This is a genomic window from Larkinella punicea, from assembly GCF_003334855.1.
Lineage (GTDB): Bacteria > Bacteroidota > Bacteroidia > Cytophagales > Spirosomataceae > Larkinella > Larkinella punicea.
Genome location: NZ_QOWE01000012.1, coordinates 1 through 57,671, shown reverse-complemented (window position 1 = coordinate 57,671; position 57,671 = coordinate 1). Strand labels below are relative to the sequence as shown.

General features: G+C 50.2%; 45 protein-coding genes (1 of these 45 running past the window's edge). 21 read left to right on the top strand and 24 right to left on the bottom strand.

What is annotated here, in order from left to right; genetic code table 11:
* The 5 genes from DUE52_RS15645 to DUE52_RS15625 form a co-directional block, all read left to right on the top strand.
* Nucleotides 1-686, top strand: the 3' portion of a protein-coding gene (locus DUE52_RS15645) for a SusC/RagA family TonB-linked outer membrane protein (protein ID WP_114406970.1). The gene continues 2,359 nt to the left of window position 1, outside the view; the window shows 686 of its 3,045 coding nt (coding positions 2,360-3,045); its start codon lies beyond the left edge, outside the window; the stop codon is at nucleotides 684-686.
* Nucleotides 683-2,062, top strand: coding sequence for a RagB/SusD family nutrient uptake outer membrane protein (locus tag DUE52_RS15640; RefSeq protein WP_114406969.1), 1,380 nt, complete (start codon nucleotides 683-685; stop codon nucleotides 2,060-2,062). The genes DUE52_RS15645 and DUE52_RS15640 overlap by 4 nt, the downstream gene beginning before the upstream one ends.
* Before the next feature lie 184 nt (nucleotides 2,063-2,246).
* Nucleotides 2,247-3,116, top strand: coding sequence for a DUF4843 domain-containing protein (locus tag DUE52_RS15635; RefSeq protein WP_114406968.1), 870 nt, complete (start codon nucleotides 2,247-2,249; stop codon nucleotides 3,114-3,116).
* Between the two features lie 8 nt (nucleotides 3,117-3,124).
* Complete coding sequence (locus tag DUE52_RS15630; RefSeq protein ID WP_114407093.1) at nucleotides 3,125-3,631, top strand: hypothetical protein; 507 nt, start codon at nucleotides 3,125-3,127, stop codon at nucleotides 3,629-3,631.
* A 70-nt stretch (nucleotides 3,632-3,701) separates the two neighbouring features.
* Nucleotides 3,702-6,113: a M43 family zinc metalloprotease gene (locus DUE52_RS15625; RefSeq protein ID WP_114407092.1), complete on the top strand. Its 2,412-nt coding sequence runs from the start codon at nucleotides 3,702-3,704 to the stop codon at nucleotides 6,111-6,113.
* 55 nt (nucleotides 6,114-6,168) lie between these two features.
* Here DUE52_RS15625 and DUE52_RS15620 read toward each other — a convergent pair whose 3' ends face one another.
* From DUE52_RS15620 to DUE52_RS15600, 5 genes are all read right to left on the bottom strand, one after another.
* Nucleotides 6,169-6,807 carry a hypothetical protein gene (locus DUE52_RS15620; protein ID WP_133299852.1) on the bottom strand — a complete coding sequence of 213 codons (639 nt, stop codon included), beginning with the start codon at nucleotides 6,805-6,807 and terminating at the stop codon, nucleotides 6,169-6,171.
* A gap of 273 nt (nucleotides 6,808-7,080) precedes the next feature.
* Complete coding sequence (locus DUE52_RS15615) at nucleotides 7,081-7,575, bottom strand: hypothetical protein (RefSeq protein WP_133299851.1); 495 nt, start codon at nucleotides 7,573-7,575, stop codon at nucleotides 7,081-7,083.
* A gap of 11 nt (nucleotides 7,576-7,586) precedes the next feature.
* Nucleotides 7,587-10,070 carry a hypothetical protein gene (locus DUE52_RS15610; protein WP_114406965.1) on the bottom strand — a complete coding sequence of 828 codons (2,484 nt, stop codon included), beginning with the start codon at nucleotides 10,068-10,070 and terminating at the stop codon, nucleotides 7,587-7,589.
* Between the two features lie 891 nt (nucleotides 10,071-10,961).
* Complete coding sequence (locus tag DUE52_RS15605; RefSeq protein ID WP_114406964.1) at nucleotides 10,962-11,798, bottom strand: TIM barrel protein; 837 nt, start codon at nucleotides 11,796-11,798, stop codon at nucleotides 10,962-10,964.
* An 83-nt stretch (nucleotides 11,799-11,881) separates the two neighbouring features.
* Nucleotides 11,882-12,211, bottom strand: coding sequence for a DMT family protein (locus tag DUE52_RS15600; RefSeq protein ID WP_114406963.1), 330 nt, complete (start codon nucleotides 12,209-12,211; stop codon nucleotides 11,882-11,884).
* Nucleotides 12,212-12,341: 130 nt separating this feature from the next.
* On the opposite strand from DUE52_RS15600, the gene DUE52_RS15595 reads away from it, so the two are divergent.
* The 5 genes from DUE52_RS15595 (at nucleotide 12,342) to DUE52_RS15575 (ending at nucleotide 20,138) form a co-directional block, all read left to right on the top strand.
* Nucleotides 12,342-12,995: an endonuclease III domain-containing protein gene (locus tag DUE52_RS15595; protein ID WP_114406962.1), complete on the top strand. Its 654-nt coding sequence runs from the start codon at nucleotides 12,342-12,344 to the stop codon at nucleotides 12,993-12,995.
* Nucleotides 12,996-13,075: 80 nt separating this feature from the next.
* Nucleotides 13,076-13,702, top strand: coding sequence for a phosphoribosylanthranilate isomerase (gene trpF, locus DUE52_RS15590; protein ID WP_114406961.1), 627 nt, complete (start codon nucleotides 13,076-13,078; stop codon nucleotides 13,700-13,702).
* A gap of 144 nt (nucleotides 13,703-13,846) precedes the next feature.
* Nucleotides 13,847-14,362, top strand: a complete 516-nt coding sequence (locus DUE52_RS15585; protein ID WP_114406960.1) for a PspC domain-containing protein — start codon at nucleotides 13,847-13,849, stop codon at nucleotides 14,360-14,362.
* 6 nt (nucleotides 14,363-14,368) lie between these two features.
* On the top strand, nucleotides 14,369-15,358 hold the full coding sequence (locus DUE52_RS15580) for a toast rack family protein (protein WP_114406959.1): 990 nt from the start codon (nucleotides 14,369-14,371) through the stop codon (nucleotides 15,356-15,358).
* Nucleotides 15,359-16,013: 655 nt separating this feature from the next.
* The gene (locus DUE52_RS15575) at nucleotides 16,014-20,138 is read left to right on the top strand and encodes a CotH kinase family protein (RefSeq protein ID WP_114406958.1); all 4,125 of its coding nucleotides are present in this window, start codon (nucleotides 16,014-16,016) and stop codon (nucleotides 20,136-20,138) included.
* Nucleotides 20,139-20,231: 93 nt separating this feature from the next.
* On the opposite strand, the gene DUE52_RS15570 is transcribed toward DUE52_RS15575, so the two are convergent.
* Nucleotides 20,232-21,470, bottom strand: a complete 1,239-nt coding sequence (locus tag DUE52_RS15570; RefSeq protein ID WP_114406957.1) for an ABC transporter permease — start codon at nucleotides 21,468-21,470, stop codon at nucleotides 20,232-20,234.
* A gap of 146 nt (nucleotides 21,471-21,616) precedes the next feature.
* On the opposite strand from DUE52_RS15570, the gene DUE52_RS15565 reads away from it, so the two are divergent.
* Nucleotides 21,617-21,796 (top strand): hypothetical protein, encoded by a 180-nt coding sequence (locus DUE52_RS15565; protein WP_114406956.1) that lies wholly within the window; start codon nucleotides 21,617-21,619, stop codon nucleotides 21,794-21,796.
* 499 nt (nucleotides 21,797-22,295) lie between these two features.
* Here DUE52_RS15565 and DUE52_RS15560 read toward each other — a convergent pair whose 3' ends face one another.
* The 4 genes from DUE52_RS15560 to DUE52_RS33085 form a co-directional block, all read right to left on the bottom strand.
* Entirely contained in the window at nucleotides 22,296-22,952 is a 657-nt protein-coding gene (locus DUE52_RS15560; RefSeq protein ID WP_133299850.1) for a hypothetical protein, read from the bottom strand.
* 176 nt (nucleotides 22,953-23,128) lie between these two features.
* Nucleotides 23,129-24,835 (bottom strand): AAA family ATPase, encoded by a 1,707-nt coding sequence (locus DUE52_RS15555; RefSeq protein WP_114406954.1) that lies wholly within the window; start codon nucleotides 24,833-24,835, stop codon nucleotides 23,129-23,131.
* 47 nt (nucleotides 24,836-24,882) lie between these two features.
* Entirely contained in the window at nucleotides 24,883-25,980 is a 1,098-nt protein-coding gene (locus tag DUE52_RS15550) for a dsDNA nuclease domain-containing protein (protein ID WP_165840949.1), read from the bottom strand.
* A gap of 149 nt (nucleotides 25,981-26,129) precedes the next feature.
* On the bottom strand, nucleotides 26,130-26,306 hold the full coding sequence (locus tag DUE52_RS33085) for a hypothetical protein (protein WP_374755904.1): 177 nt from the start codon (nucleotides 26,304-26,306) through the stop codon (nucleotides 26,130-26,132).
* A 566-nt stretch (nucleotides 26,307-26,872) separates the two neighbouring features.
* Between DUE52_RS33085 and DUE52_RS15545 the strand changes: the two genes are divergently transcribed.
* From DUE52_RS15545 to guaA, 3 genes are all read left to right on the top strand, one after another.
* A complete protein-coding gene (locus DUE52_RS15545) occupies nucleotides 26,873-28,099 on the top strand; it encodes an exo-beta-N-acetylmuramidase NamZ family protein (protein ID WP_114406952.1) in 1,227 nt (408 codons plus the stop codon).
* Nucleotides 28,100-28,229: 130 nt separating this feature from the next.
* Nucleotides 28,230-30,770: a sialate O-acetylesterase gene (locus tag DUE52_RS15540; protein WP_114406951.1), complete on the top strand. Its 2,541-nt coding sequence runs from the start codon at nucleotides 28,230-28,232 to the stop codon at nucleotides 30,768-30,770.
* 127 nt (nucleotides 30,771-30,897) lie between these two features.
* Nucleotides 30,898-32,430, top strand: a complete 1,533-nt coding sequence (gene guaA / locus DUE52_RS15535; RefSeq protein ID WP_114406950.1) for a glutamine-hydrolyzing GMP synthase — start codon at nucleotides 30,898-30,900, stop codon at nucleotides 32,428-32,430.
* A gap of 98 nt (nucleotides 32,431-32,528) precedes the next feature.
* Here the strand turns inward: guaA and DUE52_RS15530 are convergent, their stop codons facing one another.
* Nucleotides 32,529-32,717 (bottom strand): hypothetical protein, encoded by a 189-nt coding sequence (locus tag DUE52_RS15530; RefSeq protein ID WP_114406949.1) that lies wholly within the window; start codon nucleotides 32,715-32,717, stop codon nucleotides 32,529-32,531.
* Nucleotides 32,718-32,831: 114 nt separating this feature from the next.
* Between DUE52_RS15530 and DUE52_RS15525 the strand changes: the two genes are divergently transcribed.
* Together DUE52_RS15525 and DUE52_RS15520 are read left to right on the top strand one after the other, a co-directional pair.
* The gene (locus DUE52_RS15525; RefSeq protein WP_229312177.1) at nucleotides 32,832-33,632 is read left to right on the top strand and encodes an alpha/beta fold hydrolase; all 801 of its coding nucleotides are present in this window, start codon (nucleotides 32,832-32,834) and stop codon (nucleotides 33,630-33,632) included.
* Between the two features lie 72 nt (nucleotides 33,633-33,704).
* Nucleotides 33,705-36,125, top strand: coding sequence for a penicillin acylase family protein (locus DUE52_RS15520; protein WP_114406947.1), 2,421 nt, complete (start codon nucleotides 33,705-33,707; stop codon nucleotides 36,123-36,125).
* A gap of 1 nt (nucleotide 36,126) precedes the next feature.
* On the opposite strand, the gene DUE52_RS15515 is transcribed toward DUE52_RS15520, so the two are convergent.
* The 4 genes from DUE52_RS15515 to DUE52_RS15500 form a co-directional block, all read right to left on the bottom strand.
* A complete protein-coding gene (locus DUE52_RS15515; protein WP_114406946.1) occupies nucleotides 36,127-36,804 on the bottom strand; it encodes a hypothetical protein in 678 nt (225 codons plus the stop codon).
* A gap of 7 nt (nucleotides 36,805-36,811) precedes the next feature.
* Nucleotides 36,812-37,198, bottom strand: a complete 387-nt coding sequence (locus DUE52_RS15510) for a GntR family transcriptional regulator (protein WP_114406945.1) — start codon at nucleotides 37,196-37,198, stop codon at nucleotides 36,812-36,814.
* Between the two features lies 1 nt (nucleotide 37,199).
* On the bottom strand, nucleotides 37,200-37,994 hold the full coding sequence (locus DUE52_RS15505) for a hypothetical protein (protein ID WP_114406944.1): 795 nt from the start codon (nucleotides 37,992-37,994) through the stop codon (nucleotides 37,200-37,202).
* Nucleotides 37,995-38,104: 110 nt separating this feature from the next.
* Entirely contained in the window at nucleotides 38,105-38,938 is an 834-nt protein-coding gene (locus DUE52_RS15500; protein ID WP_114406943.1) for an ABC transporter ATP-binding protein, read from the bottom strand.
* A 556-nt stretch (nucleotides 38,939-39,494) separates the two neighbouring features.
* Here DUE52_RS15500 and DUE52_RS15495 point away from each other — a divergent pair.
* Genes DUE52_RS15495 through DUE52_RS15485 form a run of 3 tightly spaced genes read left to right on the top strand, consistent with a single transcriptional unit; the run spans nucleotide 39,495 to nucleotide 41,776 of the window.
* Nucleotides 39,495-39,860: a T9SS type A sorting domain-containing protein gene (locus tag DUE52_RS15495; RefSeq protein WP_114406942.1), complete on the top strand. Its 366-nt coding sequence runs from the start codon at nucleotides 39,495-39,497 to the stop codon at nucleotides 39,858-39,860.
* Nucleotides 39,861-39,872: 12 nt separating this feature from the next.
* Nucleotides 39,873-41,000 (top strand): sensor histidine kinase, encoded by a 1,128-nt coding sequence (locus DUE52_RS15490; protein ID WP_114406941.1) that lies wholly within the window; start codon nucleotides 39,873-39,875, stop codon nucleotides 40,998-41,000.
* Complete coding sequence (locus DUE52_RS15485) at nucleotides 40,997-41,776, top strand: LytR/AlgR family response regulator transcription factor (protein ID WP_114406940.1); 780 nt, start codon at nucleotides 40,997-40,999, stop codon at nucleotides 41,774-41,776. Before DUE52_RS15490 ends, DUE52_RS15485 begins: the two co-directional genes overlap by 4 nt.
* Here DUE52_RS15485 and DUE52_RS15480 read toward each other — a convergent pair.
* The 6 genes from DUE52_RS15480 to DUE52_RS15455 all read right to left on the bottom strand — a co-directional run bounded on the left by DUE52_RS15480 (nucleotide 41,754) and on the right by DUE52_RS15455 (nucleotide 51,667).
* Nucleotides 41,754-42,479, bottom strand: a complete 726-nt coding sequence (locus tag DUE52_RS15480; protein ID WP_114406939.1) for a hypothetical protein — start codon at nucleotides 42,477-42,479, stop codon at nucleotides 41,754-41,756. The genes DUE52_RS15485 and DUE52_RS15480 overlap by 23 nt on opposite strands.
* A 70-nt stretch (nucleotides 42,480-42,549) precedes the next feature.
* On the bottom strand, nucleotides 42,550-45,666 hold the full coding sequence (locus DUE52_RS15475; RefSeq protein ID WP_114406938.1) for an efflux RND transporter permease subunit: 3,117 nt from the start codon (nucleotides 45,664-45,666) through the stop codon (nucleotides 42,550-42,552).
* A 113-nt stretch (nucleotides 45,667-45,779) separates the two neighbouring features.
* Nucleotides 45,780-46,994: an efflux RND transporter periplasmic adaptor subunit gene (locus DUE52_RS15470; RefSeq protein ID WP_114406937.1), complete on the bottom strand. Its 1,215-nt coding sequence runs from the start codon at nucleotides 46,992-46,994 to the stop codon at nucleotides 45,780-45,782.
* Nucleotides 46,995-47,018: 24 nt separating this feature from the next.
* Nucleotides 47,019-48,293: a TolC family protein gene (locus tag DUE52_RS15465; RefSeq protein WP_114406936.1), complete on the bottom strand. Its 1,275-nt coding sequence runs from the start codon at nucleotides 48,291-48,293 to the stop codon at nucleotides 47,019-47,021.
* A gap of 87 nt (nucleotides 48,294-48,380) precedes the next feature.
* Complete coding sequence (locus tag DUE52_RS15460; protein ID WP_114406935.1) at nucleotides 48,381-48,746, bottom strand: hypothetical protein; 366 nt, start codon at nucleotides 48,744-48,746, stop codon at nucleotides 48,381-48,383.
* Nucleotides 48,747-48,964: 218 nt separating this feature from the next.
* The gene (locus DUE52_RS15455) at nucleotides 48,965-51,667 is read right to left on the bottom strand and encodes a DUF5686 and carboxypeptidase regulatory-like domain-containing protein (protein ID WP_114407091.1); all 2,703 of its coding nucleotides are present in this window, start codon (nucleotides 51,665-51,667) and stop codon (nucleotides 48,965-48,967) included.
* Nucleotides 51,668-51,862: 195 nt separating this feature from the next.
* On the opposite strand from DUE52_RS15455, the gene DUE52_RS15450 reads away from it, so the two are divergent.
* Nucleotides 51,863-53,224, top strand: coding sequence for a M24 family metallopeptidase (locus tag DUE52_RS15450; protein ID WP_114406934.1), 1,362 nt, complete (start codon nucleotides 51,863-51,865; stop codon nucleotides 53,222-53,224).
* A gap of 206 nt (nucleotides 53,225-53,430) precedes the next feature.
* Here the strand turns inward: DUE52_RS15450 and DUE52_RS32110 are convergent, their stop codons facing one another.
* The 3 genes from DUE52_RS32110 to fbaA all read right to left on the bottom strand — a co-directional run bounded on the left by DUE52_RS32110 (nucleotide 53,431) and on the right by fbaA (nucleotide 55,626).
* Nucleotides 53,431-53,649, bottom strand: coding sequence for a hypothetical protein (locus DUE52_RS32110; RefSeq protein WP_133299849.1), 219 nt, complete (start codon nucleotides 53,647-53,649; stop codon nucleotides 53,431-53,433).
* A 482-nt stretch (nucleotides 53,650-54,131) separates the two neighbouring features.
* Nucleotides 54,132-54,284 carry a class I lanthipeptide gene (locus tag DUE52_RS32435; protein WP_165840948.1) on the bottom strand — a complete coding sequence of 51 codons (153 nt, stop codon included), beginning with the start codon at nucleotides 54,282-54,284 and terminating at the stop codon, nucleotides 54,132-54,134.
* A 262-nt stretch (nucleotides 54,285-54,546) separates the two neighbouring features.
* Nucleotides 54,547-55,626 (bottom strand): class II fructose-bisphosphate aldolase, encoded by a 1,080-nt coding sequence (fbaA, locus tag DUE52_RS15445; RefSeq protein ID WP_114406933.1) that lies wholly within the window; start codon nucleotides 55,624-55,626, stop codon nucleotides 54,547-54,549.
* A 242-nt stretch (nucleotides 55,627-55,868) separates the two neighbouring features.
* Here fbaA and DUE52_RS15440 point away from each other — a divergent pair, with 242 nt between their 5' ends.
* The gene (locus DUE52_RS15440) at nucleotides 55,869-57,497 is read left to right on the top strand and encodes a tannase/feruloyl esterase family alpha/beta hydrolase (protein ID WP_114406932.1); all 1,629 of its coding nucleotides are present in this window, start codon (nucleotides 55,869-55,871) and stop codon (nucleotides 57,495-57,497) included.
* The last annotated feature ends 174 nt before the right edge of the window (nucleotides 57,498-57,671 follow it).

The window sequence follows — 57,671 nt, the reverse complement described above, 5'->3', positions numbered from 1 at the left end:
GGTATAGTGCCAACGGGGTCGGCAGCACGAACGCGGTTGTGCAGGGGGAACCACTGGGTACGTTCTGGGGCTTGAAGTTCCTGGGGGTAGATCCGGCGACGGGCGATGCGATTTACGACGACATCAACGGCGATGGCCGGATCAACACCGAAGACGGTCAGGTGATTGGCAATGCCCAACCCAAACTGTTTGGCGGTTTGACCAACCGGTTTTCGTTCAAGGGCTTCGATCTAAACGTCTTTTTTCAGGGATCGTATGGCAACAAGATGCTGAATTTTACCAGCACATCCACCATCAACACCGGGGCGGATTTGCAGAGTAATCAATCGCGGAAAGCCCTGGAACGCTGGCAGAAACCGGGTGACATTACCAGCGTACCGCGGTATGTGTACCAGAATACGTACAACAACTACCACAGCAGCCGGTTTCTGGAAGATGGCTCGTATCTGCGGCTGAAAAACGTTTCGCTGGGCTATAACCTGCCCAAAAAGTACGTCGAGCGCTTCCGGATTGTATCGAACGCCCGGATTTTTGCCTCGGCCACCAACCTCTGGACGCTCACCCGGTATTCGGGTCCCGATCCGGAAGTCAGCACGCTGGACGGTTCGACCACCGCGCAGGGCATCGACTTTTTCACCATTCCTCAATACAAAACCATGATGGTGGGAATCACCTTAAACCTATGATCCGATTCATTCGCTATACGGCCATTCTGGCCACGGTTTGGCTGGCTTCCTGTACGACCGTGCTGGAGCCTAAACCGGTCGATTTGCTGGTCGATAACCTGGTTCTGAACGAACCCAACGATGTGGAACCGGCCCGGATTGGTGCCTACAGTGCGCTTCGGGGCATGGCGGCCACGAACATGATGGCAGGGGATTTTACGGCCGATTACATCCGGCACAACGGAACCTTCAATGATTACCGCGAACTGGGCACCAAGCAGATTACCTCCTCGAACGGCGCACCGGCTTCCCTGTGGAGCAACCTGTACCGGACGATTTACGTCGCCAACTTTGTGCTCGAAAAGCTGCCGCCTATCAGTGGTGTTTCTGCCGCTACCAAAAAGCAGGTGCTGGCCGAAATGCGGTTTTTACGCGGCTATGCCAACTTCATCGGGGCCAACACGTTTGGTGATATTCCCAAAGTGACGACCACCGATCAGGGAACCAACCGGAACATTCCGAAGACGCCCAAAGCCGATATTCTGGCGTCGGTGCTGGAGGATTTCAGAGCGGCCGAAACCGATCTGGCCACCATCGAAGCCGGTTCGACGGCTCAGGTTGTAAACGGCACCTACGCCAACAAAATCACTGCTCAGGCCATGCTCGCCCGGTATTACCTCTACCAGAAAAACTGGGCTCAGGCAGAGGTGTATGCCACCCGGGTGATCGATGCCAAAGTGTATTCGCTGGAAACCAATTTTGAAGACATTGTTAGCAAAGATTTTACGAGAGAGTCTATTCTGGAGGTCGGCTACGGGCTGTCCGACGACCCCGGAACCAGTAACTTTGGGTTGACCAACCTTTTTGTGGGACGTCGGGAAGTCATCCCGTCGGATCAGGTGGTGGTTTCCCTGCTGTCGACCGAATCGGGGACGCGCCGGGCCACGGTGGCGTTTAATTCTCAAAATTTGCAGGGCGACGACAACGGCTGGACGATGCAGAAATATGGCACTGCCGACAACGATAACAACAACATCGTGCTGATCCGGCTGGCCGAAATGTACCTCATACGAGCCGAAGCCCGGGCGCAGCAAAACAAACTGACCGGAACCGCCGGTGCCATTGCCGATCTGAATGTGTTGCGGGCGCGGGCGAAGGCACCGAATGTCTCGGCCGCCAATCAGGCCGAAGCGATTTCGGCGATTGAGCGGGAGCGGGTGTATGAACTGGCTTTTGAAGGCCACCGCTGGTTCGACCTCATCCGGACGGGTCGCCTGCAGGCTGTCATGACGGCTTTTTCGCCCAACTGGAAAGCGACTTACGACCGCTGGCCGATTCCGAATGGTGAAATTCAGCGCAATCCGGCGTTGAAGGACGCGCAGAATCCGGGGTACTGAGTTCAAGGGAGGAGTAGGTTTTTCGCATATTGCCCCTAAATCCCCTAAAGGGGACTTTATGCATCCGGATTAAGCCGTGTCCAAGTCCCCTTTAGGGGATTTAGGGGCAACAGGTGAAAGTCCTAAGAATTATCAATATTAAAAGTTAATCGAGCTGCCAGTGCGGTTTGAATCCTGACGAAAAATGAGACACTATAAATACCTATTGACTTGTATTATCGCTCTGGCAACGGGCTGGCTGGTGGTGGCCTGTGAAGAACAGGACATCGACCGAACGTTTGAAGGGCCGTATTTTGTGCGGTTTACCGACTCGTCACTGACCTACAAGGAAAGTTACAACAAGACGATTGGAATTAAAGTACACAATGCCGGACCGCAGTTGGACGAGGCCATTAAAATCAATTACGTCATCAGCGGAACCGCCCGCGAGGGCAAGGATTACGCCATTGAAGGCACCAGAGGCACAGTGACGATTCCGGCCAAGCAGAGTTCGGGTACCATCAATCTGAAGCTGATCAACAACGCCAACAACATTCTGGAATCCCAGACGGTGGTGTTTACGCTGACCGACGTGCAGCCCTCGTCGCTGCGGGTGGGTTTTGGCAAAGAAGGGCTGTTGGGAAAAAGCATTACGTTCACCATCGAGGATGATTGTCTGTTCAGCGGGACCTATTCGGGTGCCCGGCAAAATGGTGCGTATGTGAACATTCTGCAACTGTCGACCAATACCGCTACCTTACCCGATATTGCCATTTCCAGTCTCGATTGCAAAACCTACACCATCGGAAACTGGAACATCGGGATGGCTGATTTTTTTGGATTCAACGCCATCAAACCCACTTTCACCTTTGTGGATAACGGGGATAATTCCCTGACGATTCCCGTTCAGTCCAATGCGGATCTGGGCGGAGATACGCTGTCGGGTACGGGTTCGTGGAATCCGCAAAACCGTCAGATCACCCTGAGTCTGCGCTGGAGAGCCACTTTCAATACCCCCTCCGGCCAGGATTCGGTAGGGACCATCACGTTTCCGCTCACGTATACGCCACAATAATGAAAAGCATGAAAACCTATATCCGATTTCTGGTTTTATCAGCAGGCTTGGTGGGGCTGTTCGCCGGGTGTTCCGAAAAACTGGAACCGAAACCCATTACCTACAGCCAGTTGCTGACCGGAACTGAAAAGAAAATCTGGCGGCTGGTGTCCTTCGAGGTAGTGGATCAGGGCGAAAAATCCGGGGTGATACCGATTCAAAACGCGCTTGATCCCTGCCGGAGTGACGACCGGTACGTATTTTATGCCGACGAGTCCCACAAACTCGAATACCTCAACGGAACTACCAAATGCAGCACGACCGAAGCCGATACGCTTTTTGAAGATAGCTGGACGATGATTAATTCCAACGCTACTCTGGAATTTGTGATTCCGGTTTTCAGTGGCAGCATTTTGCCCTTTACCATCAAGAATCTAACGGAAACGTCCATGACGGTGGAAATCTATTACGACAAAATCTACGTCGAACCGATAGACGCCAGTTACCGGTTTACGTTCAATTCGACCACAAAATAAAGGAATAAATGCGGTAGTGAATTTCGGCCTAAGCCGCTGGATCGACCACCGACCTAACTGGATTGCTTTTATGCTTAAACGTATACTTTTTTCGGTTGCCCTACTTGTTTGCGGGTTCTACTCCGGATCGGCCCAGCAAATCCCGGCCTGGCAGCAACTGGCCAGCCAACCGGCGCGGGAGCAATGTGCTACCATGCAGATGGACAGCGCTTTACGGGCTAAATACCCCGAAATGGGTAGCCGGGCGGCTTTTGAAAAGACGCTCCAGGAACGCATTGAACAGATCAAGAAACTGGAACGGACGGGTCGGCTGGCCGATGTGGTGCTCACCATTCCGGTGGTTGTTCACGTTGTTCACGCAGGTGAAGCCGTCGGAACGGGCCGCAACATCAGCGAAGCGCAGGTAAAAGCCCAGTTAGAGACGCTCAACGAAGACTTTCGCCGGAAACCGGGTACCCGGGGGTTTAACGACAACGCCAATGGGGCCGATATTGAGATCGAATTTTGCCTGGCCGCCATCAACCCCACGGGGGGAACGATTACGGAACGGGGGATCGACCGGGTAAACGGGGCGTCTAATTTTGGTAAATCGACCTGGAGCAAGGCGGATATCGACGGCGTTTTGAAACCGAACACGTTCTGGGACCCCGAAAAATACTTTAACATCTGGGTCGTTGATTTTGCGGCCTCCGACGACCGTCTGCTGGGATATGCGCAGTTTCCGAGCCAGTCGACCCTGCCGGGTTTGTCGCCCAATTCGGGGGCTGGCAGCACCGACGGCGTGGTGATCCGGTATCAGTCGTTTGGCAATGCCGAGAAAGGCAACTTCCCGGTGATGCAGGCTCCCTACAACCTGGGCCGGACGCTGACGCACGAAGTGGGCCACTGGCTGGGCTTGATTCACATCTGGGGGGATGCCAATTGTGGCAATGACTTTGTGGACGACACGCCGACGCAGGCATCCGAAAGCCGGGGTTGCCAGAAAGGGCGTGTGAGTTGCGGAGGCACCAACATGGTCGAAAATTACATGGACTATTCCGACGACGCCTGTTTCAACATCTTCACACGCGGCCAGAAAACCCGCATGAGGGCAGTGATGCAGGTGGCGGTTCGTCGGGCCAATCTCGTGAATGCCAACGTCTGCGGTACCTCCGTCGTGGCGCGTCCATCGGCGAATTTCCGGGCCGAAAACCTCCGGGTTTTGCTGGGTGGCCAGGTGCGTTTTACCGATCTGTCGACCAACTTCCCGACAAGCTGGGCATGGACGTTTGAAGGCGGTACACCCTCGACTTCGACGGAACAAAATCCGGTGGTGACCTATAATGAACCGGGCAAATTCCGGGTGACCCTGGTGGCTTCCAATGCCGCCGGTTCGTCGGCTCCGTTTGTCAGGGAACTGTACATCGAAGTATTGAACGTCGGGCTGTGTGCCGATCAGACCAATTTCAGTGGCACCCGAACCGTATTGCGTCAGCCGGGCGGAACCGGGTATGTCGCCGGTCAGAACAGCCGAAGAACCAGAGCCGTATCTGAGTTTTTTGATAATTCGCTGAGCTACAATAATATGCACGGGGCCTCGCTCCGGTTTGGGGTTGCGAAAGCCGCCAGAGGTGCCACGACCGAATCCATCGTGACTGTAACCGTCTGGAATGCCCGTGGTTTTCAGAACGGGCCCGGTGCGGTACTGGAAACAAAAGAGGTGCCGCTCCGAACCATCCTGGAGGATGTTGCTAACAACCGCGCCACCAGCATAGTCTTCGACCGGAACGTTCCGCTGAGCGGTTTGCCGTTCCACATTGGCATCGAGCTTACCTACGTGGCGGGTGATACGGTGGCGCTGACGACGACCCGCGATGGCGAATCGCTGTTGGGAACTTCCTGGGAGCAGAATGCCAACGGCGAGTGGGAGCGGTACCGGGTTCGTCAGGGGCTTAACGTTGCCCACGAAATCACGGCCCGGGTCGGCATGAAACCGTCCGTTCAGCTAACGGCATCCAAACAGTTTGTTCTACCGGGCGAACCGGTCACGCTCAATGCCCGTGGAGCCAGTATTTTCAGTTGGGCGGGTCAGAATCTGAGCAGTACGTTGGGCGGTCAGGTCATTGCCCGGCCCACGCAAACGACCTCGTATACCGTCACGGGTTCCGGTCTGGATCTGTGTAATGCGACGGCAACGGCCCGGATTTACGTGCAGCCCGGCACGATCACCGGCGTACCAACTGCCCTGCCGGATGAGGCCCTGACGGTTTCTCCCAACCCCAGCGACGGTTTGACGGAGGTTTCTTTCCGGAACACGTCCCGGGGCATTCTGACGCTTTCGGTCCGGAACGTAGCCGGGGTGGAGGTGCTGAAACAGCAGTACCAGAAAACCGACGACGGTTTTGAACAGACGCTCGACCTCCGAACGATGCCGGGCGGACTGTATCTGGTCGAGGTCCGGATCGGGTCGCAGGTGGTGCGGAAGAAAGTGGTGAAATACTAGAGAATTACCCTGTCAGCGGTCGAAGACCCTGACAGGGTAGTTGATCGAAATTACATTAGCTGATCGAGAGGTAATAATCACCATCTGCTCTCCACTTTCCATTAACTTTCCGGGCAAACACAACGCCGTAGCGATGCACGGAATACCCCCACATGTCGTAGAGGAAGCAGGCCAATTGTTTATCCTGTGAAAAAGCTACATGAGAGATGCTTAGTGTGCCTAACTTCCGGTAGGGGAAACCCAGGATTTTTTCATCTGCTAGCGCATGTAACTCTAGCCAGGAAGGGGTTACAAAGGCATAGATACTGTAAGTGTCTGACGCCGGGAAGCCTTTCCAATGCTGCCACATGACATCATCAGGTCCCCCTTGCGGTAATTGATCGACGGGTATGGAATCCAGATGGGGCGGGAAATCAGGATTCCAGAAATCCAGCAAGTTGCGGAAAACCGCCCGATAGGCCGTATCAACCCCTTTGAACCGCTTGTCCCAGTCCGCTTCCATTCGTTCAACCCGTTCATTAAAATGAGCGGGTAGCGGCATGAAAACCCCCGACATAAAACCTACCCAAACCGGCTCACCTTCCAGGCCCTGACTCATGACTCCCCGGTAGGGAGAGTCCCAGGTAGGTTTGGGCTCGTCGGGGTTCAGATAGCGCAGACTCTGGTTGATCACGGCGATTTCTTCTTTGATCAATGTAGTGTCCCGAAGAGGTGTTTGAGTGGGATTCTGCTTTTCCTGAGTTCCACAACTTGCTAACAGAAGTACAAAAACAAGTATGTAAAATGGTATTTGTATTTTCATAAGCAGGTGATGGATAAGGTATATTTCTTCCGATATAGATACATAAAATTGGTATTAAATTATTCCATTCGGTATCAGATTGAACGCATTTAATTGTCTGGTTGAACGCACAATAGATTTTCTTTAGCTGGTTAGCTAAAGAAAATCTATTGTGCGTTCAACCAGTTATTTATAGCTATTCTCTACTTTTTCAATCTTTCCATTTTTTAAAAAAATGGTTTTGTAAATGGGCTCAAATCCTACTAAGGGTGCTGCATTAGGATTTGGATCACCATTCGGTAACAGGTCGTCTACAATCTTGTGTTTTACAAGTGGTCTAACTATATTGAAAAAGAAGCTGTTGGTTTGGATAATGGGTTCGATACCACTCGAAATTAAGATGACATTTCCCTCAATTATACTATACATGGATACCGGTGATTTCTTTAATTCGCTTAAGTATCCTACATTGCTGAGTATGTAAATCAAATTTCCATTTTCGTTTCGAATGTTACATCGAATGACTCCTTTTCCAGTGGCTTTGAAGAACTCTTTGATTTCTTCGATCATATAGGGCTGGTTAAATACTACTTTTCTCGAATTCTGATTAGTAAATTTCACCGACTGACCAGCTGCTTTGAAATGCAGAAGAACTAGTATTAATATTAATAAGTATTTCATAGGCATAACGATTATAATTTACCGGACCAGTCGTAAATATTATAACCACAATTTTTGAAATTATTATTAATCAGAAGTTGTGCTTTTTTACCATCGTTATCAAAGATTCCCATCCAAAGCTCACCTTGAGGATTTAAAACGAAGTTAGGTACATTCCAGGCTTTTACTAAAACATAATCATCTTGTCCATTTGGATCTTTTGAAATACTGGGACCTCTTGAATAACCATTTGGGTGAGTGTGAATGACACCTAACACATTTATCCACTCATTATAAAATTTTACCGATACAGTGTTATTTGGTTCTCTCCGATATTGATAGTAGTCTAACCGAGATTGTGTTTGTGAATTATTAAAATTGGGTAACCAAAGAATCCCTTTATTCGTTATCAAGGCAGCATTTTCATGGTGAGCTACGCCATCCTTAAATGAATCTTCCCACATTTTTTTGAAAACCTCACATTGATTTGCTTTTTTATGTAGTTTCCCAGGCTTCACTATCTTCTCCAACTCCTTCTTCTTGTCCTCGTACGCTTGACTAACGTATGGATTACTTTGCAGAGATGGACCTCCTCGCCCTGGCCCCTCAGTACCTGGAAGAACGCTTGGACGTACACCGTATATAACTACTTCAGGTAAGTTTGAATGTCCCGGGATAATTATAGGGTCTTCACCTAATGTTTCGAAGTCCCAGACGTAAATCCCACCGGTTTTATCCGTACCTCCTACCCCATCTACCAGACCTTCAAGAACAACAGCATCGATATGTGCTGTTTCTTGTGGATCATTCCCACTTCCCGCACATTGAATCGTTTTAGGGCCATTATTCAACGTATAGCTACTGCCCTGTACGCGCAAACTGATCGACTGATTCTGTCCGTTTTTAATCGAAGCCGGAGGAGCAAAGTTAAAACCATGTTGCCCATTCCCTTTGCCAGCATTCAACAAATCCTGACGAAAATTTGCAGCCGAAAAAGTAGACACAACCTGTCCATTTGCCACCACTTCGACGGTTATTGGGGCATTCGGGTTGTTGCGGTCGTAGACCCAACCCCCCAGGTTACCGCAGTCGGCCCCCTCAAAATTGCCTTCGTAATTGCCCCCCGACGGATTGGTGGACGGTGGGGGCGTTGTGGGACCCGGATTAGTCGGTGGGGTGGTTGTTCCTCCGGGACTGCCACTCCCTGCACATTGAATCGTTCGGGGTCCCTGCTCCAGCGTAAAGGAACTACCTTGTACGCGCAAACTGATCGACTGATTCTGTCCGTTTTTGATCGAAGCCGGTGGTGCAAAGTTGAAGCCATGTTGTCCATTCCCTTTTCCCGCATTTACCAAATCCTGCCGGAAATTGGCGGCTGAAAAACTGCCCACAACCTGACCGTTGGCCACCACTTCGACCGTAATTGGCGTATTTGGATTGTTGCGGTCATAGACCCAACCCCAAAGATTGTCGCAGTTAGCACCGTCAAAATGGCCTTCATAATTCCCGTTTGAAGGATTGTTGGCTGGTGGAGGTGTACTCGGAGAAGGATTGGTGGGCGTTGTACCGGTTCCACCCGTATTTCCACTCCCCGCACATTGAATGGTTCGGGGACCCTGCTCGAGTGTAAAGGAACTTCCCTGCACCCGTAGGCTGATCGACTGATTCTGATTGTTTTTGATCGAAGCCGGAGGAGCAAAGTTGAAGCTGTGCTGTCCGTTGCCCTTGCCTGCATTCTGTAAATCCTGCCGGTACTCTGAAGCGGTAAAACTGCCCACAACCTGACCGTTGGCCACCACTTCGACGGTTATTGGCGTGTTTGGATTGTTCCGATCATAGACCCAACCCCAGAAATTGTCGCAGTTGGCACCGTCAAAGTGGCCTTCGTAATTCCCGTTGGCCGGATTGCCGGCACTTGCCCGTGCCTGTCGGTTGCGCACGGGTTCGGCCGAGTTGATGAGCGTTAGGGAAACGCGGGCTTTTTCAACGAAAAGACTGGTCTGGTCGGCATTCGAGTGGCTGCGTAAGAGTCGGAACGTGTTTTCGGCTCCGACCTGGGTGAAGTAGCCGGTTACGGTATACCGGACGAATGCGTTCGAGGGGGAAAGCTCGGTGCTCACTAAATCCGCATAGTCGCCACCGGTGCGGATGAAGCCTTCGGGCAGGAGTAGTTTCAGCCGGAAACCGCCGGAACCCGCAAGGGTGTAGAGCAGTGCTGGCGAGAGATTGAGATACTGAGCCGTAATGGTCAGCTCAATGGGTTGCCCCAGTGCGATTTCGGTTCGACTGGACTTCATGCTAAAACGGATAGGGTCATTATCGAACATCCGGTTTTGTAACCGGGGTGTTTGGTGGGGTCGTAACGGAGGTAGGATCTTCTCGGAACGAGGAGTCTTGTCTCGTTCTTTGTCAATGGGTTCTCCTTTCTTTAAGGCTGTAACCCCGAATAGAGTCATCAAGGCAACAATAAAAACCGCGAATCGGGCCAGCAGCTTGCTTCGTAAAAAGTTGATCATCGTAGATGGTTTGTGGTATGTGCAAGCAATTATAAGACATCAAGCCACATCTATCCAAGCATTTACTGAGAAATATTTTTATGTTTTGTTATATAAAATATTGGTAAAATTATAATTTGTTTACGATGATATAGCTTTGGGAACAACAGATTTTCGTTGGGAGCGAAAGAGGGTACTTAAGGTGTAATGAATGCGGGATCTGGTTAAAAATCGAAAAGAGGATGATCGACTATCTCTGAATAGCCGGTCAGCCTCTTTTCAAATAAAAAAAAGTTTGTAAAACGCTTTCCGCCCCTAAATCCCCTAAAGGGGACTTTTAGCATCCGGAGGGGCCGCGTCCAAGTCCCCTTCAGGGCAGGGCTGTTAAGTGCTTCCGCTTTTCGCCCCTAAATCCCCTAAAGGGGACTTTTAGCATCCGGAGGGGCCGCGTCCAAGTCCCCTTCAGGGCAGGGCTGTTAAGTGCTTCCGCTTTCCGCCCCTAAATCCCCTAAAGGGGACTTTTAGCATCCGGAGGGGCCGCGTCCAAGTCCCCTTTAGGGCAGGGCTGTTAAGTACTTCCGCTTTTCTCCCCTAAATCCCCTAAAGGGGACTTTTAGCATCCGGAGGGGCCGCGTCCAAGTCCCCTTTAGGGCAGGGCTGTTAAGTACTTCCGCTTTTCGCCCCTAAATCCCCTAAAGGGGACTTTTAGCATCCGGAGGGGCCGCGTCCAAGTCCCCTTTAGGGCAGGGCTGTTAAGTGCTTCCGCTTTTCGCCCCTAAATCCCCTAAAGGGGACTTTTAGCATCCGGAGGGGCCGCGTCCAAGTCCCCTTCAGGGGATTTAGGGGCGAAAAGTGCAAAAGCAAAATATATGATGTACTTTTTCTGCACGCTCTATTCCCCCGCCCGCCAAATCAATACGTCAGCTTCGCCAGATAATCAAAGTCATATTTGGCGCTTTCCATGGCGGTTTTGGGGTATTCTTCCTGTTCGACAAAGAAGTACTTCATCCCGGATTTGTCGCTGTTTTTCAACATCTTCACAATGTCGATCTGCCCCTTGCCAAACTCGGTGCTTTCCTTTTTTACCTTGTCCATGTCTTTGAGGTGCCAGAGCGGAAAACGGCCCGGATACTTGGCAAAATACTTCAGCGGGTCGTTGCCGGTCAGGATGGCCCAACCCAGGTCCATTTCCATTTTGACCAGATTGGGGTCGCTTTTCTCAACGAGAATGTCGTAGAGCGGTTTGCCGCCTTTCTTTTCAAATTCGTAATCGTGGTTGTGGTAGGCGAACACCAGACCGGCTTTCTGGCAATCCTCGGCGGATTTGGAAAACGTGTCGGCGCAACGCTGGTAATTGGCGACGGTTTGTCCTTCCGATGGCAGCGACGAACACACCAGGTAGCTTTGTCCGGCTTCGGCGGCCATGTCGACCGATTTTTTCCAGTCCTTGTCGATGTGAACGTGTCCACTGCGGACGTTCATGCCGAGGTCGTGGGCAATTTTTTTGATTTCTTTCGGTTTCAACCCGTAGTAATTCCCTTTGTCGCTGCGGGCCGATTCCAGTTCTTTGTAGCCAATTTTTGCCAGTTGTTTCAGCGTGCCTACGGCGTCGGCCAGCATTTCTTTCCGGACGGTATACAATTGAATGCCTACATTTTTAACTTTAGCGGCTTCCGCAAAAGGGGAATACAGCAAGGCCCCTGCGGCCAGGCTACCGGTTGTTTTTAGAAAATCGCGTCGTGTTGTCATCGGTTTTATAGAATACAGCTTGATCAACTGGACAAAGGAGTGGAGCCGTAAAGTCTACTAGCTGTGCCCCATTCTCCTGCAACCTACCACTTCTTAAACACAAAAAAGACCGCCAGCACAATCAGCGCGAAGCCGACGATGTAATTCCACTTGATTTCTTCCTTGAGATACAAAACCGCAAAGGCGACGAACACCAGCAAACTGACGACTTCCTGAATCGTTTTGAGTTCGAATGCCGTGAATTGATACGAGCCGATGCGGTTGGCCGGCACCGCAAAACAATATTCCACCAGCGCAATGAGCCAGCTAATGAGAATCACTTTCCACAAAGCCTCGCCTTTGTAACGCAGGTGCCAGTACCAGGCGGTGGTCATGAACAGATTGGAAACAACCAATAAAACAACAGTGCGCATCGTCGTATTTCTAGAGCGTTGAAGGCGGTTCTGAACGTTCAGGATCGTTTATCCGCAAAACCGCTGCAAATCTCCGGGAACTTTGGGTGGAAACCATAAACCACCCGGCTTTTTTTGAGTTAAAGACAACGTGAAGCCCAACTTTGATTTGTCACTGGTTCTCAATCGCATTGAGGACGCCATCCGGCCGTATCCGAAAGCCGCCCTATTCGATCTGTTCGAGCGGGGGTTTAACTCGGTGTTTGAACAACTGATCGCGTGTATCATCTCCATCCGCACGCTGGACGAAACCACCATTCCGGTTTCTTTGCGGCTGTTTGCCGTCGCCCGAACGCCCGACCAACTTCTGAAACTCGCCCCGGCTGAACTCGCCACGCTCTTATACGGAACGCAGTACCCCGAACAGAAAGCGTACACCATGCTGGGCATTGCCCGCCGGGCAGTGGATGAGTTTAACGGACAGATTCCCGCCGATTTTGAAACCCTGATTTCGTTCAAAGGCGTTGGGCCGAAATGCGCCAATCTGACGCTGGGCGTGGCCACCGGACAGGCCGCCATCAGTGTCGATATTCACGTCCACCGGGTCACCAACCGCTGGGGTTTGGTCCGAACCCGGCAGCCGGAGGAGACCCTGAAAGCCCTCGAAGAAAAAGTGCCCGTTGAACAATGGATCGACATCAACCGGCTGCTGATGCCGTTTGGAAAGCACATTTGCACTGGCCCATTGCCGCATTGCCCAACGTGCCCGGTGCTGGAATGGTGTGAGCAGGTGGGGGTTCGGTAACAATATTTACCGCTGAACGGGTGGGCAATGCAGAAACCGGATTTACCTTTGCAGCTTCAGATGAAACCGCATCCCCGCGTATGGCTTTAAAAACAGTTGTTAAAATCAGTAATGTAACCAATTTAAGCGACGCCCGGTACTGCGCTGGCATGGGCGTCGATCTGCTGGGGTTTTCCATGGACGAAAACGCGGAGCAGTACGTGGCTCCGGCTACGTTCAAGGAAATTCGTTCGTGGGTGGCCGGGGTACACATCGTTGGGGAGACGGCTTCGATCGATGTTGTGGAAATTGAGCGGTTGCTGGAAGTCTACCAGCCTGACGTCCTCCAGATTGAAGAAGCGGCCCTGTTGCCCTATCTGTCGACCTTCGATTGCCGGATCATCCTGAAAACCGATCTGTCGTTGCTGACGCTCGATCAACTGGAAACCTTCTTTTCGTCCGTCCAATCCGATCAGGTCGATTACTTTCTCCTCGAAAGTAAAGGTGCTGTAAACCTGGATGAGGAGTTGAAGGCGACGCTTAAACCGCTGGCGGCCCGGTACCCGGTTTTGCTCGGCATCGGTTTTGCCCCGGATTCGATCGAAAACGTGCTGACCGACCTGCCGATTCAGGGCATTGCGCTCACGGGGGGCGACGAAGACCGCCCTGGTTCGCGCGAGTTTGGCGAACTGATGGATATTCTGGAGGCCCTGGAAACCGACGACTGAATTATTAGGTTAAACCCGGTAGTATGTATTACCTATTATCAGTCCTGGCGTACTTTCATCCCAATCGGCGTCCATTCTTCCTTTCTTCCTTTTAAGCTACCGAAAACCGCGATACGTTTACAGCGTATTTTAACTAATACGCTCATGACTAAACGCTTAGAACGTCTTCGCGACGAAGCTATGTTAGGCGGGGTAGCCGCCGGACTGGCCCAGTATTTCAACATCGACCGGACCTTGATCCGGGTTCTCTTCGTGGCTGGCTTTTTCCTGCCCCACGTCCCGTCCCTGATAATTTATGTTATCTTGTGGATTGTATTACCGGAACGGGTTTCCGGCTATTATGCGTCGTTTAAAACAGAACCTTTAACTAATCAGTACACCACTATGAATACGAATGAACGCAATGGTAACCTCGTAGGAGGGTCAATTCTGGTCGGAATCGGCTTTCTGTTTCTGCTCGATCGCTGGTTTGATATCAACTTCGGCGATATGTGGCCGCTCATCCTGATCGGGATCGGGGCCTGGCTGATTGTCAAGGACCGGAACAAGAACAATGGCCCGCACAACGACGGCCCGCCGTCCAGCGACCGCTACACCAGCGGATCCGATCCGTACGCCGATCCGTATGCGTCCAACAATCCGCCACAACAACCGCTCTGATCCAACATGAAGCGAACAGGATTATTCTGGGGCATCGCCCTGATCACGCTCGGCGTGGTGTTTCTGGCTCATAATTACGGCTGGTTCTACATCGACTGGAGTTTCTTCTCGCGGTTCTGGCCGGTGCTGATAATTCTGGCCGGGTTGAATCTGATCTTTGCGAAGTCGAATTCGGCTGCTGCGCTGGTAACCACCGTTCTGTTGGCGGTTTCGGTACCGCTGGCCATCGTAGGCATGTTCCACGGAAACCGCTGGGATAACGACCACTACGAATACCGCTACAACAACGATGATGACGACGATGATTCCGATCATAATCGCAATGATGAGGATGATAATGATCGCGATGAAAGCCGACCCCGGGTGCAAACCAGCCACATTGCCGAACCGATGGATTCTGTCATTCAGCAGGCTTCGCTGAAGTTTGAAAGCGGAGCAGGGCGGTTTTACATCGGCGCTCCGTCCGATAGCCTGGTCGAAGCCGATACCAAGATGAGCGTCAGCAAATACAGCATGTCGGTCAACCGCAGCGACGAATCGCGCTCGGCGGAAATTGAACTGAAACTGGATGACGACGAAATCAAGCTGAAATCCGGCGAACTGGTCAATCTGGTGGATTTGCGGCTAAATCCGAAACCCACCTGGACGTTCGACTTTGGCATTGGTGCCGGGCAGGCCAACTTTGACCTGAGTGCCTACGCCGTGAAGTCGGTTAAACTGGGAGCCGGTGCCGCCGACATTGAGATAAAGCTGGGGGACCGCGCGCCCCAATCCGACGTCCGGATCGAGTCGGGCGTGACATCGGTGACCTTGAAGATCCCGAAAACCGCTGGTTGTCAGGTCGAAACACAGGGTGCTTTGACCGTTAAAAAGCTCGATGGTTTTGTCGAAATCGGCGGGGGCGTCTACCAGACCCCGGGTTACGCCGGTACGGCGAAAAAAATAAACATTCATTACGAAGGGGGCGTATCGCGCTTCGAAGTTGAACGGTATTGAGACCGGAAGCCTGGGTTAATTGCTCAGGCTTCGGCCATTCATCAGGTTGTCCGGTAAAAGCCCGCACTTTTACCGGACAACCTTTTTTGTTTTCCGTCAATTTGCCGGGCTTCACCACACAAAGTGCTTTTGTGAGTTGAAAGAAATGAGTAATTATAACTAGTATTTAAATAATGCAGGATTTGATTTTTGTAACGGGAAATTACTTCAAAAAGAATGTTTTAGGGTGTAAAATGCCTGTATTTTAGATAATTATTGTCTGATAACCGGCGTAGTTAAATTGTACTATCAAGTTAACGTATAGACTAATCGTAAAACATGTAAAATATTTATGCATCCGTTTGATAAATAGTGCCTTCATTTGCTTGGATATACTAAAATAATAGTATAAAATCGTTAAATAATTACTTTTTTACCAGCCAGTATGGATAAAAAAAGATGTGTATATACAAATAAATACTTATAAATATTCTATGTTTGTAAAGGCTTTAGCCAACAGGTTAGTGGATTATAGGCATTGAATATCCTTAAGTCGTAACAGGGACGCGGTAAAAAAACTACCGGCTTTTCTGTGTCAAATGGGTGTGCAAGCAAATTTAGCTTGAAGAAGTGAGATGTAATGGATTTGTAGAATAAACCTCCAAACTATTGTTTCATGAAACCCACATATACGCCTGATCGGCTATTGCCTGGTTATTTACTTTGCCTTTGGCTGCTGTGCATTTTAAATGCCACTGCCCAACCCATCACGATTGCGTCGGAAGATTATAAAGTTGACACCGGTCTAAAATTAATTGTTTGTAACCGGATACCGGTTATCCCGTCTTCTCCACAATCTCTGACGCTGGTTTTCGACAAAAATTACACGTATTCCGCAACGGGAGAAGCCTTTCAGGTTGGGAAAGAATACACGCTCGGCAGCACTGCCGGGAGCTACAAACTCTTTTTTACAACCTTCCCCATCATTGCCTTCAACACCAACGGAGTGGCCATCAGTGAAGATGATAACCGCACCAAAGGCACGGTTTCGATCGCCAATCCGGGGAATTCGCCCTTTTCGTCCAGCATGGGCGTTCGGGTCAGAGGCAACACCTCGCGGCTGAATCCCAAAAAGTCCTATAACCTGGAATTGTGGAAAGATCCCGCAGGCAACGAAGAACTTGAAACGTCGCTGTTTGGCATGCGGGAAGACAGCAAGTGGCTTTTTCTGGCCCTCTACAACGAACCCCTGCGCGTCAACAACGTGGCCTCGTGGGCGATTTGGCTAAAAATGCATCAACTCTATTATGCCGGTCAGGAGGCCGGTGCGCTTCCCGGTATCAGGACGCGGTATTGCGACGTGTTTATCAATAATTCCTACAACGGTGTCTATGTCATCACGGAAGATCTCGACCGCAAGCAACTTAAGCTGAAAAAGACGCGCGACAATGGCGAAATCCGGGGAGAACTCTATAAAACGGGGGCTAAAACCGATGCGACCTGGTTTACCAGTGTTTTCAATAACAACCCATTATCGCCCTTTGACAACAATTCGGCAACCTGGTCGGGCTACGAGATGGATTATCCCAAAACGCCTTTTTGGAATAGTTTGTTTGGCATTGCAACATTTATCAATAAATCGACCGATGCGGAGTTTAAAAACCAGGTGGCCGGGAAATTTAAACTGGATAATCTGATCGATAATTTCCTGTTTTTAAATGCGGTGGGGGCGTCGGACGACAATTTTGGCAATAATCAATTTATTGCCCGCTACAAAGAAAACGAACCCTACATTTTTCTGCCCTGGGATTTTGATATAACCCTGGGGAATTATTACGGGTCGGTGGACCCGGTTGGCGAAAACGTGCGGTTCAACGGCTTTTATTACCGTCTGTTAACGCTGAATCCGAACGGTTTTAAAAGCCGCATGAAGAAACGGTGGCTGGCCTTGCGGCAGGGCGACCTGACCAATGCCAATTACAAAAAGAACCTGACTGACAATACGACCCTGCTGACCCATGAAGGGGCCTACAAACGCGAAGAATTGCGGTGGCCCGCTTCGTTGCGCCTGTCGGAACATACGGCCATTCTGAACTGGGTTGACAAACGGCTGACGGTTTTGGACCAGTATTTTGCCGAGTTTCCGGATCAGGATCCTTCCGCCGTGGATGTTACCCTGCTCAATTTTACGGGACAGATTTCCGGAGCGGAAAAAACATTGAACTGGACGACCAGTTCCGAAAAAGACGCCAGCCGGTTTGAAGTCGAATTCAGTGCCGATGCGCTGACGTTTGGCAAGGTGGGAGAGGTGGCGGCATCGGGCAATAGTGTCGTTGAAAAGGCCTACGCGTTCACCCATCCGGATGCGTCCGCCGTGGCGTATTACCGCCTGAAAATTTTTAATATCGACGGACTTTTTAAATACAGTAACCCGCTGTTGATCGGTGCCTGCCCCAGTCCGCCTGCCGTGCCGACGCTAAGCGCCAGTTCGACAGCGATCAATGCCGGACAGAGTACAGTATTGACAGCCGCCGGGTGCGCCCAGACGGTGCTGTGGAACACCGGGCAAACCGGGAGTCAGATAACGGTAAGCCCGGCCACAACGACCACCTATCAGGCCCGGTGCCGGCAGAGCGCCGGATGTGAGAGTGCCTTTTCCAACATCATTACCGTTAAGGTCAACCCCGTAACGGCCTACGATGGCTATCTGAGCACGGCCAGTTGCACGGTCATTTCGGGTTGGGCCTGGGATAGCAAAAAGCCCAATGCGCCGTTGGTGGTGGAGATTCTGGAAGGGCAGAATGTGATCGCCTTTACCGTCGCCGATATTTACCGGTCAGAACTGAAAACCGCCGGGAAAGGCAACGGATTACACGCCTATGCGTTTGAACCGCCTAAAAGTCTGTACGACAACAAACCGCACGTATTGTCGGCCCGGATCAAGGGCAGCACGTTCGCACTCAAGCAGGGACCTAAAACCGTCACCTGTCCACTGACCAACTATGCCCCGCTTGCGCCCACCATTGCCCCCTTGTCGGCGACGGTCAACACGGGTTTCTCGTGGACCTTGCCGATGTTTTTCGACGCCGACTATGGTGCGGTCTACTACAGCCTGAGCGGGTTGCCTGGGGGCTTGTCGTTCGATCCGATTTCACGGGATATTACCGGTATGCCCACGGCACCCGGCACGTTCAATCTGACCTATTCGGCTTCAGATGGCACGGCCACCACGCCGGTTTTGATTTCGCTCGTGGTCAGCACGACCGGTAGTGTGCCGGAACCGGTCAACCAGCACCCGCAACCCCCGGCAATTTCCCCGCTGTCGGCCACGGTCAATGCGGCTTATACCATCACGTTAGCACCCTTTACGGACACCGACCCGCTGACGTATGCGCTGAACGGCTTGCCCAACGGCCTGGGATTCACGCCCGGAACAAGGGTCATTACGGGAACACCAACGGTAAGCGGCCTGTTCAGCCTGACCTATACCGCGACGGATAACCAGTCGGCCAGTAGTTTTTTGATTGTTTCGCTGACGGTTAGTCCGGCGGTTTCCGTACCGCCATCGACAACGGTGACGGGAAATTTTGAAGGCTATCTCGACAAGGTGGAATGCGGCAGCATTCGGGGGTGGGTCTGGGACCGCAACAAGCCCAATACGGCCCTGATGATTGAGTTTTTTGCCAATAATGTCTCCATCGGTACGGTCAATGCGGATATTTTTCGGCAGGATTTGAAGGATGCCGGGAAAGGCGATGGGGCTCATGCGTACAGTTTTACAACGCCTGAATTCCTGAAAGACGGCCAATTGTATGCCATACGGGCGAAAGTAAAAGACTCGGATTACGCCCTGAAAGGCTCCCCCAAAAATCTTACGTGTCCGGGATCTGGCACGGGAATTCCGCCGACAGAAACCGGTAATCAGCCCCCGCAGGCTCCCGCGACGGCTCCTATGTCGGCCACCCTGAATACGGCTTTTTCAGCTACCCTGCCACCCTTCACCGATGCCGATCCGCTAACGTATAGCCTGACGGGTTTGCCGGGCGGGCTGAACTTTACCGGAGAAAGCCGTCAGTTGACCGGCACCCCGCAGGTGAGTGGTAGTTTTAGCCTGACGTATGCGGCTACCGACGGCCAATTGACCACCCGGACTTCCATGCTGCTGGTCGTGAGTCCGTCGGTGCCGGTTTCTGCAACGGTAACGGGTAATTTCGAGGGTTATCTCGACAAGGTAGAATGCGGCAGTATCCGGGGGTGGGTCTGGGATCGTAACAAACCGAATACATCCCTCATGGTTGAGTTTTTTGCCAATGGGGTTTCCATCGGTACGACGAATGCAAACATCTTCCGGCAGGATTTGAAAGATTTGAGAAAGGGGAATGGCGCCCATGCGTATAGTTTTTCGACTCCCTCCAGTGTGAAAACGGGTAGTAGTTTCCAGATCAGTGCGAAAGTTGAAAACAGCAATTACGTATTAAGCTGGTCGCCGAAATCGCTAAATTGCCCGGTAGGGAGCCGCCTGAGTGTGGTGGAGGATTCGGGAGCCGAATCGGGCGATTGGCTGACGGTCTGGCCGAATCCGTCGGACGGTAACTTTGAGATTCGCTATACCCTGGAAGCCGGAAAACCGGGTGAACTGTCGGTGGTCGATGCCGCTGGCCGGGGCTGGTACCGCAAGTCCGTCGAGGGGGTTGGTCCCCAGCGGCAAAAGGTATCACTGAGCGGTGCGCCGGGTGTTTTCTTTGTTCGGTTGCGCCAGGGGACGACGCTGCAAACCAAAAAGATGATAATCGGGAAATAGTTGCTTTTGCCCCGTTCCCCTAAAGGGGACTTTTAGCATCCAGAGGATTCCGCGTCCAAGTCCCCTTTAGGGGAACGGGGCAAAAGCGATAACTTACTTTTTGAAAACCAACGCCTTGATCGGTTGGATTCGCGTGGCCACCAGCGTGGGAAGCCACATCACGAGGGCAATGAGGGTGATCGTGGCGAGGTTCACCAGAGCGATCACCGAAAAATTCCAGGCAATTGGCACCGTGTCCATGTAGTAGTTTTTGGGGTCGAGCGGGATCAGTTCGAAATAATACTGAAGGGCGCAGATGCCAATGCCCAGCAAGTTGCCAATGACCAGACCTTTGATGACCATATTCAGACCCACGTAGAAAAAGACCCGCCGGATCAGGGAATTCTGACTGCCGAAGGCTTTCAACAGACCGATCATGGGCGTGCGTTCCATCATCAGCACCAGCAGAATGGCGACCATGTTGAACCCGGCTACGAAGAGGATCAAAACCAGAAAAATGCTGGTATTCTGATCGAGCAGCATCATCCAGTCGAACAGCGGTTTGTAGGTATCCGTGACGCGCATCGGGCGCATGTCGGGCGAGGCTGCATCGCGAACCCGACGGTAGGTCTCATCGATGTGTTTGAAATCGTTGACGAAAATCTCATACCCGCCCACCGAATCGGCTCCCCAGTTGTTGAGTTGCTGAATCAGTCGCAAGTCGCCGACGATCATCACATTATCGCCTTCTTCGAGGCCCGTATCGTAAATGCCTGACACCTGCAGTTTGCGGGGCCGCAGGGTGTTTCCGATAAAATACATGATCACATCCTTGCCGACGCCGAGTTGAAGCCGTTCCGAAATCCGCTTGCTGATCAGGATCTGGCAGGAATAATTCGGATTACACTGCGCGCTGTCGTTGAAAAACCGGGGCAATTGGCCGGCCACCAGCGAACTCTGAAACAAACTCCAGTCATATTCCCGGCCAACGCCCTTCAAAACCGCCCCCGAAAGTTCGTCGGCGGTTTTCAGCATCCCGGCTTTCGTGGCCACGGCCTGAATGTGGCGGATGCCGTCGATGGTTTTTGCCTGCTGGTAGAGGGGCGTCTGAAGCGGCAGGGGCGTTTCTTCGTACGAATTGTTCAGGGAGAATTTAGAGACGGTAATGTGCGAGCCGAACACAAAAATCTTCTGCTGAATCCCGTACTTGTAGCCAAACAAAACCGCAAAGGCCACGATGATGCTGGCCAGTCCGATGGCAATGCTGGCAATACCAACTTTGGTAACGGTCGCTGAAAAACTCGTTGTGGGCGTATGACGAATGCGCCGGGCAATAAAAAACGGAACGTTCAAGCGAAAAGATTTTAAGGATCAGGGCCCGTTTCGGCAAATTGGTTTCCTCTATTAACCGAAAAACGGCGAACCTGGAGACGGTTTTCTATAAAATAATAAATGTAATGGATACGAGCGGGACTACCTAATCAGCCTATTGAGGAATTTTGCTTGTTCGCCGGGAGTTGGGAAGCCAATCAATTTCGGAAAATACAGAACTGGTTCAGCAACGTTTTATCCTGACTACCCAGCGGTATGCCGTCGAGGTGGACCGGGAGATTCAAGGGGAAGCGATGGTGTCGATCTGGGAGGATGGGGTAAAGGGGGTAAAGCAGGTTGGGGAATAGATCAGGGTAGGAAAAGGGGAGCTTTACCCTCTTTCCGATCGTTCCTTTTTTTCGAGCAACGACGATTTTCCGTAAATGGGCAGGGATGGAAGCCCAGGCTTCATCCTTATTTATCCATAAAGAAACCGATTTTCCATCCTACGGTAAGGCTTGAAGATACGAAAGGGGCTATCGAAGGGAAAGGGTACTAAGGACTTCGATGAGTTCCAGTTTATAAGTAGTATCCCTTAAATACGCTTTTTTAAGAGAAACTTAGTGGATCTTTGAGAAAGGACCATACTTTCAAACTTGCCATCGAGTATGAGGTGATCGGTTGGTTGATTGGGTTTGGGATTTTGGCTTTACGGGTTACCCTAACTTCCCAACTGGAGGTTCAGGAGAAAGGAGTGGGGTGATATGGGAAGATACAATAGAAGTGAAGCAGTTAGAACCTTGAATAGGAATGCGAAACTAGGTAGGTACTGAAAAAATAACTACATATACAAATTTATACTAAAAGTTAGTTGGGATCAGAAGAATCACATGATCTCAATATTTTGTTTACTTGAGTTCTAATTTCTCGAATTTCTTTTTCAACATCGATCGCTACTTCTGACTTCTCAAATTTAATCTTTTCTTTAACAGTTCCCGTTGAAAATACTACCGACAATATTTCAGGGAATGTGATCCCTATAGATAAGTAGATAATAGAAAGAAGTTCTGAAATTAATGTTAATTCATTAATAGTTGTTGGTACTTTATAACTATGTTCTTTCCCGATCAAGAATAAAGACTCACCATTTTTAATTCTTAAATTATGGGCAAGGACTTGGTTTCGGTAATCTCTAAGTCCTGACCAAGAGTTGATTCTTTTGATAACAGGTTTTAGTGACTTTCTGACCTTGTCAATCCTTTTACTGTATTGAGGGTACTTTGTATGTACGAATTCACTGCTATATTCATCTAAGAAAGCACAAAGCATAATTATAATATGTGCACTTCCGGTTCCAATAATTATTCTCCCGAATGGGAGATAGTTGTAGTTTTCATTGAGTTTAATATTATTGATATACAACTCATTTTCTTCAGTTGCTTTACAAGCAGCAACCAATAGTTTAATTCGAGATAATAGGTAAAATAACGTTTTAATTGTCTCAAATAGTCCATTAGATTCCACCAAAATAATAAAGTTTTAGTATGAATTGATTCTTGTAAAATTAATATTTTTTGTTGTAACAGTATATAATACACTAATAGACATGTTTCCTGAATTGAAATTCCTGTTCGATTTGCTACATGCCTTTCTAAATTATGATGATAGCATCGATTGTTTTTTATACATAAACAATTTTTTTACATAAATTTTAACCATGTTTTTTCAAAATAAGGTCTCATTTCAAGATTCACAAAGTCATATTCATCTTTTTGTAGTAAACTATATTTTTCATTCAATTCTATGATTTTTCCGTTAAATTCCATATTGTACAACTCTGCTACACCTAAAATCATTTGGGAGTTTTCAGGTTGGTTATCACTAATGAAATTCATTATTTTATCAATATGCTCAATGTCTTGATCTTGTTGATTAGGAGAATCTATTACTATTGGACAAAAAGTAGTAGTAGAGTATTTTGCCATCAAATAAAAAAAAGCAAAGTAATATGCTATCAATGCCCGGGGTCTTGAACTACCAGTTTCTGTGTTTTCTATTATATTTGTCAAAGATGAATACGACTCTTCTTTGATAGAATGGACATCAAGGTACCTTAAAAATTTTTTAAGGGTTAATTGGTAGTACTCAACTATTTCTTTTTTTCTATCTTTATCTTCTAATCCTTTTAATTGATCAGATAACTCCTTTTTCTTAATTGAATTTTCAACCAAGTCTTTGTTTAATACGTCAATTCTTTTAGAGAAAACAGAGCGCAGTTCATTTTTTCCGTAATTGTCGATTACATCTTTAAATTTAAGCTCACCTTTCCTTTGTTCTAAAATATTTTCAATAATTTTTGATTCTTCTAAAGTTTTCAATAAAATAGAGTTTTCTTTATCTATCTTATCATTTACTTCTTTTAAATCTCTCAGTAATTCGATTAGTAAATCTTTACATCTTTCTGAGTCATTTGCAATATCAAAACGCTCTGCAAAAGAATTTTCATAATGTGCACCACAGGTTGGACAATCAACATAAGATGAAAGTTCTTTTGAAATGAATTCTAAATCTGAGTTCGACTCGACTAAAGAAAGCTTTACAATTTCGATTTGAGATTCTATAGTAGCTTTAATTGAGTATAAATCTCTTAAAGTATACTTTAATTTTTCTTCTGATTTTTTAAGGAGTTCGCATTGAACTAATAACTCTTTTACTTCATTCTTAAAAATATTAATATCAATATTGAAATCCACTTGTGCAAAATCTTTTTGCATTTGTGAAAGTATATTATTCGTGATTTTTCGTTCTTTTTCTAGTTCATCTATTCTTCTTAGAAATACTTCGAGTTCTTTTTTGGTTTGATAATATTCGTTTGGCCTTGTTCCTGAATGATACAGAATTAGGCTGGGTCGAGGATCTTTAAGATACTGTAGCTGATTAAATGATGACCAACTTTTATTCCAGCTATTATCTTGATCGATATAAAATGGAAGGAATAAAAACGATGGAGGGGGGATTACAAAATCATTATTTCTACTTTGAAATAGTGGCTTAAAATTAAATACATTTGAAAAATAAGGCGCTAATTCTCTTGTTACCGAGTTGAAAGTTTTTATTAAGTTTTGATTTTCACTATCAAACAGAGTATAGGTTTTTCCATCTCTAAAAATCTCGTATTTTTTTCCACTGACTTCAAACTTTAGTAATACTGTTACATTTGCTTCCTTAAAATTTGGATGAAGAACTGGTTCAGCTCCAAAGGCCCAGTAAATACTTTTAATCAATGAAGATTTTCCTGTATTATTCTTGCCTAGTATTATCGTCCTTCTTCTGTCGAATAATACCTTTTTTGCTTTTTTCTCCTTTTGAGAAAGTAATAGAATTTCCGATATGAAGAAGCTTTTCATTATTTCGATTGTTCCTGAGATTTCTTATTAACCTTCTAAAGTCTCCATTACTCATTATTTAAGTATTTTAAGATGAGTACTTTTATGAAATCATGATCAAAATGTTTATAAGGAAGATCTTCATTGCAGATACTTTGAATATAAATTGCGGTTTCATAAATATTTAATTCATTAAGTTCAGGGTTTGTTGAGCTAGATGTCATACTTGTTATATTCTTAATATATTCAAACGTTTTACTAAGTGGAATATCATTTGGTGAATGTACTGAAATTATACTTATTTCTCTAAATTTATCTTTTATTTTTCTTGTAGTTATATAGCCGATATTACAATGTAAAAGTTTGTCCTCAAGTTGCCTCCATTCTTCATCTATGCTTTTATAAGGGCATGCCGCTATTAAAAGCCTAGTGAAAACCTGTTTCGAAATCCCTTTTTTTTCTATGGCATCATTTAAATTTTTTATACTATAGTCACTTAAAACAGTATCAGTCTTTACCCTTATTTCATTTAATATTTTGTTATATGTTAAGTTGATATTAGGGAAGTTTCCAGGATTTAATTCCTCTAGTAGCTCACATAATGCACCTTTACAATGAGTCTTACTATCATTTAAACTTAATTTTGAAACTTTAAAATTAGTACTATTTTCAAATTCTGGATTATATTCGAGATTTAATTCGTTTTTTATGTTATTATTTATTTTATCTATATCTACTTTGTTTAAGTCAGTGCCGTTTATTTCAAATTTAGATTCTGAATATTCTCCCGAATTTAATTTAAAATTGTATCTTGCGTTGCTGATAAAATTTATAGAGCTTTTAAAGTCTTTAAATGTAACTTTGTTAGAATATAATTTGCTTAAAAATGATTGTGTTTTTTCTGACTTTATAAGTAACGGAACTGTCCAGTAACCTTTGCTTTTTGTTTTTATTTGATAAAAATATATTTCACTAGGTTTAGATTCAGAGTTAATTATAACAAGGTCATCATGGAAATCAAATAAACATACGAAATCATCCATTTTATTATAAAGTTCTACCATAGTAAATAGGGATACATCTTTTTGGTAATAGTATCTCTCATCCACTCTAGATCCATCAATCTCTCTTGGCTTTGTGGTAATTAATGCTTGATCTAAGGTCATCTGAATAATTCGATTTGCCATTTAATACCAATAGAATATCGTTGATACACGCTTCTTAAATATAAATTGATATATTATCCTTATTGGACTTATTTTGTTCGATATTTGGTGGATTCAGCAAGCGACTAATATGTGAATTTCGTTTTTTACTAATTAGCCGTTTGATTCCAATATCCCTTCACCAAGAACAGGTGTAAAATATCTTCTTTATTAACTTCCCAATCCGGGTAGGTTTTGTTCTGGGACACCAGCACTACTTTTTTAGGATCAGCATGGGGGAAAATGTACTTCAGCACCCGGTACCCATCCAGAACGACCAGATAAATCTGCCCAAACCCGATTTGAATTTTATCTTTATGTAGTCAATAAGGGTTATTATTGACCAAATCTTATCCGAAATAACTCTTGAACAGCTAAGTAAATTAGAGATTTTTTGCTGTCTAATCCCCGTTAGCTTTGCGAGACGTCTGTTACTTGTTCTTCAGTTCTATACGACTGCTCAGCTATCCACATAAATTATAAATTCTAATAGCAAAAGCCATTTATTTGAACGAATTCTCTATGTACCGGATAAATGAACAAAAAACCATAGTAGTTAGCAAGGAATAATTAAAATTAATTCGTGAACCGCTCATGCAGGAGAAGATCAATACGTGTTGCTCAAACGGCTACACGAATTAACGAAAATTCGTAACAGTCCACTAATGGGTTTGCCTTTAGGCAGAGAAGGAGAGGAATGGCAGGCGTGTTTGCATAGGTCATAAGAGAAACCAAAGAAGAATTTCAGTGATTGACAGGATAGAATCATCGAAAAACGGCGAACCTGGAGACGGTTTTCTATAAAATGCCACATAAATGTAAGAGATTTGCAGTATAAATGATCAGACGAACCATGACTTCATCCGTTAAATTACTCTTCATCGCCTGCTTTGCCGGTTTTTTGGGAACGTCGGTGGGCTGCACGGCCCAATCCGGCAAGAAGTCCGCCACCGTTGCAACGGCAGAACCCATCCGCACCGGAGCCGAACAAATGAACCTCTACCTGCCGTCGTTGCTCGGCAAACGGGTGGGGCTGATCGTCAACCATACCTCCGTCATTGGCAAAACACACCTCGTCGACAGCCTGTTGGCAAAAGGCGTTACCATTAAAACCATTTTTGCACCCGAACACGGTTTTCGCGGACAGGCGACCGACGGCGAACACGTCGCCAACGGCCGCGATCCGCGCAGTGGCGTACCGATCATCTCCTTATACGGTTCCAACCGCAAACCGACGCCCGCCCAACTCGACTCGCTGGATGTGGTTCTCTTCGATATTCAGGACGTCGGAACCCGATTTTACACCTACATCAGCACCATGCACTTCGCCATGGAAGCCTGTGCCGAAAACAAAAAATCGTTCATCGTTTTGGACCGCCCGAACCCGAATGGTAGCTATGTCGACGGCCCGGTTCTTGATCCCCGGTTTCAGTCGTTTGTGGGTATGCACCCCGTTCCCATCCTCCACGGTCTGACGGTGGGCGAACTGGCCCGGATGATCAACGGCGAAAAGTGGCTGAAACGGCCGGATACGGCCTCGGTCGATCTGCTGTGTCCGCTGACGGTGGTTCCCGTAAAAAACTACACGCACCAGCTTCCATACACGCTGCCGGTGGCCCCTTCGCCGAACTTGCCGAACCAGCAGGCCATTCTGTTGTATCCGACGCTCTGCCTGTTCGAAGGAACGGTGGTCAGCGTGGGGCGCGGAACCGACAAACAGTTTCAGGTGATTGGTGGCCCTAAAAATCCGAAGTTCGGGACCTACCAGTTTACACCGGTCGACAAACCGGGGGCCATGAATCCGCCCCAGGAAGGCCAGCTTTGCTACGGGATGGATTTGTCGGGGATCGATGCGACCCGGCAGGGGCTAACGCTCAAATACGTGATTGACTTCTACAAAAAAGCTGTCGATAAGGACAAGTTTTTCCTGGCAACAAATTACATCCACAAGCTGTATGGCAACGACCAGTTGCCCCTGCAACTTAAAATGGGATTGTCGGAAGATGCCATCCGGAAAACCTGGGAACCGGGTTTGAGTCAGTACAAGGAAATGCGTAAAAAGTACTTACTCTATCCGTAGGGATTTGTCAGACTTTGAAGGCTTATATATGATGTTGCCGAATAATAAATTAAGTGACATTATAGGTGTAATTAGTTGAATGACACATAGATAATCTGAATCTTACACGCGTAACTTGTAACGTGTGTATATGAAAAAATACTCTATTGTCTATTCTTGGTTATTACTCGTTTTTTTTCCTTATTTTTCAATTGCTCAGGTCGGTATCGTATGGCAGAAGTGGCCCGCAGCCTTGCAACTGTATCCCCGTGACAATCAGAACAAAGCGGAGGTTCCTATTGCCGGACGACTGCAATCGGTCAGCTACTCCCACGCATCGGTCTGGGTTTATAAAAACAACGCCAAATGGAAATACCTGCGGACGGCGGTTTCCAAAAACGGCGGTGAATCCCGGTTCCAGCTTACGCCGACGATTGAAGCGGGCCTGAATCAGTATAAATTCATGGTCTATGCGGTTGCGGGATCTGATTCCGTGTTGGTCGACACCCGCGACAACATTGTGTGTGGCGATGTGATTCTGTGCATGGGTCAGTCGAATCTCACCGGTTATTATCCCAACAACTACAGTTACCGCAACAATTTCGTCCGGGCGTTTGGAAATAGTGCGGGGGCGGTACCCGACACCGTCTGGCGGTTATCCAACATTCAGGAAGGCCAGGTGGGGCTGATTGCGACCGAAATCCAGCGGCTTATTCTGGAAAAACACGGCATGCCAACCTGCCTGATCAACGGGTCGGTGGGTGGCACCTCGATCAAAAGCCACATCGGCCGCAACGCGGCCAATCCGGCGGACCCGAAAACCTTATATGGACGATTGCTCTACTGGGCCCAAAAGGCGGGCGTTGCCAACAAGGTGAAAGCGTTCATCTGGCGGCAGGGCGAAAACGAAGCGGGGGGCGGTTCGGCCATTGGCTACGAGCAGGACATTCAGACTTTGTTTGGCTACTGGCAAACAGATTATCCGAACGTCGGGAAATTCTATGTCGTTCAGAATAACCTGCTGCCCGATTCCAACAAAGGAGCTTCCCAATTGCGGGATTTCCAGCGAAGAACCCCCCAGCTCTTTCCACGCACGGAAGCCATTGCCACGGTGGGACTAGCGGCCTACGACGGGGTTCACTACGGTCAGGCAGGCCAGTACCAGTTTGCCAGCGAAGTTTTTCGCCTGATTGCCCGTGATGCGTATAATTCCTCCGATCTCAACGGCATAACGTCGCCGTCCATTCGAAAAGCGTATTACAAAACCGCCGAAAAGAAAGAGGTCGTCCTGGAGTTTGAGGCCGGGCAAAACATGGTGTGGAAGCAGGACACGGTCGTAAACGGCGTGACGCAGGACATCCGGGATTTTATTTATTTCGATTACGCCAACGTTCAGCAGGAACGGGTGATTGAAAGTGGAACGGCGGAAGGAAACCGGATCACGTTGAAGCTCACCAAACCGATTTCGGCAACGGGCATCACCTACCTTCCCCATCATTCTAAAACGCCGTTTGGGGGACCTTTCCTGAAAAACAGCCGTGGAATGCGCGCCTTCACCTTCCACAAAGTAACGATCGAGGCTTCTGCGGGAACCACCCCGCCGGTTGAAAATCCGCCCCCGACCGATCCGCCGGTCGTGACGCCACCACCAACCCAGACCGCAGTCGCTACCAATCCGCCGGGAACCAATTACGGCGGGAGCCTGGACGGCGTTAGTTGTGACAACATCTGGGGGTGGGTCTACAACAAAGACTACCCCAATGCGCCGATTACGGTAGAGTTTCTGGCTAACAATGCCATTGTCGGTACGATTACGGCCACTCATTTCCGGCAGGATCTCAAGAATGCGAACAAGGGCAACGGCGAGCACGGTTTCAATTTTCTACCTCCTGCCAGCCTCAGAACCGGACAGAATCAGGCCATCAAGGCTCGGGTGGTAGGCACCAGCTATTTCCTGCCGGGTGGCCCCAAAAACCTGACCTGCGCCAGTACGGGTACTCCCCCGCCCAATCCGCCGGTTGACAATCCGCCCCCGCCCAATCCACCAGTGGTGACGCCACCGCCGACGCAGACGGTTGCGACCACCAATCCGCCGGGGACCAACTACGGCGGGAATCTGGATGGGGTTCGTTGCGACAACATCTGGGGGTGGGTCTTTCACAAGGATTACCCCAATGCGCCGATTACGGTAGAGTTTCTGGCCAATAATGTCGTCGTCGGTACGATTACGGCCACTCATTTCCGGCAGGATCTGAAGAATGCAAAGAAGGGCAACGGCGAACACGGTTTTAATTTTTTACCACCCAACAACCTTTTGAATGGGCAAAACCAATCGATCAAAGTTCGGGTAGTGGGAACGAATTATTTCCTGCCGGGTGGCCCCAAAAACCTGACCTGCACGAACTCCGCGCGTTTGAGTGCCGAAACCGTTGACGAATCACTGGCGGTTTTGGTGTATCCGAATCCATCGGCGGGTCGGCTGCACATCCGGCTGTTTGTTCCGGAAAAACAGGTGGCGACCTTGCGGATGACCGATCTGTCGGGCCGTCTTGTCTGGCAACAGGCGGTGACCGGGACTGGAAATTACCACGAGGAGGTCGTCGACGTGCCGGAATCGGTGGTTCAGGCCGTGGTGGTTTCCGCACAGGTGGGGAGCCGGAAAGCCGTGAAAAAGGTTTTGCTAAACCGGTAAAGAAAGAAGGGGCCGCAACGGTTTTCGGACGGTTGCGGCCGTTGTCTAATACACAAAATGCGGGATTCAAACGTTAAAGTTGTCAGTTTCCTAAAAACACCCTAATTTTGGTTTTTAGAAACGTATCATGACAACCGAACAAATACTGATTCTCGATTTCGGTTCGCAATACACCCAACTCATCGCCCGCCGGGTGCGCGAACTCAACGTTTACTGCGAAATCCATCCCTACAATCACCTTCCAACGATCAGCCCTGATGTTAAGGGTGTTATCCTGTCCGGTAGCCCGTGTTCTGTTCGGGACGCCGATGCGCCCATGGTTCATCTGGCCGCTTTTCGGCACAAATTGCCCATTCTGGGCGTGTGTTATGGTGCCCAGTTGATGGCGCATACGAGCGGGGGAGAGGTCAAACCGTCGACCATCCGGGAATACGGCCGGGCCAAACTGAGCACGCTGAATACCGAAAATCCGCTGTTGAAAGGGCTGGAAATCAACACCCAGGTGTGGATGTCACACGCCGATACGATTACTTCCGTTCCGGACAATTTCGAGCTCATTGCCTCGACCGAAACCGTGCGAGTGGCAGCCTTCCAGATTCAGAATGAACCGACCTACGGCATTCAGTTTCACCCGGAAGTGACGCACTCGACGCAGGGAAAAACCGTCCTGAAAAATTTCGTCGTCGATATCTGCGGTTGCTCGCAGGACTGGACGGCCGAGTCGTTTGTGGAATCGACCATTGCCGATCTCAAAGCAAAAATTGGCAACGACAAAGTGGTCATGGCCCTTTCGGGGGGCGTCGATTCGTCGGTAGCGGCCACGCTCGTGCACCGCGCCATTGGCCAGAATCTTTACTGTATTTTTGTCGACAACGGTTTGTTGCGGAAAGACGAATTTGAGCAGGTTCTGGACTCCTACCGCCATCTGGGTCTGAACATCAAAGGCGTCGATTCCAAAGACCAGTTTTATTCGGCCCTCGCCGGCTTGACCGATCCCGAAGCCAAACGCAAGGCCATTGGCCGGACGTTTATCGAGGTCTTCGACCAGGAATCGCATTTGATCGAAGATGTGGACTGGCTGGGTCAGGGTACGATTTATCCCGATGTCATTGAGTCGGTTTCGGTGAAAGGGCCGTCGGCAACCATCAAATCGCACCACAACGTCGGCGGTTTACCCGCTTTCATGAAGCTGAAAATTGTGGAGCCGCTGAACACGCTGTTCAAGGACGAGGTCCGAACGGTAGGGAAGGCGCTGGGTTTGCCCGACGCCATTCTGAAGCGCCATCCGTTCCCCGGCCCCGGTTTAGCCATTCGGATTCTGGGCGATATTACCCCGGAAAAAGTGCAGATTTTGCAGGAAGTGGATGCGCTCTACATCAACGGATTGAAGAAATACGGTCTCTACGACCAGGTTTGGCAGGCGGGTGCCATTCTGTTGCCAATCCAGTCCGTTGGGGTAATGGGAGACGAGCGAACCTACGAACGCGTCGTTGCCCTTCGTGCCGTGACGAGTGTCGACGGCATGACCGCCGACTGGGCGCACCTGCCCTACGAGTTCCTGGCCGATATTTCCAACGAAATCATCAACCGCGTCAAAGGCGTCAACCGCGTCGTCTACGACATTTCCTCCAAACCCCCGGCCACCATCGAGTGGGAATAAGGGGAGTTAAAAATTAAAAATTAAAAGTTAAAAGGGGGTTGGTGCGTGTTTGAATGCGTCAGCCTATTTTTAACTTTTAATTTTTAACTTTTAATTTTTTAGTCTTCACTCGAAACGCCGTCTTCTTCTTCGTATAAAGTCGTTTGTTCCGGATCGGGGTCGGGGCTGGGGAGGGTTCCGGATGGGCTGATGTCCGGTTCCAGTTCTTCGCCTGCATTCGGGTTGTTGCGCGCCATCGTGGAGGCTATGCCCTGATTTTCGTCTTCGGCCGGATTGTAAGTTTCCATACGGTTTCTGGTTTATGTGCCACGACGGGTGACTTTCCCGCCGGGTTTTCGTATATAACCTGGCGAATTGCGAAAGGTTTTATTCGTATCTTACTGGCCTGAACCCTGTATCTTGTGAAAAACCGTCTCGCAATGCTTCTGCTGGCTTTGCCGTTGATTTCGCTGGCACAATCCTCCCGCGAACCGCTGTTTACGTCCTTTGATGGAGCTAAAATTCATTATGAAGTAGCTGGCGAAGGAAAACCGGTGGTGCTCGTACACGGTTTTATGGGCAGCAGCATGTCCTGGCAGAAAGCCGTGCTGCGGCAATCGTTGCTCGATGCCGGGTATAAAGTCGTTCAACTGGATTTACGCGGCAACGGCCTGTCCGACAAACCGCATACCGTCGAAGCCTACCGCAACGACGCCGAAGCCCGCGACATCATGAGCCTGATGAATTTCCTGAAGCTGAAAAACTACGATGCTGTCGGCTATTCGCGCGGTTCTATCATTACGGCGCGTCTTTTGGTACTGGATAAAAATCTTCGGTCGGCGGTTTTGGGCGGTATGGGTGCGGATTTCACTGATCCGAACTGGGCGCGTCGCATGGCCTTTGCGGAATTGTTCAGCGGAAAAGCCCATTTACATCCCGAGTTTCAGGGTGCCTTGAATGCTGCCAAAACCAGAGGTCTGGACACGCTGGCGCTCGGTTTCCAGCAGCAAACCCAACCTTCAACGAGTCCGGCAGAATTGAGTAAGGTGAAGATTCCGGTTTTAATCATTTCCGGGGATCAGGATGAAGATAATGGCCGGGCGGGTGATCTGGCGAAACTGCTGCCGAATGCTACGTTGAAAACCGTACCGGGCAATCACGGCAATACGTCCGGTTCGGAAGGGTTTGCGCGCGAGGTGCTGGCGTTTTTGAAGAAGAACTGATTCAGGAATTTTATCTAAAAATACCGCATGCGAAGAATAAAGGATCGAATCGGGTCTCATCATCGTAAAGGCATGCGATTAACGGTTTTGCTCCCGGCATTCTGGCTCCTTTTCAGCAGCCCGGTTGCCTGTACCCAATCGACTGAAAAACTCAGGATTCCGGGATTGAAACAACCCGTCGAAATCCTCCGCGACCGCTGGGGCATCGCCCACATTTACGCCCGGAATGAGCACGATCTGTTTTTTGCCCAGGGCTACAATGCCGCCAGTGACCGGCTTTTTCAGCTTGAAATCTGGCGTAGGCAGGCCACCGGAACCGTTGCCGAACTGCTGGGAGCGAAGGAGATCAAACGGGATCAGGGAACGCGGTTGTTCCGGTTTCGGGGCAATCTGGAGCAGGAACTGAAACACTATCACCCCAACGGCCCCCAGATCATAGGGGCTTTTGTCGAGGGAATCAATGCCTACATCCGACAGATTAATCAGACGCCGGAGAAACTTCCGGTCGAGTTCAAACTGCTGAAAACTCAACCCGGTTTCTGGACGCCCGAAGTGGTCATCAGCCGCCACCAGGGCTTACTCGAAAACGTGCGGTCGGAGCTGGATTTCGGGCGACTGGTGCATTTGCTGGGGCCGGAAAAAGTCCGGGAATTATCCTGGTTTCACCCCACCACCAAAGCCGGGGAACCCGATTTGACCCTGCACGTCAACGGCGCGGAGCTGTTTCAGCCCATTCTGGAATTGTACGAAGCGTTTCGGTTGCCGATCCGGTTTACGGACAAGGATACCGGTTTGGGCGCGACGGAAGAAGAAGCGTTGCTAAGACCCGGAATAAACCGGCCGTTAGATGAAAAGCCGCGTGACGGTTCTAACAACTGGGTTGTCAGCGGCCAGCGGTCGGCGAGCGGTTTTCCGATGCTGGCGAACGATCCGCACCGGGCGCAGGCGGTTCCGTCGCTGCGGTATTGGGTTCACCTGCACGCACCTGGTTGGAATGTGGTCGGAGCCGGGGAGCCAACGTTACCGGGTGTTTCGGTCGGACATAATGAATTCGGAACCTGGGGGTTGACGATTTTTGAAACCGATAACGAAGATCTGTACGTTTACGAAGCTAATCCCGACAATCCGAATCAATACAAATACAAAGGAAACTGGGAAACCGTGCGGGTGATTTTCGATACGATTTCCGTCAAAAACCAAAAACCGGCTATCGTTCAGTTGAAGTATACGCGGCATGGGCCGGTGGTGTTTGAGGATGCGAAAAATCACAAACTTTACGCCGTTCGGGCGGCCTGGCTCGAAACGGGCTGTGCGCCCTATCTGGCCAGTTTGCGGATGAACCAGTCGAAAAACTGGAACGAATTTCGGCAGGCCTGCACCTACAGCCGCGTTCCCGGCGAAAACATGGTTTGGGCGGGCCGGCCATCCGCCACTCAAAAAGGAGCCATTGGCTGGCAGGCCACCGGCATTTCGCCGATCCGATCCTCCCGTTCCGGGAAAAGCTGGACCGGACTCGTGCCGGTTCCGGGCGACGGGCGGTTCGAGTGGGGCGGTTTTCTGCCCATTCATCAACTGCCCGGCAAGGTGAACCCGCCCGAAGGATTTGTTGTAACCGCCAATAACAATCTGATACCCAAAAGTTTTCCGCACCGGGACGCGGTCGGGTGGGAGTGGGCGTCAGCGGTGCGGGCAGATCGGATTACGGAGTTGATCCGGGCAAAACCGAAGCATTCGCTGGCCGATTTTAAAACCTTGCAATCAGATTATTTGTCGATGACCGCCCGGAAACTGGTGCCGTTGCTGGAAAGTCTGAAAGCCGATGAAGAACCCGTCGAATGGGCGCGGCAACAGTTGCTCAACTGGGATTATATACTGGAACCCGGCTCTATTCCGGCGGCTGTGTACGTGGCCTGGGAAACGCAATTGCGCTGGGCGGTTTACGAGTTGGCCGTACCGGAAAAAGCCTGGAAATACATGCCAGCCATTGCAACGGAAAAGGTGGTGCAATGGCTCCGGTCTGATCAGCAAGGTCCTTTGAAAAATATTGACCGGAATGATGTGTTACTCGCCTGCCTCGAAAACGCGATTGCCGATCTGACAAAGCGACTGGGGCACGACCGTACCCACTGGTGGTATGGGCAAACCGGGAATAAGCATAGTTATCTGCGGCATCCATTGTCGAATCTGATGACCCCGCAACAGGCGTCAGAATACGATATTGGTCCGGCTCCGCGCGGTGGTTACGCCGAGACTGTTAACAGCACGGGCCATCAGATGAATCAGGAATACGGCGCGTCGTTCCGTATTCTGGTCGATACGCAGGATTGGGACAAAACGCTGGGTATCAACAGCCCTGGTCAGTCGGGCGACCCGGCCAGCCCGCATTACCGGGATTTGTTTCCGATCTGGGCTAAAAACGAGTATTTTCCGGTTTATTTCTCTCCCGAAAAAGTGAAGTCAGTCACCGAGAAGCGGACGGTTCTGGAACCGTAGGCTATTGAAGCTTTTTCAGCAAACCGCCCGGCACGTTCACCGTTGCCAGACTGTCGGTTTGCAACGCTAGTGTTCCAAAAATATCGCGTTCGGCTTTGAAAACCGAACTGTCGCGGGAGGTGATGAGGGCGGTGCCGATGTGGTTGGTCGGTTTGGTGTGCAGTTCGCTACCCTGCTCGTTGGTTACCGTCAGCGAACTGATGCGGCTATTGGTTAGTAAAACCCCCGCATTTTTCTGTAAAACCGTCAACTGATCGACCGTGAGATGGTTTACGTTGCAGCTTACTTTAGACGTAATGAGGGTTTGCAGCGTTGGCGTTAGAAAAACCGCTGCCGGGATCGCATCGAAATACTGATTGGCCTGTGATCGCCAGGGCACATTTTCCGGTTTGTAACTCACCAGCAGCGTATCGCCCTGCGAGCGGAAGGTAAATTGCTTTTTTGCCTTTTCCGGAAGGCGGATTTCGGTCGTTTTTCCGGTTTGGACGCTGATTAATCCGGCGTTATTACCTTCCAGTTTCAACACCCGGAACGGTTTTAATTCCATTGCAGAAAGCCCATAAAATTGATCATTGAAGTCAATTTTATTGTATTCGGTTCGCAGGGCTACATTAGCGCCGATCAGCGTCAGCAGACCGATGGTAAAGAGAGCGATGAGGAGTTTATTGCTTGTTTTCATAGCGGTTTTAAACAACTTTATTCGGATTGAATTCGCTTTCGATGAATGCTTTATACCGTTGTTCAATCTCTTCCAGGCTGATGTTCAGCAGGTATAGGTTGCGGAAGAAATACGGCAGTTCGGTTTCCAGAAATTGTTCTTTTCGGTAGGACTTGATGCGTTCTGCCGCTTCGTCGGCGGCAAAAAAACCAATGCCCCGTTTGTTGAAAAGAATGGCTTTCTGCTGTAGAAAATCGTACGTCCGCATCACCGTATTGGGGTTGACTTCCAGTTCGATTCCCAGATCCCGCACGGAGGGAATTCGCTCGCCGGGCGGCCATTGAGTCAGGAGAATTTTCTCGCAAACGTAGTCGGCGATCTGGAGGTAAATGGCTTTTTTATCCTGAAAATCCATATTAGAGTTCTTTCTCTTTGAAACGGGTGAAGGCAATATACCAGAGCGAAGGAACGGCCAGAAGTAAGATGGTTTTTACGATCAGGTCCGAATTTCCGGATAATTCCAGGTGATACCACCGACGGTTTTGCAGAAAAAATACTTCCCGGAACGGAGTGCCGCCGTACTGTTCATGGCCGGGAAAAAATTGATGGATCAGTATTTCGCTGTTCAGTAGCATAACGGAAAAGAGGATGCAAAAAGCGATTACCGCAGTTTTTACAAAAGGTACTTTTGTAAAATAAATGGAGCCAACCAGAAAAAACGAGGGCGTAATCAGGGTTAAATAACGCATAACGATATCCATGTACGGTCCTGCCAAATTGAGAAGCTGATATTTGGGCGATACTGCCGGAAGACGAGCATTGATAATGGAAAAACAAATGCCTTCTGCCGCGTAAAAAACGCCGATGAAAACCGGAATAAACAAGAGCATCATTACAAAAACGACCAGAAATTTTTCCAGTCGGGAAGCGGGCAACGTTAGATAGGGAATTCCCCGAACCGGTGTGCTGACCGTACGAAATAATTCACTGGCAAACCAGGCCCCTGCACCACAATAAATGACCCCAAAAAGTGTCGTATGATTTCGATAGATCGATTCGCTGAAGACGGTAATCTTCGCAGCGGTCGGCAACAAAAGTACGCTCCAGATGCCGAATAAAACGCCGGCTCCCAGCAGATAAGTCTTGAGGTGTTCGGACAAATGCAGTTTCAGCACCAGGCCGAAGCGGTAAAAATTGAACGTTTGGTTCATGGGTTAGAAAAGAGAGTTGAGACAGGAGACGAAAGACAGCAGGGGAGCGGGGAGGCCCGAAAGGAGCGCAGCCAGCAGGATTTGGAGGATAGGGAGGAAGCGCATAGCGGTTATTGGAAAAGATTTTTGATGCCCGACCGGTTGGTGACAACGGCGTTGAAAAGCCGCTCCAGATCGACTTTGCTGTCTTCCTGCTCCGTGTTTTCCAGCACCACCGAATACCCGCGCAACGACGGTTCGGCGTATAACACCCGGTCGGTTTCGGTTACGCTGCTTAGCGAACTGAACAACAGCCGGTCGCCGATGTCGGCCAGGGAATGATTCAGCAGGATTTCGTTTTCGTCGATGATGATGATGCCGTCGATGAGGTGATCCAGATCCCGGACCTGGTGGGTCGAAATGAGCATCAGCCGGTCGGGGGCAAGCGCCGAAGAGACAATTTTCCGGAACTGGCTTTTCGATGGAATATCGAGGCCGTTCGTCGGTTCGTCCATGATCAGCACCCGGGTGTTGGTAGCCAGCCCAAAACTGATGATGACTTTCTTCTTCTGCCCGTACGACATCGCCGTGAGCTTCTGATCGGGCGGCACGTCGAACTCCGAGAGGTATTTCCGAAATTGGCCTTCATCGAATTTCGGATAAAACGGCCCCATCGTGTCAATGTAGCGACTGAGCGAAACCGACGGCAGGTAAATTTCTTCCGGAATAAAGTACAGTTCCTGGAAAAAAGCCGGTTCCCGTTTGCGGGGCGTAAATCCGGCCACGTCGACGCTGCCCGCCGTGGGGTAGAGCAGACCCCCCATCAGCCGCAGCAGGCTCGATTTGCCCGCGCCGTTTTTACCCAGCAACCCGTAAATGCTGCCCGGCTGCAGCGACAGATTCAAGTCCCGAAACAGCAGTTTTTTTGGCTTATAGCCAAACGTCAGGTTTTTGAGTTCGATCATCGTTATAGTGTACTAAGTATCTAATACACTACAAAACAGCAAAAATGATTTTACAATGTCAAGCGAAAAAAAATAATAGTCAATTATCGCACAGATTCAACCGGCCGAACGGGGCATTCATCTATGAAATCGGGGCATTCGGCGATTAAAAAGCGATCTCTATTTAAAACGGGTCTAACTTGGACGCTTTAAAGCGTCACGCGCTTTAGATAGTTTGTAATAATTGGTTTTATTTTGCACAATCCCCGGTATTCACCGGGGATTTGTCTTTTTTAATCGATTAAGCGAGGTGCGTTTTCCTGCCTTATAATCTAAAAAGCCGTAGTTGGGCTGTTCCTCAAGAAGTCACGAATTTTCACTTTTCCCAGAATTGACGCTGGATTCTTCCCCCGAATAGGCCGATTCATCCGCCGGTTTTCGTCACTCATCCTCTTTTATTTTCCAGGGCAGGCTGCCGGGTGCAACTTTGTTTCAAGCAAGCGAAAGTCCTAATGAATTATCGACGTAAGTCCTGTAAATCAATCCCGTTTAAACGCCGAGGAATCGGAACACAATCATGAAAAAAACAATCCTGTTGATGCTGGGTCTGGTAGCCGGAACCGCATCGTTCGCCCAAACGTCGTCTGTTTCGCCACTGGCTCCATCGCCCGAAAGCATTTTCCTGACAGCTACCGATCAAAAGATCAAGCTGTTCATCGAACCCAAAACCGAAGCGGTCACCATCCTGATGCGCGATCAGAACGGCCATGTGCTGTACCGGAAAACCGTTAATTTGCAGAACGGCCTGCGTCAAAATTTCGACATCTCGGATCTGGCGAGCGGAGCCTACAGCCTGAGCATCGTTACGGGTAAAACGACCGTTGAAAAACCTTTTGTCATTCAGGAAAAAACCATTGAAAAATACATCACCTTTGGTTCCTGAACGTTTTTACGTATGAAGGTACCTGGTTCTGAACACCTTACGATCTGGCAGAAGGCGCAACTCGCCCTGAGCATTTTCGTCATCTACTGGCCGATTCGTCTCTACATGAACATCGATCAGATGAGTTGGTCGTTTCTGGTGAGTTCGCTGCCCTTCTGGGCGCTCGAAATACCGCTGACGATCTTCTTTTTCTTTTGCTGGGTTCTGGTGACCGACTGGCTTCAACAGCGGGTGTTGCACTGGTTTGGGTCCCGGGCGCTGGTGGAAATGAAACTTCCCGTTCAGGTCGGCATTCTGCTCGTTGCCAGTGCGTTGGCGGTAGTTTTTAACGGCGGTTTTAACCAGATTCGGGCGGGGATGGCCGATTCGCTCAACCTCCGGTTTCCACCCGTGGGCCACCGCCCGCCCATTGATCAGGGCTACCGGAGCGGTTGGGCCGGAAACCGGGGCCAGCGGCAAAAGATGAACAATGGCATTACCGTCATGGCGATGTTGTCGGCATTCTACCTGGCGGCCAACCGTCGATCCGGTGCCCGGATGCTCGAACTGGAAATTCAGACCGAACGGCTGGAGAAAGAATCGGCGCAGGCCCAGTTTATGGCCCTCAAAAATCAGGTAAATCCTCATTTTCTCTTTAACAGCCTCAGTATTTTGTCGTCGCTTGTCGAGGTCGACGCGAAGCTTTCGGTGCAGTTTATCAACCGGCTCTCCAAAGCGTACCGGTACATTCTGGAGCAGCGCGACAACGAGCGGACCCGTTTACAGACTGAATTGGATTTCATTGATGCTTACACGTTTCTGCTCAAAATCCGCTTTGATGAAAAGCTTCAGGTGGTGATAACCGTTTCGGAAACCGACGCAAACCGGTATGCCATCGCGCCCCTGACCCTGCAATTGCTGATCGAGAACGCGGTGAAACACAACCAGATGTCGGCGCAAAAACCGCTGCTGGTGTCGATTTATACGGAAGGCGATTATTTGATCGTCGCCAATCCGTTGCAACTCCGTCCGCAGAACGATGCCTCGACGGGCGTGGGCCTTCAGAATATCATGAACCGGTATGCCTTGCTGACCGACCGGCCGGTTTGGGTAGGTGAGCAGGATGATCAGTTTGTCGTTAAAATTCCCCTGTTACCATGAACGTGCTGATTATTGAAGACGAAAAGCTGACCGCTCAGCGGCTGGAGAATCTGCTGCACACCTACGACCCGACGATTCGGGTGCTGGCCCAAATTCCGTCGGTTGCCGAAACTGTTCGCTGGTTCGAAACCCATCCGATGGCGGATTTGGACCTGGTTTTTATGGACATTCACCTGGAAGATGATCTGGGATTTCGCATCATCGAGCAGGTGAAACTCACCACGCCGATTGTCTTTACGACGGCCTACGATGAATACACACTCCAGGCCTTTAAGGCCAACAGCATCGATTACCTGCTTAAACCCATCGATTACGATGAACTGGTGGCCGCCATCGAAAAATACAAATCGTTCCGGTGGGCGTTTTCCGAACCGACTCCGCCCTTGCCCGACTTTTCGGCGGTGCTGAACCTGCTGGGACAGGCCCGTCCGACGGCCTATAAAGAGCGGTTTATGATCACGGTCGGCACGAAAATCCGGAGCATCGAAACCGCCACCATTGCCTACTACTTTTTTGAAGCCAAAGCCACTTTTCTGACCACCCGCGACGGCCAGAATTTCTCCATCGAATACAGCCTTGACAAGCTGGTGAACCTGCTGGACCCCCGGCAGTTTTTTCGCGTAAACCGTTCCTTTCTGGTCAGTTTACCCGCCATTCGCACCATTCACGCTTTTTCCGGTGGCAAACTAAAACTGGAACTGGAGCCGAAAGCGCGGCAGGAGGTGTTTGTCAGTGGCGACCGGATCACGGATTTTAAAGTGTGGCTGGGGCGCTGAAAAACGGTTTGCTCTCCCATTTCCGGTAGCGGATGAAGCCCCAGATGTCTTTGAAAAATTCCGGATACAGGGTGGTGCCGACGCTGTAGTAGGTGCCGTTGTAATGCTGGCTGACATTGGTTTGAAAAACCGAGTAGCGATAGCCAAGCTGGGCGCTCAGACCAATCCAGCGCGAAGCCTTCCATTGTCCGTAAACGCCGATTTGAACCGGCATAAAAAAGTCCCGGCGGGAGTTGCCCCGCAGCGTATCCGTCTGGGTATCCTGCCGAATAACCGACGCTTTTCCCGCGCCAATCTCGACCGGAATACTGAACAGCCACCGGCGGTTGTTGATGGGATTACCCCAGAACATCAGACTGCCATAGGCCATATCGGTTTTGGTGTAATACTCAATATTCAGCCGTCTGGCGGCATTGCGGTGCCAGTTGATCAGCCGAAGATAGGAATTGTAAGACAACCAGTAATAGCCAACCGTCACCTGGTGTCGTTTCTCACCAAACACGATTCCCGTATTGACGCCCCAGACGTTGACCGGCTGCCGGTTGACAAACGAATTCCGAAAATCAAGGTTGAGCGTCCACCGAACCGGATGCCGCGTTGGTTTGATCACAGAATCCACAGGAGCCTGGACGGCAATGCTTTGGGCGCAACCGATCGTTCCTTTCCACCAAAAGAGCCCGCACAGAATCAAAAATGCTTTCATGTCGTCAAGACAAAACCCGCCAAAGTTGGCGGGTCTGTACCGATTCTCTTAAAACATTGCCAAAATACTTTTAAACGGGCGCCAGGGTTTTCGGCCGATAGAACACATAAAAGACCAGCGGAAAGATGAAAAGCGTTAAGAACGTGGCGGTTATCAGACCACCGATGACCACAATCGCCAGCGGTTTGGACGTTTCGGACCCGATGCCGGTGGAAATAGCCGCCGGAATGAGTCCAATGGCCGCCATCATGGCCGTCATCACCACCGGCCGCACCCGCGAAATGACGCCCTGTTTAATGGAGTCGTTGAGACTGAGTCGGTTGTGCAGGTTCTTCTTGAACACCGAGATCAGAATCACGCCGTTCTGAATACAGATTCCGAACAGTGCGATGAAGCCAATACCGGCCGAAATGCTGAAATTGACGTGGGTAATGAGCAATGCCGCAATGCCGCCGATGATGGCAAAGGGCACGTTGAACAAAACCAGCCCGGCGTCTTTGACGTTACCGAACAACACAAACAGAATGAAGAAAATGCCGAGCAAGCTGAGCGGGACGACCTGTTCCAGCCGGGCGGTGGCCCGTTGCTGGTTTTCAAAATCCCCCGCCCATTTGATCGAGTAGCCCTGCGGCAGTTTGACGTTGGCGGTCACTTTCTGCTGTGCTTCGGCCACGGCGCTGCCCATGTCGCGACCCCGAACCGAGAACTTCACCGCGCCGTAGCGTTGGTTGCCTTCGCGGTAGATCAGGATCGGGCCGGTCTGGGTGTAAATCTTGGCGATTTCCTTGATTGGGATCTGCGAACCGTTGTTGGTCGGCACCATCAGATTGCCAATTTCGGCTTCGTTGGAGCGGAATGGCTGGTCGTAGCGAATCCGGAGGTCAAACTTCCGTTCGCCTTCGTAAATCTGCGTGGCGGCTTTTCCGCCGATGGCCATTTCGACCACGGTTTGGGCGTTGGCTTTATCGACGCCGTAAAGTGCTAACTTCTGTTCGTCCAGCTCGATCCGCAGTTCCGGCTGACCAATGTTGCGGATCACGCCGAGGTCAGTGATGCCATTGACGGTGGCCAGTTGCTTCTGGATTTCGTTGGATTTATGTTCCAATGTGTACAAATCGGGGCCGTAAACCTTGACCGCAATGGAACCTTTGACGCCCGAAACCGCTTCGGCCACGTTGTCCATAATCGGCTGAGAAAAGCCGAAATCGACGCCCGGAAAAACCGCCAGCTTTTTCTGCATTTGACTGATTAACTGGGCTTTTGAAATGGCGCTTCCGGGCCGACGTTCGGTCCATTCTTCTTTCGGGAAAATGCTGACCAGAAATTCGATGTTGTAAAAACCGGTGGGGTCGGTGCCGTCGTTGGGGCGGCCGGTTTGCGAAATGACGCCCTTCACTTCCGGAAACTGCTCGAAAACGTGCCGCATTTGCGTGGTCAGTTTGACGGATTCGGGCAATGAAATGCTCATCGGCATGCTGGCCCGGACGTAAATCGAGCCTTCGTCCAGTTCTGGCAAAAACTCTGTTCCGAGCAATTTGAAACCCGACAAACCCACCACGACCAAACCCAGAGCAACCAACAAACTCAGTTTTTTGTGCGCAAAGGTGAAGCCGAACGTTTTGGTCGCGTATTTCGTGATGACGTTGACCACCGGATTGTGTTTTTCCCGAACGTTGGTTTTCAGCAGAAAACTCGCCAGAACCGGCACCAGTGTCAGGGTAAAAATCAACGCCCCCAGCAAGGCAAAACCGAGTGTCCAGGCCAGCGGGGAGAACATTTTCCCTTCCACTTTCTGGAACGAAAAGATGGGAATCAAACAGGTGATGATGATCAGTTTGGAGAAGAAAATCGCCTTGCCCATTTCCGTTCCGGTTTTTCGCAACACGCTGAGTTTGGCGAGTTTATTGAATTTCGGCATCCCGTTGTGCAAGGCCATTTCGTCCAGCGTAACAAAAATCCCTTCCACCATCACCACCGCGCCGTCGACAATAATCCCGAAGTCGATGGCCCCCATCGAGAGCAGGTTGGCCGACATGCCTTTCAGCCGCAGACAGATGAACGCGAAGAGCAACGCCAGCGGAATGACGATGGAGACAATGATCGTGGTTCGCCAGTCGGCCATGAACAGGAACACGATGACTGTCACGAAAACCAGTCCTTCAATCAGGTTATGCGTCACGGTGTGCGTGGCAAAATGAATCAGGGTTTCCCGGTTATAAAACGTGTCGATCTGTACATCCGACGGCAAAATGCTGGTGTTCAGCTCGTTGATTTTTGCCTTAACGTTTTCGATCACTTCGCTGGGGTTTTCGCCCTTGCGCATCACGACGATGCATTCGACCACATCGTTCTGGTTGTCGCGCCCGGCTTGTCCCAACCGCGGCAGCGCCGATTCCGAAACCTGGGCCACGTTCCGCACCATGATTGGCGTTCCGTTGGCGTTTTTGATGATGACGTTGCCAATGTCCTGGCTGTTTTTCAGCAAACCGATGCCGCGAACCACGTACGCTTCCGAGTTTTTCTCGATCACATCACCCCCGACATTCATGTTGGAATTGGCGACGGCCTGATACAGTTGCAGGGGCGTAATGCCGTAGTCGAGCAACCGGCGCGGATCGACCGAGATTTCGTACGTCTTCGCTTCACCCCCGAAACTGACGACATCGGCCACCCCCGGCACACTTTTCAGTTGACGGTCGATCAGCCAGTCCTGCATGGTTTTCAGTTCGCGACTGGTGCGGGTGCTGCTTTTGAGGGTGTAGCGGAAAATTTCGCCGGTCGGGCCGTAGGGCGGTTGCACATCCGGTTTGACGCCATCGGGAATGTCGATGCTGCCCAACAAATTATTGACCTGCTGGCGGGCAAACGCATCGTCGACACCGTCTTCAAACATGATTTTGACGACGGATAAACCAAACAGCGTGGTCGAGCGGATGTCGGTTTTTTTCTGAACCGAATTCAATCCAATCTCAATCGGAATCGTGACAAACTTCTCAATTTCTTCCGCACTCCGGCCCGGCCATTGCGTGATGATGGTAATCTGGGTGTTGGTAACGTCCGGGAAAGCTTCAATGGGCGTGTTCTGGTAGCTGACAAAACCCGCAACCACCGCCAGTGCCATCAGGAAGAAGATAAAAAACCGGTTCTTCAGCGAGAACGAGATGATATTTTTGATGAACTTGTTCATGGGAGTTCAATGATAGAATGAGTGAATGAGCGAATGAGTGAATAGGCTCCGCCAGATGGTTTGTTATTCACTCACCGCGCGGGCGGCCCCGTCTATCATTCGCTCATTCAAAATTAATTACCTAAGGCATTGTAAATCAGCAGTTGATTTTGTTTCACGACGCGGTCGCCGGGTTTCAGGCCGCTGTTGAGGTAGGTGATGTCGCCGATGGTTTTGAAAAGATCGACTTCGCGCACTACCGGCTGATTCCGGGAGTTGACGGCCACAACGAAATTGCGGCTTTTGTCGAACACAATGGCTTTGGCCGGAATGCCGACCCGTTGTTCGTGACCAGCATACTCCACCCGCACATTGGCGAACATTTCCGGTTTCAGCGTAAAATCGGTGTTTGAAAGCGTCACCCGCACTTTCATGGTTTTGCTTTCGGGGTCGAGGACGCTGAAGATTTTATCGATTTTTCCTTTAAAAATCCGGTCGGGATAGGAGAGGGTCGTGATCGTCGCATTGAAGCCTTCTTTCACGTTAGCCAGATCGGATTCATAGACGTTGGCCAGCACCCAGACCTGGTCGAGATTCGAAATTGTGAACAGATTCTCGGGATCGTCCGAACGAAGTTCCATACCCTGAGCCGCATTTTTTTCGACCACAAAACCGTCAACCGGCGCTTTTACGACATAAATGGAACCCGACCCGCCGAGGATGCTTTTGCGTTCTGCCACCCGATTGACCTCACCCTGAGCGGCTTGCATCTGTTCGCGGGCGGCAATGAGGTCTTTCTGGGCCGTCAAACCGGCTTTCGACATGTCTTCCGTTACCTGAAGGTTTTTCCGGGCCACGGCCAGTTGCCCTTTCGCCGAAATCGCCTGCTGGGCGAGGTCCGCCATGTCGCCGGAACGGATGACGGCCAGCACCTGACCGCGTTTCACGTAGTCGCCGAGGTCGGTTTTTACTTCTTCAATATGACCGCCCACCAGCGGAAACACTTTCACCACCTTGTCCTGGTTGAAGGTGATTTTGCCGGTCAGGTTCAGTTCATTATTGACAGGCAGCAGCCGGGCCGTATCCAGTTTGGCGGTGGCCAATAGGTTGACTTTCTGATTTGTCGCTTCGTCGGCGTTGTCTTCGGGATTGGCTGAGGATTGGCAGCCGGTGAGGGCGATTGCCATTAGGAGAGGTGCCAAAATGGGTATAAACAGCTTGCTTTTGAAAACTTTGCGGATGCTGCGAATCGCAGCGGGGTCGCCCGGCGATTCGCGACAGGATGGGTCGGGATTATAAATCCCGACCAGCGACAACTTCAATGTTTTTAAGAGATGATTCGTTTTCATGAGGAGTCGGTTTAAAACCGGGTCTTATTTCGTGAATAGGGTAGTGCCGACGGCAAAATTGAGTTCTTCCAGACTTTGCATCCGGTCGTTTTGCAGTTGGTTGTATTGAATCTGGCTGGACTTGAAGGAGTCGAAGAAGTCCAGAAATTCGACCACGTCGATGTTTTGTTTCCGGTAATTGGTCGTGACGCCCTCGATCAGTCGGCTAAAGTCGCCGTTGAATTTCTGGTCGAACGTGCGGTAGACCTGGTCGGTTTGCTGCACTTTTTTAAACGCCCGCTGCACATCGCTTTCAACCTGAATCGTGTAAGCATCCGTGGCTTGCTGGCTGCTCTGCGTCCGAATAGCAGCGGCTTTGATGTTGCCCTGATTTTTATTGAAAACCGGCAGATTGATGCCGACGCCGATCCCCACGTAGTTTGGAATGTAGCCCGCGTTGCGGTCGTAGGTGGCCTGCACCGACAGATCCGGAACGGCCAGGGCCTTCTGCAACGCCAGATTCTGCTTTTCCTGATTGGCCTGATCCCGGAACGCTTTGAGGTCGTAGCGGTTTTCTTCGGCGGTTTTAATCAGCTCATTCAGATTGAGTTGACCGACAGCAGGCTGAACAGCCTCCGTATTTTCCAGCACGGGTTGTAGGGTGATTGAAGGGCTGGCATTCAGTAAGACAGCCAGATCGGCCTGGTCGTCGGTCAATTTCCGGAGCAGTTGCTGACGCTCTGAGGTCAGGTTGAACAGGTAGGCTTTCAGCCGGGTCAGGTCTTTCAGCGGCACATTGCCTTTGTCGTATTGCTGCTGAAATAAGCTGACGGTTTGCCGGAGCGTGCCTGTTTCCTGTTCGTAGACCTGGAGCGCCTGCTGCGTATAATACAGGTCGTAAAACGTGGTTCGTAGTTGGTAGTTCAGCGTCCGCAGCAGGTCATAGAACCGGTCGTTCGCCAGTTCGGTATTGGTGCGGGCAATCGCGAGTTGTTTGTTCCGTTTGCCAGCCAGCAGCAGCAATTGCTGCAATTGGACTACCTGCTCCGAATTCCGCTGCCGCAGCGGCATCACTTCCTTCGTTTGGGCGTTGTACGGCATCTGTTCAATGTAGAGGCTCGGATTGTTCCAGAGTTTCGCCTGAAACTCGTAGGCCTGGTTTTCATTGATGCCCAGTTTGGTCGCCATCAGTTGCAAATTGTTCTGACGGAACTGTGCTTCGGCCTGGGCGAGCGTCAGCCGCAGGGTATCGCTTTGGGCAAACGAAACCGTTGGACAACTGACCAAGCACCCAAACACGAAAAGAAGAATCCTTTTCATGATGAATTGTATGTGTGTTTTAAGAGCGTACTACGCCGAATGGCGGTAAAAAATGGGAGGCACTGGGGCAAAATCAGCCCGGAGTAGTTAAACCGAAGGGATGCGTAACGAGCAGAATAACAGGTAATAAGGCTGGGATAACCCCGCCCATGTGGTAACTGTAATCCGCAAAATGGGTTGGAGCAGCACCAGCGCCATCAGCAGACCTGGCAAAGCAACCGGAAGCGATGGCAAAAAATCAGAATGGTCGCGCAGCGAGGTTTGCTCGTCTTCGTCCTGAACCAGAAAAACGACTGAGTCGGGAATCGGATGGGCTTTGTGGGTATCCCGGAGAACGGTGGTCTGGACGTTTGGCGCTGGGGTAAAAACCGAGTCGGCTACCGCCGGGTAGACCCGGAATAGTACCGCCCAAATCAGGCTGACCGTTAGCGTTATGTGGTGGATAAGACCCATTGTCTGGCTTTGCTTGCCACAAACTAAGCCCGACGGGATTTAAAGCGAATGAAATTTTTGTTAAAAGGGCGTTAAAAATACCCTGTTAGCGGTCGAAGACCCTGACAGCGGTATTTTTAACGCCCTTTTAACCATGGTTTTGAACGGGTCGACTGCTCATGAGGTCTACAACCGCTGTCAGGGTCTCCAACCGTATCGACGGCCCGGCGCTGACAGGGTTACCGAAACTTCAACGTCGTGCCGATCCGGAAACCAAGTTTCTGGTACTGCCAATCCTGCCACTGCGAAATCACTTCGACGCGGAAGAACGGGAAAATACCCGGAATCAGGCCGTCCAGGGCGTAGCCAACTTCGGTGTAATTTTTGGAATTGGGTGTGCCGAGGTAGTGGACAAACAGGTTTTCCTTCAAACCCGTCAAACGAACGAGCGTTAGTTGGGTAATCAGAAATTTGCGGTATTCCATCAGTACGTGGCCTTCCACAAACCGCTTTCCGGTGCTGTACTGATAATACGGCAACATCCGGAAAATGGACGTCGGGTCGCCCTGTTGCAGGAAAAACTCGTTGCCCTGAAAATGCTTGAAATCCGGGAAGAAGACGGTTTTGTCGTTCAGAAAACCGCCCGCCGATACGTTGTAACTCAGCCGACTCCGAATACCGGTTTCGAACGAATGACTCAGACCAGCCTGGACAAAATCATAATCCACATCACTAACTTCGGTGTTGCCGGAATTGAACGGAACCCCTTTCCGGTAGTTTAGCGTCAGTTCGGGGCTGTTGTTGCGACTCGCCACGCGCCGACCATTCCGAATCCGGTAGCGCGTAGCCGCCAGTTTTCCCGAAACCGCCAGATTGAGCGTCAGTGCCTGATTCACCGGGAAAGCACCGGATCCCAGCTCGGCGTTGGTGGGCCGGTTGGGGGTGTAACTGAACTGATTCCAGTCGATCCATGGTTTCAGGTTTTCCTTATAATTCGCCAGTTCCGTCCGTTCGGCGTATTCCAGACTCCCGGAAACATTGATCCGGTTCTCGAACGGACGGGCCGAAATGCCCAGACGCAGGAAGTCGCGCTGGTAAAGCTTGGCGTAATTTTTTTCGAATAACAACGATGTTACCGAGTTGAGGAACGGACTAATGGGTTCATTGGGATTAAACTGGTTTACCCAGCGCCCGCCCATGATGCCAATGCTGGTACCTTTATAGGTGTAGCCAATACTTCCCGTACCGATCAACCGCTTCATCCCAAATTCGTAACGTCCCGCCCCGCCAATCGTCAGGTCGGGCGTCGGTTTGTTCACCACCCGCCGGCGGGTGGAGTCGCGTTCCGGTTTTCGGAGAAAATACCGCAGTCGTAGTCCCATATCAAAGGTGTAACCTTCCACGGTGTTGTAATAAATTTTCTGGAGCGGGCTGTCCCAGGTGAGCGCGGTACGATTCGTGAAATTCCAGGTGTTGCCCGAAATCAACTGGCCGGGTTTGAACGTTTTGCTCGACCGGTTTTTCTTCGTCGAATCGCGGACGGCTTTGGTGCTGTCTTTCTGCACTTCAATCTTCCGGACAATTTTCAGGCTGTCCCGCTTGACGTAACTAATCCGTTCGGCCGAGGTCAGCGGAACCGTCCGCAGAGAATCCCAGAAGGCGTTGCTGCGTTTACCGGCCAGCGAGTCAATGACCGTGGAGTCGTTGCGGGAAACTTCCACTTCTTCCTTGCGTTCTTTCTTGGCCTGGTATTCCTGTTTTTCGTATTCTTTCAGCAGTTTTTTGAAGTCTTTGGTCGAATATTCCTTCTGTTTGGCAATTTTATCCTCCAGTTTCTGCCCCTTTATATCCTTGTTGGAGAGCGAAACCGCCGGTTTTTCAAACTTCTCGTCCACAATTTTAACATCCTCTACAAACGCCGGATTGACTTTCAGGCTATTGAACGTCTGGCTGATAATAAATTGGGCGTTGCCGGCCGCCCCCATGATTTTTCCGTCCAGGTTATACCGCTGATTGACCGGCAACCAGACGTTTTGCACCGGGCTGTAGACCTGCCGGATTTTGATGTCGAAGCCCAGCGGATTGCGGGTTTCCAACTGCAAACTGTGAATGGCCCAACTGTTTTCGATGATGAAAATAGTGCCCCGAAAAACACCTTCGCCGTAGGCCCGCGGATTGACCTGAATCTTGCTGACGTCGATCCCACGCTCACTGAATGTGCCCTGGTATTCAAATTTGTAATAAGCAAACGCTTTCGGCGACAGGGGCGAAACCGCGTTGTTGACCTCCGGGCGGTAGAAACTCGTTAGAAAATAATCGCTCACCGAAATGTTGTCGCCCATCGAATTGCGGGTCGCCATCAGGCGGTAGCGGTAGGTGTTGGGTTGTTTGAAGGTCACTTCCGAAACCGACTCGTACAGCATCGGAACGCCGATTTTAAAACCTTCCTTTTCGGCTTCCTTTAACTGTTTTCGATACATAAATTGCATCGGCAAGTCCGTAATCGTGAAGGTCGTTTTGGTATAGGCTTTGGCCGTGTAACTCATCACCTGCAACTCGTGGTAGCGGGCTTTGGCAATGGCCCGGCGCATGATGCTGTAGGCGGGGTCTTCCTTGCCCTCGCGGGCCTGCACTTCCTGCAACCGAAACGCCTGTTCCTCCATCGTAACGTCGACGGTTTGCCAGTCGCTGCCAATTTCGACGGCTTTTTCCTGCGCCTGAAAACCCAAATACTGGAAAACCACGGCGTATTTCCCCGGTTTTAGCGGCACTTCATACCGGCCTTCCGAATTGGTAATGGCCCCGCTCGACGTACCCTTGACCACGATAGCCGCATAAGGCAGCACCTCGCCTTTGGACGTTTTGATCGTTCCCCGGATACCTTGAGCCGGTACCAGATTTATAAAAAAGAAGAAGATGAAAATCGTAAGAATGTATTTCATAAACATACGGTAAGCGAACGGAGTGGAAAATACCCATTCTGTAAAAAGGAGACAACCCCTTTGTAACGGTTTTTTCGACGGACAGCGGTATGTGAAGCGATCTATTTTCCTGCAAGATGCCGAAATATAGCCTACCGTTGCTCACCAGAGCGGAAAATCCGTATTTTTAACGAATAATAACATTTCACTTCATCTATGCACCACCGTCTCCTTTCGCTCTTTCTACTTCTTTTTTCGGCCTGCGGTTTAGCCGCCCAACCGCTTTCTCCTTCCACCATCCTGAACGAGCGCGAACGGGCGCGGGTGGTCGATGAAATCCTGGAAGATCGCTTCAACAACCTGCTGCCTCAGTTGATGCGCCGGGAGGGCATTGATATGTGGGTGATCATTTCGCGGGAATACAACGAAGACCCGGTTCTGAAAACCATGTTGCCCAGCACGTGGCTGTCGGCCCGTCGCCGGACGATCATGGTTTTTTTCGATCAGGGGGGCGATAAAGGCGTGGAAAAACTGGCGATTGCCCGCTATGATGTCGGCAATCTGCTCAAAGGGGCCTGGGACATCGATGTCCGGCCCAACCAGTGGGAGGCACTCGTGAAAATTATTCAGGACCGCAAGCCGAAGAAAATCGGGCTGAACTTCTCCAAAAACTACGCCCATGCCGATGGCCTGACCTTTACGGAACACGGTGAATTTCTGGAAAAATTACCGGCAGAAGATCAGAAAAAGCTGGTTTCGGCCGAGAAACTCTCAGTGGGCTGGCTGGAAACGCGGACGGAGAAGGAAATGGCCATTTACCCGCTCATCTGCCGGTTATCGCATCAGATCATTCAGGAAGGCTTTTCGGAACAGGTCATTCAGCCCGGCGTCACCACGACCGAGGATGTGGTGTGGTGGTTTCGCCAGCGGATTACCGAACTCGGTCTGGAAACCTGGTTTCATCCGACGGTGGATGTGCAGGGAAGTGGATCGCCCAAAGACTTCGATCACCTCAAAACCTTCTCCAAACGCCCCGCCGGTCAGGTGATTATGCCCGGCGATCTGCTGCACGTCGATTTTGGCATCACCTACCTGCGGCTCAACACCGACCAGCAGCAACATGCCTACATTCTGCGCCCCGGCGAGACTGAGGTTCCGGAAGTGTTGCGCAAGGCCTTTCAGCAGGGAAACCGGTTGCAGGACATCCTGACGGAACGCTACAAAGCCGGAAAAACCGGGAACCAAATGCTACTCGAAGCCCTGGAACAGGCGAAGAAGGAGGGCATTCGGGGAACGATTTATACGCATCCGATCGGCGTTCATGGTCATGCGGCTGGGCCGACCATCGGGATGTGGGATCAGCAGACAGGGGTTCCCGGCTCGGGCGATTATCCGTTGTATGCCAATACCGCCTATTCCATTGAACTCAATGCGGCAGTCGATGTGCCGGAGTGGAAGAAAACCGTGCGGATCATGCTGGAAGAAGACGGTTTTTTCGACGGACAGAACTTTCGCTATATCGACGGTCGGCAGACCGAGATTTTTACCATTCCCCGCAAATTATCGTATGTGAAATAAGACAATTGACAGTGTAGGGTATTTTCGTTAGAATGGCGGTTTGTGAAATGGTAAGAATTAAAGTTAAAACACGATGTTCGGCGGTATGATCAGTATATTATGTTTTTAATTTCACGCATAATCATACCTTAAAACGATATAGGCATGAATGATGAAATAGGAAAACTTTCGTTTCTTTACAAGATTAAAAGAAGCTTTCAAGGCCTTTAATCGGCACCGATTTTAACGAATTTTTTACGACAGCCCAGGCAACGATAGGTACGGGTGGGAACATAAAACAAAAGGCTCTTGACGAGCAGGGAGCGGGGAATACGTTCTGCTGCCGATTGATCGCGACCGCAGTGCGGGCATTCTTTCGTTGTCGTAAACCTACGGGAGATGGACATGACGTTCAGCGTCATGGATAAAAAAGATAAGGTTTTCATGGCACGTTTCGTAATGTTCCCTCAAGATACAGAATACGGAGATATTGCGATTACCTACACCCGGAGATAAATAGTAAATTCTTGATTAGTTTTTAGAAATTCCTTATTCCGTTCAATGCGCTTGAAAAGTAATCGTTGGAGTCGATTGGGTCGTCCCTACTTTAATGTAGAAAGGGTGGTGGTAAGTAACTAACCAACAGGTTACTAAAAAATCGCTATGTAATAATACAAACGTAGAAAAACTGGGATTTAAATGCGGTAATTGCCCATTCTTAATTGCTTTTTACTCGTGAATTAGGAGTAACTATCAGACTTGTTTATTCTGAAGCGAGATGCTATTTTCGAAAGCCTTCCAATGGATGTCAAAATGGGACTGTACGTTATGAAACAAAACAGCCGGGGTGGTCACCCATAAATCGGTGAACATCCCGGCCTTACCGATGCCGGACTAATCATTCGGGCAATCGTTCCAGAATCGCAGTTTATACCCGCACCGGACAACCTGGGGTATTGCTACCGCAGATGTCTTTGGAAATCAGTTGGGGGCGGCCACCGGCGATGTTCTCAGCCTGGGATTTTGATAGGGCGACAACTTGGTCGGTTTTCAGCGTAAGTTTTGATGGTTTCTTTTTCATAATGATGTGTGGTTGTTAGTGCCTACTCTATGCGGTTTTCGGCGTTTCCCGGTATGATTAACGGTTCAAAGTTGCAGCGGGAAAGGGGTGTTTTGTCAACCTATAGTACGGGACAGGACGAAATGGGGGAATGATCGGCCAAAAAGAAAGTCTGACCAGATGAATGAGCGAACGGTCGGGTTTGTCCGGTAAAGGCACAAAAAAAGAGTTACCAGTCTTTCGACTCATAACTCTTAATTCTAAACTCTTAATTCTAATCTCCTTACGCCAGTCGGTTGATGCAGTTTAGGTCTTCGAAAGCCACTTTTAAACGGCTCACCAGACTTTCTTCGCCCTTGCGCAACCAGACGCGCGGATCGTAGTATTTTTTGTTCGGAGAATCGGCACCCGCTGGGTTGCCCAACTGACCCTGCAAATAATCTTTATTGGCTTCGTAGTAGTTTTTAACCCCTTCCCAGGTAGCCCACTGAATATCGGTATCGATGTTCATCTTGATGGCACCGTAGCGGATGGCCTCCCGGATTTCTTCCCGGCTCGACCCCGAACCGCCGTGGAAAACGAAGTTGACGGGCAGCGGGCCGGTACTGAATTTTTCCTGAATATAATCCTGCGAATTTTTCAGAATGATTGGCGACAGCTTCACATTACCCGGTTTGTAAACGCCATGAACGTTTCCGAAAGCCGCAGCAATGGTGAAATTCGGAGAAATCTTCGACAGTTCTTCGTAGGCAAACGCCACTTCCGAAGGCTGCGTATACAGTTTCGAATCATCGACATCCGAGTTATCGACACCGTCTTCTTCACCACCCGTTACGCCCAGCTCAATTTCCAGCGTCATGCCGATTTTGGCCATCCGTTCGAAATATTTGGCGCAGATTTCGATGTTCTCTTCGATCGGTTCTTCCGACAAATCGAGCATGTGTGAGCTGTACAGCGGTTTTCCGGTCTGGTCGAAATGTTTCTCGCCAGCGTCCAGAAGTCCGTCGATCCAGGGCAGCAATTTCTTGGCACAGTGGTCGGTATGCAGAATGACGGGGACACCGTATAATTCGGCAATGTTATGAATGTGCAGGGCACCGGAAATGGAACCGGCAATGGCGGCTTGCTGATTGGCGTTCGACAGCGTCTTGCCCGCGTAGAAAATTCCACCACCGTTCGAGAACTGGATGATAACCGGCGAGTTGACGGCTTTTGCGGTTTCCAGAACAGCATTGACGGAGTTGGTACCGACAACATTGACCGCCGGAAGTGCATAGTCATTTTCGTTGGCATGACGGAAAATTTCGGTGACGCCCTCGCCCGTTATAACACCGGGCTTAAATCGGCTGGCTACTTCGCTCATAGTCAATAGGAATAAAATAGATTGCGTAAAGAAAAAATAGACTGATTTCGAGATGGTTAACCCATAGCGAATTCAGACTGCAAAGTACGATTTATTTTCTGAAAAGTTGTTTCGCGGAGTTGAGCGGAGGGGCGCAGAGTCAAGCGGAGTATTCTTTTTCTCTGCTTACCTCTCTTTTACTCCGCTCAACTCCGCGAAACAACTGTATCTTCTTTACCTTTGAATACACCCTTTGCCAACTCATGAAGCTCTCTAAAATTACCGTACTGCTTCTTGCTTTAAGCAGCAATCTTACCCTGTACGCCCAAACCGACAGCGCATCCTGTGCCTGTCAACAACTTGCCAGACAGACGTTTCCGGGAGCAACCATTACGACAGCCGAGTGTGTAGCCGCCGGAACGTTCAAAATGCCGGGCAGTGGCGTGTCGGTTCCCGATCTGCCCGCTTTCTGTCGGGTGGCGGCCACGCTGAAACCTACGCCAGAGTCGACTATCCGCATCGAAGTATGGCTTCCCCAAACCGGGTGGAATGGCCGGTTTCTGGGAACCGGTACGGGCGGGGGAGCCGGTTCGATTGCTTACGGTGCCCTGATCAATGGATTGAAGCGCGGTTTTGCGACCACCAACACCGACATGGGAACCTCCCCGAATGCGAATGAAGCCGTGGGTCACCCCGACCGCTGGGCGGATTTTGGCTACCGGGCCACGCACGAGATGACCAAAACCGCCAAAGCCATCACCCAGGCCCACTATCAAAAGTCGATCCAGCGCGCCTACTTCGCGGGTTGCTCGACCGGAGGGCAGCAGGCACTCATGGAAGCGCAACGGTATCCGGACGATTATGACGGTATTTTAGCGGGCGCACCCGCCAATAACCGTACCCATTTGCACACCGGTTTTGTCTGGAACTATAAGGTGACCAATCAGTTGGCAGGAAGTGCGTTTCTGCCGAAAGAGAAGATTGCGCTCATCACCCAGGCGGTGGTGAAAGCCTGTGCCGGGAAGGATGGCGGAGCGCCCGGCGACAATTTTCTGACCGACCCCCGGGCGTGCCGGTTTGATCCCGAAACGCTTCCCAAATGTCCAGTGGGCACCGACGACGGCACCTGCCTGACCAGCGCGCAACTGACCGCTCTGAAACAAGTATACGCCGGACCGACGAACCCCCGAACGGGCGAGCGAATTTATACGCCCCTGCCACTCGGGAGCGAAAACTCATCCGCCGGACTGGAATACCAGCAAAATCCGAAACAGGCTCCCGGTTCACTTTTTTATCAATACAAGTGGGTATTTGGCCCGAACTTCGATTACTCGGCTTTCGATTTCGACCGCGACCAGGACCGGATGGATTCGGTGCTGGCCCCGATCCTGAACGCCAACAATCCCGATTTGTCGTCCCTGAAAAAACGCGGGGGAAAGATTTTGATGTATGCCGGAACCGCGGATCCGCTCGTTCCGTACCAGAATGCCGTCACCTACTATGAGCGGGTGGTGGAAGCGCAGGGGAGCGCAAAGCAGACCACTGACTTTTTTCGGTTTTTTCTGATACCCGGCATGGCGCACTGCGGGGGAGGGCCGGGCCTGAACGACTGCGGGCAAAGTCTGGCACTGACGGTTCCGCAGGATCGGGATCACGACCTATTAACGGCTCTCATAAATTGGGTGGAGCAGGACAAGGCTCCCGATCAACTGATCGCTGTGGCTTACACCGGCGGAGTCGCCAGCAACGGCGTCCGGTTTCAACGCCCGATTTATCCGTATCCCAAACTGCCAACCTACAAGCGGGGGAACCCAAACGTTCCAGCCAGTTACCGGGGCGTCGCCTACCCAAAACGAGCGGTTCTGAGCCCGGCGAAGAAGTATTTGAGGTAATGAGTTATTTCGCGGAGTTGAGCGGAGGAGAGCAGAGTTAAGCGGAGTTATTAACTGATGTTACGCAGCCTTAGCCAATAGAGTAGATTGACTTTTGAGACTGTTTAGGTCTCGCATCGCCAATTTCATCGCGTTCATCGTCAGCAGTGATTTTAAAGCAAAATGATTTTTTGA

Coding starts and splice junctions, on each gene's coding strand:
- DUE52_RS15585 (WP_114406960.1), top strand. CDS start 13,847: ATGACTAAACGCTTAGAACGTCTTCGCGACGAAGCTATGTTAGGCGGG.
- DUE52_RS15605 (WP_114406964.1), bottom strand. CDS start 11,798: ATGACAACACGACGCGATTTTCTAAAAACAACCGGTAGCCTGGCCGCA.
- DUE52_RS15440 (WP_114406932.1), top strand. CDS start 55,869: ATGAAGCTCTCTAAAATTACCGTACTGCTTCTTGCTTTAAGCAGCAAT.
- DUE52_RS15550 (WP_165840949.1), bottom strand. CDS start 25,980: ATGACCTTAGATCAAGCATTAATTACCACAAAGCCAAGAGAGATTGAT.
- DUE52_RS15500 (WP_114406943.1), bottom strand. CDS start 38,938: ATGATCGAACTCAAAAACCTGACGTTTGGCTATAAGCCAAAAAAACTG.
- DUE52_RS15485 (WP_114406940.1), top strand. CDS start 40,997: ATGAACGTGCTGATTATTGAAGACGAAAAGCTGACCGCTCAGCGGCTG.
- DUE52_RS15625 (WP_114407092.1), top strand. CDS start 3,702: ATGCTTAAACGTATACTTTTTTCGGTTGCCCTACTTGTTTGCGGGTTC.
- DUE52_RS15490 (WP_114406941.1), top strand. CDS start 39,873: ATGAAGGTACCTGGTTCTGAACACCTTACGATCTGGCAGAAGGCGCAA.
- DUE52_RS15495 (WP_114406942.1), top strand. CDS start 39,495: ATGAAAAAAACAATCCTGTTGATGCTGGGTCTGGTAGCCGGAACCGCA.
- DUE52_RS15475 (WP_114406938.1), bottom strand. CDS start 45,666: ATGAACAAGTTCATCAAAAATATCATCTCGTTCTCGCTGAAGAACCGG.
- DUE52_RS15450 (WP_114406934.1), top strand. CDS start 51,863: ATGCACCACCGTCTCCTTTCGCTCTTTCTACTTCTTTTTTCGGCCTGC.
- DUE52_RS15555 (WP_114406954.1), bottom strand. CDS start 24,835: ATGAAAAGCTTCTTCATATCGGAAATTCTATTACTTTCTCAAAAGGAG.
- DUE52_RS15575 (WP_114406958.1), top strand. CDS start 16,014: ATGAAACCCACATATACGCCTGATCGGCTATTGCCTGGTTATTTACTT.
- DUE52_RS15600 (WP_114406963.1), bottom strand. CDS start 12,211: ATGCGCACTGTTGTTTTATTGGTTGTTTCCAATCTGTTCATGACCACC.
- DUE52_RS15640 (WP_114406969.1), top strand. CDS start 683: ATGATCCGATTCATTCGCTATACGGCCATTCTGGCCACGGTTTGGCTG.
- DUE52_RS15515 (WP_114406946.1), bottom strand. CDS start 36,804: ATGAAAACAAGCAATAAACTCCTCATCGCTCTCTTTACCATCGGTCTG.
- DUE52_RS15470 (WP_114406937.1), bottom strand. CDS start 46,994: ATGAAAACGAATCATCTCTTAAAAACATTGAAGTTGTCGCTGGTCGGG.
- DUE52_RS15480 (WP_114406939.1), bottom strand. CDS start 42,479: ATGAAAGCATTTTTGATTCTGTGCGGGCTCTTTTGGTGGAAAGGAACG.
- trpF (WP_114406961.1), top strand. CDS start 13,076: ATGGCTTTAAAAACAGTTGTTAAAATCAGTAATGTAACCAATTTAAGC.
- DUE52_RS15610 (WP_114406965.1), bottom strand. CDS start 10,070: ATGATCAACTTTTTACGAAGCAAGCTGCTGGCCCGATTCGCGGTTTTT.
- DUE52_RS15505 (WP_114406944.1), bottom strand. CDS start 37,994: ATGAACCAAACGTTCAATTTTTACCGCTTCGGCCTGGTGCTGAAACTG.
- DUE52_RS15540 (WP_114406951.1), top strand. CDS start 28,230: ATGAAAAAATACTCTATTGTCTATTCTTGGTTATTACTCGTTTTTTTT.
- DUE52_RS15530 (WP_114406949.1), bottom strand. CDS start 32,717: ATGGAAACTTACAATCCGGCCGAAGACGAAAATCAGGGCATAGCCTCC.
- DUE52_RS15545 (WP_114406952.1), top strand. CDS start 26,873: ATGACTTCATCCGTTAAATTACTCTTCATCGCCTGCTTTGCCGGTTTT.
- DUE52_RS32435 (WP_165840948.1), bottom strand. CDS start 54,284: ATGAAAAAGAAACCATCAAAACTTACGCTGAAAACCGACCAAGTTGTC.
- DUE52_RS15635 (WP_114406968.1), top strand. CDS start 2,247: ATGAGACACTATAAATACCTATTGACTTGTATTATCGCTCTGGCAACG.
- guaA (WP_114406950.1), top strand. CDS start 30,898: ATGACAACCGAACAAATACTGATTCTCGATTTCGGTTCGCAATACACC.
- fbaA (WP_114406933.1), bottom strand. CDS start 55,626: ATGAGCGAAGTAGCCAGCCGATTTAAGCCCGGTGTTATAACGGGCGAG.
- DUE52_RS15465 (WP_114406936.1), bottom strand. CDS start 48,293: ATGAAAAGGATTCTTCTTTTCGTGTTTGGGTGCTTGGTCAGTTGTCCA.
- DUE52_RS15630 (WP_114407093.1), top strand. CDS start 3,125: ATGAAAACCTATATCCGATTTCTGGTTTTATCAGCAGGCTTGGTGGGG.
- DUE52_RS32110 (WP_133299849.1), bottom strand. CDS start 53,649: ATGAAAACCTTATCTTTTTTATCCATGACGCTGAACGTCATGTCCATC.
- DUE52_RS15580 (WP_114406959.1), top strand. CDS start 14,369: ATGAAGCGAACAGGATTATTCTGGGGCATCGCCCTGATCACGCTCGGC.
- DUE52_RS15460 (WP_114406935.1), bottom strand. CDS start 48,746: ATGGGTCTTATCCACCACATAACGCTAACGGTCAGCCTGATTTGGGCG.
- DUE52_RS15615 (WP_133299851.1), bottom strand. CDS start 7,575: ATGAAATACTTATTAATATTAATACTAGTTCTTCTGCATTTCAAAGCA.
- DUE52_RS15510 (WP_114406945.1), bottom strand. CDS start 37,198: ATGGATTTTCAGGATAAAAAAGCCATTTACCTCCAGATCGCCGACTAC.
- DUE52_RS15520 (WP_114406947.1), top strand. CDS start 33,705: ATGCGATTAACGGTTTTGCTCCCGGCATTCTGGCTCCTTTTCAGCAGC.
- DUE52_RS15455 (WP_114407091.1), bottom strand. CDS start 51,667: ATGAAATACATTCTTACGATTTTCATCTTCTTCTTTTTTATAAATCTG.